Source organism: Heliobacterium mobile, assembly GCF_009720735.1.
In the GTDB taxonomy this organism is placed as follows: domain Bacteria; phylum Bacillota; class Desulfitobacteriia; order Heliobacteriales; family Heliobacteriaceae; genus Heliobacterium; species Heliobacterium mobile.
In genome coordinates this window covers 115344-159494 of record NZ_WNKU01000006.1, presented here as the reverse complement: position 1 = coordinate 159494, position 44151 = coordinate 115344, and the positions used below count along the sequence as shown (strand labels likewise).

Annotated in this window: 38 protein-coding genes, 1 rRNA gene and 1 other annotated feature (1 of these 40 cut by a window edge); of the genes, 23 read left to right on the top strand and 16 right to left on the bottom strand. The window is 47.0% G+C overall.

Translation table 11 applies throughout. From position 1 onward, the window contains the following. A 23S ribosomal RNA gene (locus GJ688_RS07625) occupies positions 1-181 on the top strand; the annotation flags it as partial. A gap of 186 nt (positions 182-367) precedes the next feature. Here the strand turns inward: GJ688_RS07625 and GJ688_RS07620 are convergent. From GJ688_RS07620 to GJ688_RS07605, 4 genes are all read right to left on the bottom strand, one after another. Then, entirely contained in the window at positions 368-3532 is a 3165-nt protein-coding gene (locus tag GJ688_RS07620) for a TIR domain-containing protein (RefSeq protein WP_155475951.1), read from the bottom strand. Between the two features lie 253 nt (positions 3533-3785). Next, complete coding sequence (locus GJ688_RS07615) at positions 3786-5630, bottom strand: NAD-binding protein (RefSeq protein ID WP_155475950.1); 1845 nt, start codon at positions 5628-5630, stop codon at positions 3786-3788. A gap of 203 nt (positions 5631-5833) precedes the next feature. Beyond that, positions 5834-6346, bottom strand: a complete 513-nt coding sequence (locus GJ688_RS07610; protein WP_155475949.1) for a zinc ribbon domain-containing protein — start codon at positions 6344-6346, stop codon at positions 5834-5836. 32 nt (positions 6347-6378) lie between these two features. Next, positions 6379-6633 (bottom strand): hypothetical protein, encoded by a 255-nt coding sequence (locus GJ688_RS07605; protein WP_155475948.1) that lies wholly within the window; start codon positions 6631-6633, stop codon positions 6379-6381. Positions 6634-7170: 537 nt separating this feature from the next. Between GJ688_RS07605 and GJ688_RS21305 the strand changes: the two genes are divergently transcribed. The 4 genes from GJ688_RS21305 (at position 7171) to GJ688_RS07585 (ending at position 11644) form a co-directional block, all read left to right on the top strand. Next, positions 7171-9156, top strand: coding sequence for a tetratricopeptide repeat protein (locus tag GJ688_RS21305; RefSeq protein WP_155475947.1), 1986 nt, complete (start codon positions 7171-7173; stop codon positions 9154-9156). Positions 9157-9171: 15 nt separating this feature from the next. Next, positions 9172-9828 (top strand): tetratricopeptide repeat protein, encoded by a 657-nt coding sequence (locus GJ688_RS07595; protein ID WP_155475946.1) that lies wholly within the window; start codon positions 9172-9174, stop codon positions 9826-9828. A 21-nt stretch (positions 9829-9849) separates the two neighbouring features. Next, on the top strand, positions 9850-10974 hold the full coding sequence (locus tag GJ688_RS07590; RefSeq protein ID WP_155475945.1) for a hypothetical protein: 1125 nt from the start codon (positions 9850-9852) through the stop codon (positions 10972-10974). A gap of 211 nt (positions 10975-11185) precedes the next feature. Next, the gene (locus GJ688_RS07585) at positions 11186-11644 is read left to right on the top strand and encodes a zinc ribbon domain-containing protein (RefSeq protein WP_155475944.1); all 459 of its coding nucleotides are present in this window, start codon (positions 11186-11188) and stop codon (positions 11642-11644) included. 120 nt (positions 11645-11764) lie between these two features. Here GJ688_RS07585 and GJ688_RS07580 read toward each other — a convergent pair whose 3' ends face one another. Next, positions 11765-12712: a M48 family metalloprotease gene (locus tag GJ688_RS07580; protein ID WP_207708772.1), complete on the bottom strand. Its 948-nt coding sequence runs from the start codon at positions 12710-12712 to the stop codon at positions 11765-11767. Positions 12713-12871: 159 nt separating this feature from the next. Here GJ688_RS07580 and GJ688_RS07575 point away from each other — a divergent pair, with 159 nt between their 5' ends. The 7 genes from GJ688_RS07575 to GJ688_RS07545 all read left to right on the top strand — a co-directional run bounded on the left by GJ688_RS07575 (position 12872) and on the right by GJ688_RS07545 (position 21805). Continuing rightward, entirely contained in the window at positions 12872-15103 is a 2232-nt protein-coding gene (locus GJ688_RS07575; protein ID WP_170291778.1) for a TIR domain-containing protein, read from the top strand. 118 nt (positions 15104-15221) lie between these two features. Continuing rightward, a complete protein-coding gene (locus GJ688_RS07570) occupies positions 15222-16997 on the top strand; it encodes a hypothetical protein (protein ID WP_155475941.1) in 1776 nt (591 codons plus the stop codon). 90 nt (positions 16998-17087) lie between these two features. Then, positions 17088-17378 carry a RyR domain-containing protein gene (locus GJ688_RS07565; RefSeq protein WP_155475940.1) on the top strand — a complete coding sequence of 97 codons (291 nt, stop codon included), beginning with the start codon at positions 17088-17090 and terminating at the stop codon, positions 17376-17378. A 144-nt stretch (positions 17379-17522) separates the two neighbouring features. Next, positions 17523-17617 (top strand) — a sequence feature (23S ribosomal RNA rRNA prediction is too short). A gap of 372 nt (positions 17618-17989) precedes the next feature. Further along, complete coding sequence (locus GJ688_RS07560; protein WP_170291777.1) at positions 17990-18583, top strand: TatD family nuclease-associated radical SAM protein; 594 nt, start codon at positions 17990-17992, stop codon at positions 18581-18583. 141 nt (positions 18584-18724) lie between these two features. Beyond that, the gene (locus tag GJ688_RS07555; protein ID WP_155475939.1) at positions 18725-19174 is read left to right on the top strand and encodes a hypothetical protein; all 450 of its coding nucleotides are present in this window, start codon (positions 18725-18727) and stop codon (positions 19172-19174) included. A gap of 135 nt (positions 19175-19309) precedes the next feature. After that, entirely contained in the window at positions 19310-20086 is a 777-nt protein-coding gene (locus GJ688_RS07550; protein WP_235910835.1) for a DUF1287 domain-containing protein, read from the top strand. A gap of 336 nt (positions 20087-20422) precedes the next feature. Then, positions 20423-21805 carry a hypothetical protein gene (locus GJ688_RS07545; RefSeq protein WP_155475938.1) on the top strand — a complete coding sequence of 461 codons (1383 nt, stop codon included), beginning with the start codon at positions 20423-20425 and terminating at the stop codon, positions 21803-21805. A 98-nt stretch (positions 21806-21903) separates the two neighbouring features. On the opposite strand, the gene GJ688_RS07540 is transcribed toward GJ688_RS07545, so the two are convergent. The 5 genes from GJ688_RS07540 to GJ688_RS07520 are packed head-to-tail and all read right to left on the bottom strand — an operon-like array spanning position 21904 to position 28358. Next, positions 21904-22536, bottom strand: coding sequence for a hypothetical protein (locus GJ688_RS07540; protein WP_170291776.1), 633 nt, complete (start codon positions 22534-22536; stop codon positions 21904-21906). After that, entirely contained in the window at positions 22533-25118 is a 2586-nt protein-coding gene (locus GJ688_RS21300) for an ATP-binding protein (protein WP_155475936.1), read from the bottom strand. Before GJ688_RS21300 ends, GJ688_RS07540 begins: the two co-directional genes overlap by 4 nt. Positions 25119-25142: 24 nt before the next feature. After that, positions 25143-26918, bottom strand: coding sequence for an Hsp70 family protein (locus GJ688_RS07530; RefSeq protein ID WP_155475935.1), 1776 nt, complete (start codon positions 26916-26918; stop codon positions 25143-25145). Between the two features lie 18 nt (positions 26919-26936). Further along, the gene (locus GJ688_RS07525) at positions 26937-27191 is read right to left on the bottom strand and encodes a hypothetical protein (RefSeq protein ID WP_155475934.1); all 255 of its coding nucleotides are present in this window, start codon (positions 27189-27191) and stop codon (positions 26937-26939) included. A gap of 15 nt (positions 27192-27206) precedes the next feature. Further along, entirely contained in the window at positions 27207-28358 is a 1152-nt protein-coding gene (locus GJ688_RS07520; RefSeq protein WP_155475933.1) for a radical SAM protein, read from the bottom strand. A 249-nt stretch (positions 28359-28607) separates the two neighbouring features. Between GJ688_RS07520 and GJ688_RS07515 the strand changes: the two genes are divergently transcribed. Together GJ688_RS07515 and GJ688_RS07510 are read left to right on the top strand one after the other, a co-directional pair. Continuing rightward, positions 28608-28787, top strand: a complete 180-nt coding sequence (locus GJ688_RS07515) for a hypothetical protein (RefSeq protein ID WP_155475932.1) — start codon at positions 28608-28610, stop codon at positions 28785-28787. 208 nt (positions 28788-28995) lie between these two features. Further along, positions 28996-29268, top strand: a complete 273-nt coding sequence (locus GJ688_RS07510; RefSeq protein ID WP_155475931.1) for a hypothetical protein — start codon at positions 28996-28998, stop codon at positions 29266-29268. 159 nt (positions 29269-29427) lie between these two features. Here the strand turns inward: GJ688_RS07510 and GJ688_RS07505 are convergent, their stop codons facing one another. Further along, the gene (locus GJ688_RS07505; RefSeq protein WP_170291775.1) at positions 29428-30798 is read right to left on the bottom strand and encodes a condensation domain-containing protein; all 1371 of its coding nucleotides are present in this window, start codon (positions 30796-30798) and stop codon (positions 29428-29430) included. Positions 30799-31197: 399 nt separating this feature from the next. Between GJ688_RS07505 and GJ688_RS07500 the strand changes: the two genes are divergently transcribed. Continuing rightward, a complete protein-coding gene (locus tag GJ688_RS07500) occupies positions 31198-31956 on the top strand; it encodes an LppM family (lipo)protein (RefSeq protein ID WP_155475929.1) in 759 nt (252 codons plus the stop codon). Positions 31957-32446: 490 nt separating this feature from the next. On the opposite strand, the gene GJ688_RS07495 is transcribed toward GJ688_RS07500, so the two are convergent. The 4 genes from GJ688_RS07495 to GJ688_RS07480 form a co-directional block, all read right to left on the bottom strand. Further along, positions 32447-33946: an acetyl-CoA hydrolase/transferase family protein gene (locus tag GJ688_RS07495; RefSeq protein ID WP_155475928.1), complete on the bottom strand. Its 1500-nt coding sequence runs from the start codon at positions 33944-33946 to the stop codon at positions 32447-32449. A gap of 113 nt (positions 33947-34059) precedes the next feature. After that, positions 34060-34737, bottom strand: a complete 678-nt coding sequence (locus GJ688_RS07490; RefSeq protein ID WP_170291774.1) for a LytTR family DNA-binding domain-containing protein — start codon at positions 34735-34737, stop codon at positions 34060-34062. A 48-nt stretch (positions 34738-34785) separates the two neighbouring features. Further along, positions 34786-35532: a methylenetetrahydrofolate reductase gene (locus tag GJ688_RS07485; protein ID WP_155475927.1), complete on the bottom strand. Its 747-nt coding sequence runs from the start codon at positions 35530-35532 to the stop codon at positions 34786-34788. Positions 35533-35770: 238 nt separating this feature from the next. After that, positions 35771-36337 carry a xanthine phosphoribosyltransferase gene (locus tag GJ688_RS07480; protein ID WP_155475926.1) on the bottom strand — a complete coding sequence of 189 codons (567 nt, stop codon included), beginning with the start codon at positions 36335-36337 and terminating at the stop codon, positions 35771-35773. 249 nt (positions 36338-36586) lie between these two features. Between GJ688_RS07480 and GJ688_RS07475 the strand changes: the two genes are divergently transcribed. The 3 genes from GJ688_RS07475 to GJ688_RS07465 all read left to right on the top strand — a co-directional run bounded on the left by GJ688_RS07475 (position 36587) and on the right by GJ688_RS07465 (position 38580). Further along, the gene (locus tag GJ688_RS07475) at positions 36587-37222 is read left to right on the top strand and encodes a hypothetical protein (RefSeq protein ID WP_155475925.1); all 636 of its coding nucleotides are present in this window, start codon (positions 36587-36589) and stop codon (positions 37220-37222) included. An 86-nt stretch (positions 37223-37308) separates the two neighbouring features. Further along, on the top strand, positions 37309-38073 hold the full coding sequence (locus GJ688_RS07470; protein WP_155475924.1) for a tetratricopeptide repeat protein: 765 nt from the start codon (positions 37309-37311) through the stop codon (positions 38071-38073). Between the two features lie 78 nt (positions 38074-38151). Continuing rightward, positions 38152-38580, top strand: a complete 429-nt coding sequence (locus GJ688_RS07465) for a MarR family winged helix-turn-helix transcriptional regulator (protein WP_155475923.1) — start codon at positions 38152-38154, stop codon at positions 38578-38580. A 135-nt stretch (positions 38581-38715) separates the two neighbouring features. Here the strand turns inward: GJ688_RS07465 and GJ688_RS07460 are convergent, their stop codons facing one another. Beyond that, positions 38716-39030, bottom strand: coding sequence for a HesB/IscA family protein (locus GJ688_RS07460; RefSeq protein WP_235910843.1), 315 nt, complete (start codon positions 39028-39030; stop codon positions 38716-38718). Positions 39031-39531: 501 nt separating this feature from the next. Here GJ688_RS07460 and argH point away from each other — a divergent pair. The 5 genes from argH to iorA form a co-directional block, all read left to right on the top strand. After that, complete coding sequence (argH, locus tag GJ688_RS07455) at positions 39532-40908, top strand: argininosuccinate lyase (RefSeq protein WP_170291773.1); 1377 nt, start codon at positions 39532-39534, stop codon at positions 40906-40908. A gap of 117 nt (positions 40909-41025) precedes the next feature. After that, the gene (locus GJ688_RS07450; protein WP_170291772.1) at positions 41026-41193 is read left to right on the top strand and encodes a DUF362 domain-containing protein; all 168 of its coding nucleotides are present in this window, start codon (positions 41026-41028) and stop codon (positions 41191-41193) included. Between the two features lie 62 nt (positions 41194-41255). Then, entirely contained in the window at positions 41256-41420 is a 165-nt protein-coding gene (locus GJ688_RS07445; RefSeq protein ID WP_155475920.1) for a DUF362 domain-containing protein, read from the top strand. Between the two features lie 426 nt (positions 41421-41846). Then, complete coding sequence (locus tag GJ688_RS07440; RefSeq protein ID WP_155475919.1) at positions 41847-43148, top strand: phenylacetate--CoA ligase family protein; 1302 nt, start codon at positions 41847-41849, stop codon at positions 43146-43148. Between the two features lie 53 nt (positions 43149-43201). Beyond that, a protein-coding gene (gene iorA / locus GJ688_RS07435) for an indolepyruvate ferredoxin oxidoreductase subunit alpha (RefSeq protein ID WP_155475918.1) crosses the window boundary here: on the top strand, positions 43202-44151 show its 5' portion. The gene runs 877 nt beyond the window's last position; only the first 950 of its 1827 coding nucleotides appear in the window; it begins with the start codon at positions 43202-43204; the stop codon falls past the right edge of the window.

The window sequence follows — 44151 nt, the reverse complement described above, 5'->3', positions numbered from 1 at the left end:
GTAGCTATGTCGGGAGCGGATAAGCGCTGAAAGCATCTAAGCGCGAAACCGACCCAAAGATGAGACTTCCCACTACGGAAGTAGGTAAGACCCCAGGAAGATGACCTGGTCGATCGGACCGAGATGTACACGCCGTGAGGTGTTCAGTCGACGGGTACGAATCGGTCGAGGACTTGACCTTAACCATGCGCTCAAATACTTTTACTCCTGTTCAGTTTTGAGGGTATGAAAAGAAGTCTATTGCTTTAGAGAGCGATAGACTTCTTTTTATGTCATAACTTCAACTTTACCAGTGCATCGGTATCTTTAGAAGGTCTCGATTTCGGCGGTTTATGGTCCCTAACCGCAGAAATACGTGACATTCAAACTAATTTGGGATTAAGTTTTCTACGTTCAGTTGATCGAGAGCATTTTGAATATTACGATTGACGTTTAAATCGACGAAAATAATGCTCTTTCTGTCTTTAGTATACATCAAAATTTCGGAACTACTAGGGCTATAGCTAATAAAATCAAGATTGTCTATTCTAGATAATTGTTTACCGTTTTCTAAGCTCCATATTTGCGAACCGCTTGTAACTACACTTTTATAATCCGGACTGAAACCCACGATAGCTCCGGGAGACTCGCCTGCTTCGACCACTTGAAGATTAAGCGTAAATAGCTCCTTATCATTAGTTAAATCCCAAATATGTAGGGTGTGTCCGTCTGAGATTGAAGCGATCTTATTTTCACCAAAACGAAAATGGTCGTAAATGTTAGTGTTATATAGATTCGTTTTTTCCTCCAGAGGTTTTCCCGTTTTAGCATCCCAGAATCTCAATTTCGAAAAATCTTTAGTTAAAACGATTGATCCATCCTGAGTGTAGGAGACTAGGCGAACATCATTTCGATGTTCAATTTTTGCAAGTTGCTCTCCCGTTTTTACATCCCAAATGCGTGCAGTATTATCATAGGAACCGGAGATAATATCCTGACCATTTGGGCTGAATTCAGCAGTAATTACGCCATAAAAATGCCCTCGTAATTCGGAAATCTTTTCTCCGCTTTCCATATCCCAAATAGAGATAGAGTTGTCTTTTTCCTCTGTAGCTATTTTACCGTCATCGTGACTAATAGCTAAAATAGAACCCTTAGCATTTTTTAATTGAACTTTAGAAATTTCCTGACCACTATTAACGTCCCAAGAGGATACTGTACCGTTCTTCGATTTCGTTATTATTCTATTGCCGCTCTTGTTAACCAAAATATCCGTGCCTTTTCCAAAGTCCATTTGTATTACTTTTTTACTACTCTCAACATCCCAAAATTCTGCCATACCATCGCTAGTGGTCGTTAGAATTCTTTTTCCGTCAGAGATAAACTGACATGACGTGAACTTTCCATTTTGTACGTTTAATCTTTTTGTGTACTTTAATTTGTCAAAATCCCATAGTGTCGTAGTTCTTTTTGTGGATGTTATAAATTTACTACCATCAGAATTAAACTTTGCTGAGGTTATATCACCGTCTAGTTCCATTAACACGACCTCAGTTTCCGCATCCAAAATTTCAAATTTTCCCGTTTTTCCACATTGTTTAAGTACCATTTTTCCATCTGGACTAATGCAAGCAATATCGCCTTTAGAATAGAAACTTTTCAAACGTGTCCCGGTCTGTCCGTCCCATAAAGTAGGGAAACCATCAGGAAAAGTAGTTAAGATTTTATCTCCATCTTTTTCAAAATCAAATGAACTAAACTTAGCATTACCGTCTAATTTATATAGCAATTTCCCGGTAAAAAAGTCCAAAACATTTGCAGTTTCATGACTCATATTAAGCATAATTATTTTATTGTTATTGAAGATAAAATCTGGAGGGGAATTAAGGCACGCTTTATTATAACTATCACAAACGGAATTGATTAAATTAAATTCATGTAATTCTTTACCGTATTTACTATCCCAGAGTTTTCCGATTCCAGATTTTGATATGGTCAATATTTTTTTACCATCAGTACTAAACTCAGCGGCGATAAGGCCTTCTTTTGAAGTATGTTTAAAAGATAATAACTTGCTTCCTTGCTGTGCATCCCAAAGATTAACTTCTCCATCTTTATTAGCTGTTAGAATTCTTAAGCCGCTGGGGTCGTACTTGGCGATGGGATTAGAGTTGATAGTATAATCTTGATTCAGATTTAGAATCTCTTCACCGTTTTCAATATTGACAACTCTAGTTAAATCTTTATACCAGTCGCCGTCTTCTACCCAATGTACGATTAGTAATTTCGTTCCGTCAGGACTGAATTGAGCTTTATAAACATTACCCCAGGACAATATCTCTTCACCGTTCATAACGTTCGATACGTATGCATTTCTCAAGTTATCAATAGTTAGCACCCATTTGTTGTTAGAACTAAACTCTTTGGTTTCACTAGGATAATCGAAAATTGCCCTTTTTTTGTCATCGGAATAAAGCGCTCCCAACAGTGCGCCATCGGCCTCTTCTGAGTAAGGCTTTTCGGGAGTAAGGACATTTTGAGGTAATCCTTTTAGGGCGAACTTTATGGCCCCCACCCAGTCACCATTCCGAAATCGTTCTTTGGATAAAGTAGCGAGATAAGCGGACTCGTTTAATTGAGATTGGTCTCTCTGTTCTCTCGCGATTTTTGTTTGTTCATTGGCCATTTTAGCATTTCTATCAGCAATAGTAGCCTGTTTTTCAGCTTTCTGGCGTTGTTCTATGGCTTCCTTTTCATTCGCCTCGGCAACTTTTTGCTGTCTGTAAGTCTCTTCTATTTGCGCTTTTAGTTTTTGATTTATATTTTCTAGTTCTATATTTTTCTGGCTTATTTCCTCGTTGCTTCTTTGTAGTTGGAGACTTTGTGCCGCAATAACATTAGACTGGAAGAGGCTAAAGCCACCAAATGCAGCAAAAAAGAGCGATGAAGCTAGTGTTATGCCTACAATATTTTTGATAAATTGTTCCCTATGACGCTGTTTCAAATCATCAAAAGTGACACCTAGCATGGGTGCAAGAAGCCTCAGTTTCTCAACTTTAAGTTTCTTCCACATGTCGTTAAGGTCTTTACCCCTTATGTCTGCTGCCAGCGGTTCCACTTCTTTTTCTGTTTCAGTATAAGTGCCATCAGGTTTCTGCTCGACAACGTTATGAAACCTGAGTACATGAGGGAATGAATCATCAGGCTCGCCTACAATCAAAATAGATAATATCCTGTCATTACCATGAAGACTTCTGAAAGTTTCTATCTCTTGACAGCACCATTTTGACATTGGTGTATTCGGAGAGCAGACGACGATAAGATACCTTGAGTTTTTCAATGCTGTTTGTATGTTTTCACTTAGATTACCTGAGGCTGGCAGTTCCTCCTGGTCACGAAACACTCTATTGATTTTCTTTATCCCGGTTTGTTTTGCAATGCTTCTAGGTATACGGTAGTTTTCGAGCACGCGGTGTAACTTCTTTGCCACGGCGATATCAAGATCCGTGTGACGATAACTTATAAAAGCATCATAAACATATTCTTTTTTCATAGCCTATAAATCTCCCCCCCCGTTGATATTACGTATGAGTAAAAATAACATACCGATCATCCAGTCAGTAGATTTCTTGTTTAAACTCTCTTGATCTCGTAGGGGTTATTCGATGTAAGAAAGTAATATCCTCTATATGGAAGATTTTAGAGTTTGGAAAAATAGATAGATTCGCATTTATCAAGAGTGAAATTGCTATAGAACCTACTGAAGTATCTTGGAAAAAACAGATTTATCATGCCGAAAAATTAAGTTATCGACGAAATAGTTTTCTCGCATTTTCTAGGTTATAAAGTTTAACTTGCTCATCTAGCCGATCCCAATCGACAAGATTGGGATTTTTCTTTTTTCCGTCATCCCGCTTGGGGCCGTAGGTCCATCCGGATAATAGCTTCTCCGCCGTCCAGCGCTGATGTTCCATTCGGGCCAGCCGTTCTACCAGATTATCGTCCACAAAAGGTGGTTGAAGGCCCTTTTCCTTATCACGCAGATTTTGGAAAGCAGCGAGAATCGCCCGTTGTTTGATGGAATAATGATCCGCTGCATAGCGGTTTGAGTTACGGTACTCTTCTGACAGCTCGTCCCAAGACATAGAAATTTCTTCTGATGTCAGCTCTGTCCGTGTATTTAGATAATCTTGATGTAGTTTTTCGGCATGCTCGTCCAAGTCTTCCTGGACAATCACTTTCCAGTTACAGGATTCACTGATCATATGAAAAATCTGCATTTGATCAGGGAGCTGAAGTCCAGAGTCATAGGTGGTCAGCTGTTCTTTTCCTTTCATCAGCGGATATAAAGGCGTAATTTCTGGAATGCATGCCACGATTTGTAGGCCATTGACAGGGGCATCGCCGACGTGATTAATTTGTGCGGCTAGTCGGTACGCTGTAAGATAAGTCAGTGTATCATCATCAAGGCTAATATAAAGGATGGGGACCGGACATATATCGTTTAATTGGAGAATATCATGCATATTTAAGCTTTGTGGATCCTTGCTCAGAAAATGTACTTCTGCCACTTGTTCTACACCGGGATAAGCTCCCCGAAACCGTGACGATTCGATGTCTGCTGCGCTATCGATAATCGTAATCCTTGTTCTCTTTAAATTTCCGTAGTGGGCTTGCCGGAGGATGTGAAGGAGTAGAGTCCGGCCTATCGTCACAAAGCCCACAATCACGATGTGTATAGGAGCACTATCGGGAAGATGGCATAGGCCACCACAAAGTTCATCAGGGGGATATTGGTTAAAAACTTGACGGGAACTTGCTTCATATAAATTGAAAAGTTTCCCCTCGAAAGACCGGTGGTTGTGGTTAAATAACTTGTGCTGCCGGAACAAATCAAACATGATGGAATTACTGACATGAGCATAACATTTTAGATTGCTTTTCCTCTTTCTCAGATCGCGGGAACTTATTATGCCATCTTTGACCTTCGGCATGATTTCGTTAACCGCATAAGAGGTAACGGTTTGAAAGGCTTTGAAGGCAATTTCAATATTGGTATCATCGTTATTTGTCAAAATAAACAGATAAGCGGCCTTAGAGATACCAGCTTTTTGCAAGGTTATTGGATCTGTTGCGCTGCCTTGAATAATAGTGATTCCTTTCTTTCGATAGGACACTAGTTGGTCATTATCGTTATTCAACTCGATGACAGTGATATGACGGTTTTTACGTTCAGTTGACGAAAGTAAATCCTCAATAAGCAATGTGCCTTTTCGTCCAAGCCCGCAGATAACGATGTGATCACGGCAAAAGAGCAACCGAAAAATACCATATTCTTTTCGCGTGATAGTAAGGAATGTTTTTACGACTGCAAATCCGGCCACGCAGACGGTCAACCAACGGGAAATATCAAGAGAAAGTGGTACATGATTTGTGGCCACACCTTCAAAAGTAAATAACAAAAGGGTTTGATAAAGAGCATCGCTTATAGTCGAAACATGCAATGAGGCCTCTGATAGGGCCGCCATTTGAATAAATCCGGTAATCCCCAAAACCATTGCTATGACTGTAAGAAAGCCTAATAACAACCATTGATAGTCATCCCACATTTCCCAAAACGATAATCCTTGTCGTTTGCTAGTTTTTTTCAATGGTCCTTCTCCCTCCGAGTTCTTTAACCTATGCAACTTGAACTTTGACGGTTGCGCGACAGATTATCTGTCTGCGCCAAGCTTTTTGAGCAAGCTGTTTTCATCGTAGCCTGTAACCCAATAGGTCATGGAAGTTTCATATGAAAAATTGGAGCATTTCTGCTCCAATTTTTTGGTTTCTATGTATAACTGATATGGATAGTCTACCGACGGGTACCACATTGAGGGCAGAACTTATCTCCCGATTGAAGTCGATGACCACAATTAGTACAAAAAGTTTGAGATGGGTCAACTTGTGCTTTACTGGCAGAATGATGTGTAGCTTGGCTCAATAGGCTTTTTTCGGCACAATTAATGGCCTCTTCATCCAAATCAGCATTTTTGACAAGGCCCCAGATCTGAGTGAGCAAGACGGGCCAAGCCACGAAAAGCGCGATCACTGTGGGAATGGCCTGCATCCCGAATATACCAATGCCCGCCTTAAGGGATGTTCCTGTACGGGTAGGCTCAATTTCAATATTCAGTGCTGTCTTCATGCCAAGGACGGCTTTAAATATCCCACCCTTACTGATACTGATATGCCATCCCCGAGTTGGAGTCCCTTCACCGTTGACATCATACTCTTGGGCACGAAAATAATCTAAAACGTCGTTCGCCACTGGAGTTAGGTCCGAGAGCGAGACAGGGACGATTTTCGTTGTCTCATAAAGCCCCATTGCCACTTCCTCCTTTACTTCAACCTTGGAAATTAATGCGTACGGTGACGCTCAAGAACGTATAAGACGGAAAGTTCACAAAGGGCATCGGTTACCAGTAATTTTTCTTCCGGCGAAAGTCGACTCTCCAGTTCTTTTAATAATGATACGACTTTATGACTTTGCTCCATGATTTCCTGATCAGAAACAGTGCCGTCTTTCATAATCCTTTGAAAGGAATCCGTGCCGGAAACATACTCATCGAGAAGCAGTATTCCTGTTTCCGGATCAAACCAGGGTTTACTCATTTAAATTACCTCCTTATGAACGATTACAGTTGTACCATAACAGGTAACAGTGCTTCGAAAGCCTTGCGTTAATGCGATAGTGGCATTGGTTCATCTTTATTGTTATCTAACTGTCGAGGGGACGACGATAGGTTTTGCATTCAGACCAGATGCTTTAAAAAGAATCGACTGTCACTAAGAGTATATGCATTGGGCACTTGTGGCATTTCAAGGGGAAATTCCGTTCCCAAATCCCAAAGAAGTAAAAAGAGACAAATGCTACCTATAAGATTTTTCAATAGATTCATTCAAGTTCCTTCTATAGCTAACGATAATTTGTTAAAAAAATTATTTTTACTCGATATCCCACAAGGACTCGAGAATGATTTGTTACAATAAGTTTTGTTGGTGAAATAATGTAATAAAGATATAATTAGGGTATAAGATTAGTTGTCGCCAGGGAATAAAGGGCGAGCGTAGAGCTTAATGTAAGTTGATATTTACGAAATTACATGAGTTTGATAAGAGAAAGCTCCTAATTCAAAGGGGGGGAGAAACGTGACTTTTAATCCTAAAAGTGATTATCATTACAATGCATTTATCAGTTACCGCCACGGCTTTCCAGATAAGATTATCGCAGCCCGCCTGCACCGGCTTTTGGAGACGTACAAAGTTCCTTCGGCACTGGTCAAAAAGGGAGCATGGCCGATAACTCGGATATTTTTGGACCTAGCAGAACTACCCAGTTCCAGCAACCTTAGCGATGACATTGCGTACGCTCTTTCTCAATCGCAATTTCTCATTGTATTGTGCTCCCGAAGCACCCCCGAGTCGGAATGGGTGGCCAGGGAGATAGAAACTTTTATTGAGTTAGGGAGAGCCCAGCGTATCTTGCCGGTGATTATCGAAGGAGAACCAAGGGATTCGTTCCCGCTTCCTCTATTAGCGCTATTGGATCATCTTGAAGGGTCGGCGGCACGGGAAGACGATAGCAATTTAAAAGAGTCGATTAACGGGAAGTGGAAACTACCTGTAACCGACCTGCGTGGAAAAGATACGAGCCAAATTTTGAACAACCTGAAAGAACAGAAGTTGGAACTAATTACACTACTGGCAGGTGTTCAGAAGGAAGAACTTTGGCACTATCACCAACAGCGACTGTATTGGCAGAGAGGCTTAGCCCTAACGGCAGCCTTAACCATAGCTACAATCTATGGTTTTTACAGCAACGATTTACGAAGGCAGGCAGAAGAATCAAGTCGAGTCGCCACAATCAAATTAGCTGAAGCACAAGAAGCGGAGCAGATTGCTGTCGAGCAGTATCAGAAAGCCGGAGAAATGCAGCGCTGGTCTGAAGCACGCTATGAAGAAGCGCGTCGACTGGAACAAGAGGCGGAAAAATATAAAAACGAAACGGAGCAAGCTAAACAGGATGCTGAGTCGCAACGGGCGACCTCAGAAAAGCTATATGCCCTTGCCGAAGAACGGCGCAAGCAGAGCGTAGAGCAGAAAAACCTTGCTATGCAAGTTATCCGTAGCTTAACTTATGATGTTCCTGATAAGCTTCAAAACATAGCAGGTACCAAAACGATTTTGGTGGACGTGCTGGCAGGAAACTTAGGGATGCTGGATAGGATTATGGATGTAGGCAGAGAGCTATCGGACCCGAAAGTGTTGCGTGAAAAGAGTGTAAACTTTTCGCGTATGGGAGACACGTGGATTATATTGGGTGATGTAGTAAGGGCTAAAGCAGAATTTGAGAAGGGTCTTGTGATAAATGAGGAACTGGGAAAAGATCGGACGAATGCGCAGGCGCAGCGGGATTTATCGGTCAGTTACGAAAGACTAGGGGACGTGGCGATAACCCAAGGGGACCTACCGGGAGCCCGGATATGGTTTGAGAAGGCTCTTGCGATTGCTGAAGAACTGGCGAAAGATCGGACGAATGAGCAGGCGCAGCGGAACTTATCGATCAGTTACGATAGACTAGGGGAAGTGTCGGTAGCCCAAGGGGACCTGTCGGGAGCCCGGATATGGTATGAGAAGGCTCTTGCGATAACTGAAGAACTGTCAAAAGACCTTACGAATGCGCAGGCGCAGCGGGATTTATCGTTCAGTTACGATAGACTAGGGGAAGTGTCGGTAGCCCAAGGGGACCTGTCGGGAGCCCGGATATGGTATGAGAAGGCTCTTGCGATACGTGAAGAACTGGCAAAAGACCAAACGAATGCAGAGGCGCAACGGGGCTTATCAATCAGTTACAATAACATAGGAGAAGTGGCGGTAGCCCAAGGTGACTTGTCGGGAGCCCGGATATGGTATGAGAAGGCTCTTACGATTGCTGAAGAACTGGCGAAAGACCGGATGAATGCAGAGGCGCAGCGGTACTTATCGCTCTGTTACGAAAGACTAGGAGAAGTGGCGATAGCCCAAGGGGACCTTTCGGGAGCCCGGATATGGTATGAGAAGGCTCTTACGATTGCTGAAGAACTGGCGAAAGACCGGACAAATACACAGGCACAGCGGGACTTATCGATCAGTTAAGAAAGAATAGGTGTTGTGGCGATAGCCCAAGGGGACCTGTGGGGAGCCCGGATATGGTATGAGAAGGCTCTTGAGATTGCTGAAGAACTGGCAAAAGACCAGACAAATACGCAGGCACAGAGGGACTTATTGATCAGTTACGAAAGACTAGGAGAAGTGGCGGTAGCCAGAGAGGACCTATCGGGAGCCCGAGGGTGGTATGAGAAGGCTCTTGCGATTTCGGTAGAACTGGCAAAAGACCAAATGAATGCAGAGGCGCAACGGGACTTATCAATCAGTTACAATAACCTAGGGAAAGTGTCGGTAGCCCAAGGGGACCTGTCGCTAGCCCGAGGGTGGTATGAGAAGGCTCTTGCGATACGTGAAGAACTGGCAAAGGACCAAACGAATGCAAAGGCGCTAAGGGACCTAGCCATTCTCTACGAAAGTTATGGCGATTTTACTTACGCTGAAGGTGAGTTTTTAGATGCACGCAAATGGTACGAAAAAGAACTAGTTATTGCCGAAGAACTGGCAAAGGACACCACAAATATCGAAGCACAACGATTTCTACATATTGTATGGAAAAAAACGGAAGAAATATCCCGTGAACTAGGGGACTTAGAAAGTGCAAACAAGGCTTTTCTAAAATGGAGAAAACTACAAGAAACCTATAATCTCAACAAGCAATAGGTTTTAAAGGAGGAGTGAATCATGACCTCCGAAGAAAAGGACCTTCGATACGATGCGGTTATCACCTGTTGTCAGCGAAGGCTGGACCTTTCCATAGCAAATCATCTAGTAAACGCATTAAATTCGTACCGGGTACCCAATGCCTTGGTGAAGCAAGGCTTATCGGAAAAAGTGAAAGTATATATGCCTGCATATTTGGGATATGAAAGTAAAGAAATAGCTCCATTGGATATCTCTCAAGCACTGAAGTGTGCGAACTTTCTTATCGTTGTTTGCTCGCCAGCAACCCCCAAGGATCGACGAGTGAAGGAGGAAATTCGATTATTTCGAGAAATGGGTCGTTCAAACCGGATTCTGACGTTGCTTGTGGAAGGAAAACCAGAAGAATCCTTCCCTGATCTTCTTCGGGAGCATCGTCGGCATTGGGTGCGGATCGGTGGTCAGGAATACGAACGATTAGAAATTGCTGAGCCATTAGCTGCTAACATTACGAACGAATCGAATAGCATTTCTGAATCATTGCAAATGTTAAAAGAAGAGAAATTGCGTCTTCTCGCTAAGTTATTAAACTGTACCTTTGATAATCTTCGGCAGAGACACAGAGAAAGATTCGTAAAAAACGTTACAATGCTTGCTCTAGGTTCAATCTTGTGCTTGTTTATTTTTGGAACGGCAAGCATTATGCAGTACCGCTACGCCGAAGGCAAAAGGTTAGAAGCAGAGAATGCGACGTTAGAAGCAGTAGAGAAAAAAGAAAAGGCAGAGAAAGCTAGAGATCAGGCAATAATTCGAGAAAATGAAGCTCAAGCTGCTACAATGGAAGTAGAGAGACAGCGTCAAGTGACTGTGCAGCAGGCTCTAATGGCGGAAGAACAGAGGAGTATGGCCAATATACAAGCAAAACGAGCATGTGAGGGAGCATTGTTGGCAGAAAAGGAGAGAGTGGTGGCTGAGCAACAGAAAGAAATGGCTTTAGAAGCAAGCGACCGGCTAATGCAAGAAATACCCGCTAGATTAGGGCATATACCGGAAGCAAAACCGATTATAGATAAAATAATCAATGAGAATGCCAATACACTTTGGAAAATAAAATCTTCTCAAATTTCTTTTGATGAAAATACATCAGATTTTAATGCAACTCATTGAACTAACTAGAACATTTCGATTCGAAGGGAAAACTCAAGAGGCAATTAATCAACCGTAGAGGCTAGACTTGACGAAAGATATATAATTGTGCGCGTCAATGATAGAGCTGTTGATTATGCGGAAGACGTTGGCTCTGCTATTGATTGTCTTGAGAAGTACGCTGCGTTCTAAATACTATAAAAATATAGCAGCAAATAGGGAGGAATTTAATATGTCCGCTCATTACGAAGAGAAACGCCAATTTCCCGAATCACCACAACAAGCCTTTGAACAATTGATCCAAACGATCGAAACGACACCACTCCAACTGGTGGGCATGAATATGTGGTGGCAGATAGAGAAGAAGAACCCAGCGAACGGTACGATTGAGGCCTATGCAATATACAAAAACGCCTTAAAGATGTTCAATGCACTGAGCGATTCCACTACGTCGTACAGGTTGGATGCCAAGGTGATGCCGCAGGGAAATTGTTCCGAGGTGAATTTGTCGATTCGACTGCTACTTTCCTTTCAAGCTATGGGAGGAGGTTTTTGCCATAAAGCAGTGGAGGATCTATTCTCTGCTTTGCAAAAGGGTATAGGCCAAAAGGCAACCCGTTTCTGTCAAAACTGTGGTGAAGAACGTAGAGAGGGGAAGTTTTGCCCAAACTGTGGGACTCGGTTTGAATAATCTACACCAGCAAATCGTTCTTATACATAGTGTTTTTGGCACCACAAGATGGTCAAGTTCCCGATGAACGACAACTGAAGAAAGCCGGATGCTTTCAGTAACAAAGCAACCGGCTTATTTTTATATCTTATTCCCACAATAGGGACAGAACTTTTCAACACCTTTCAGGGTTGCGCCGCAGTTCGGGCAGGCCATTTTACCGGTACCACTCGCATTACTGTTTCCGATAAGGTTTTCTAGCCGATTAGCACTGAGTAAACGGTCATACTCGCCCGTATCGATCCACTTGAAAAACTCGGCGCCGCGCATGACCGTCCAGGGGTGGCTCATCCACATCGTGCTCATCAGCTTGACGATCTTGTCTAGCGTATCATAGTCATAGCCTTCAAACTCTTTCGCCTGAGCAATGAATTCCTCAACATTGATAGAGTTGAAATATTTTTGCGGTACACCGGCCAGCTTGACCATGGCTTTGGTAGCTATGTTGGCATCCTGGCAAGCTAGCAGGCCGGCCCGGTCGGCGGTAAATTCGGACATACGCTGCCAGTTCAACAAGGCGATCTCGGCACCGGTAGAAATTAGGCTTCCAATGCCAAGAGTGGCATTGCCTATGATGTCGCCCATAATTGGTAAGACCTCAGCGATTTGATGGTATAGGACATGCTGGCTCTTGATGTGGCCGGCCTCGTGGCCGATGATGAACATCAACTCTTCTTTGGACAAAAAATCAATACAGCTTGAATTCAGCACGATGATCGGTTTTTCCACACCGGCTGTAAAGGCGTTGATCTCGTACCCCCACTGGATGTACAGATCGGGTATTTCGGGCAGATCGATAATGGCGCAGACTTGCCGTAACGTATCATAGAGTTCGGGATAGTTACGATCATCTACCTTAATATTGCTGCCGGTATAGCGGATTTTCAAAAGTTTTTCGATACCATAATGGTTGAACTTTTTTACGATCGTTTCCAACCCAGGTGTTCCTCTTAGTGCTTCCAGCGCGTTCCGATCAAAGGGGTGTTCGTACTCAGTCGAACGTAGTCCAACCAACTGTTTTTGTTTCACAGGCGCTCCCTCCAATTTCATAAATTCCAGCTTGATCTTGCAGGAATTATTCGCTGGAAGTAAAAAATATCCTCCTATAGGTATAAATATAAAGTTACATATGTATAAAGAAGAGGTTATTGATTATTCGTTAACGGGCTTATGGGGGAGGGGAAGGGATTGCGAGAAATCATCGATTTTCGCTATGACGCGTTCATAAGTTATCGGCACACCCAGCCAGATAAGAGAATCGCCGAACAGCTGCATACCGCTCTTGAAACGTATAAAGTTCCCCGAATACTAGTAGAAAAGGGGGTGCCGAGACGGCTTGAGCGGGTTTTCCGAGACCGTGATGAACTCCCCACAACGAACAACCTCAGTGACAGCATCCGGGAGGCCTTGCATCAATCCAGGTTTTTGATCGTTATCTGCTCCCCGCGAACGCCCCAATCAGATTGGATCGCCAGGGAGATTCAAATCTTTATGGAATTGGGCCGGGAAAAACAAATTCTTGCCTTGCTTATTGAGGGAGAACCTGCAGAATCCTTTCCTAAGCAACTTTGTAACATCGAACGGACCTTTATCGACGATAATGGTGCTGTCAACCGTACTTCCGTAGAAATTGAACCGCTGGCCGCCGATATTAGGGCTACAAGTTTTCGAAAATCAATGGCCCTGCTGAAGACAGAAAAGCTTCGCCTGATAGCGCCCATTATTGGTTGCACCTTTGACGACTTGAAACAGCGGCACCGAGAGCGGCAAATCCGGCAGTGGGAAATTACTGCGGCTTCCGTTATGGCCCTTTTATTGCTTTTCGGATTGTACAGTTATCGGCAGTGGCAATACACGGACAATCTTCGGATTGAGGCGGAAAAGGCCCGAGAAAATGAGCGGGAAGCCCGTATGATGGCGGAACAAGCACTTTCGGAGAGTGAACGGGCCAAGCTTCAGGAAATGCTTATGCGTAAGCATGCTGAAGATGCAGAAGGGAAGGAAAAGGAGGCTAGGTTGACCGCTGAAGAAGCTCGAGAAAAAGAGCAGGCCTCCCGCATCCTGGCGGACGAGCAAAAAGTAGAAGCACTTTTGCAGAAGTCTATCGCTGACAGTGAGAAGGAAAGGGCAGAATTTCAAAAGAATCTAGCTTTGGACCGGATTAACCAGTTGACTTTTGACATTCCTGATCGGCTACGTCGCTTTCCTCAAGTAAGTCCCATCGTCACCGAAATCTTGGATGCCAATATAAAGACATTAGATCAACTCATTGACCGTAATGAAGACGATATAATCGCCAAATTGGAACGGGTGGCGAATTACGAACGTTTGGGGGAACGATGGCTTCACCTGAACGAGTTGAATAAATCGGTCGAATGCTTTCAAAACAGCATCGATCTCTTGGGGGGGCTGGCAGATGCAGAGGACCCTCCTGTCCGAGCTCAAGTTAGGCAGCTAAACGGCATTCTGTACCGGCAATTGGGTGAAGCCTATATGGCCATTGACCATATTTCAGAGGCCCGTGAAGCGCTAATCAAGAGTGAAGAAAACTTTAAGGCGATCGGTGACTACGAAAACATCGGTCAATTGTATGTTTCGGCGACAACCTTCTTTTTGCTCGATGGAGACCCCTCGCAGGCTCTTCATGCGGCACAATTAGCTTTTGACGCCAATCCAGAGGAAGATGTAGCTATTTTAAATCTCGGTGTGGCGTACCTCTTTACAAACCAATTCGATTTGGCGAAAGACATCTTTATTAAACATAAGGACCGGAAGGTAAAACGGTTATTGACCCTTTCGGCAGACGGCGGTACCAAATACTTCGAAGACGAGTATTTCGGCGGCATTGCCTTGGAGACACTAAACTTTTTTGTCTCTAGGAACATAAACCATCCCGACTTGCCCCGATTGAAACACTTAATTACCTCTATGCCCTATCAAAATCCTTCTGAACCGATTGATTTTGATGCCTTAATAGTTCGCCCTACCGATCGGTTCGACGGGATTCTGCGAAAAGCTTATCTGCTTAGGCGAGAAGGACGTATCTATGAGTCTCTAGGTGCACTGTCCCGATGCGAGCAAATGGTTTCCGATGACTTTAAGCCCTACATCAAAGCATCGGAACTCTTTACGGCTCAAATCGAGACGCTGGGTGTGGACGGAGGAATTTTTGTTTCAGAGCTCGTCGAAGGTGGAATCGCGGAAAAGAGCGGCATCCGGGTAAACGACATCATCATCGGTTATGATGGCAAAGCTGTTACAAATGATGAAGACCTGTTGTCGGCTATTCAAGCGACACCGGAAGAACGATCGGTTAATGTTCAATGTCTGCGTTCGGCCGGTATAGACCGTTTCGATATAGTCAGTGTAACGATTTCAGAGGTAAAAGGACGACTAGGTATCCTCTTTCAGCCGATTTAGTTCTATTTAGGTAAGTATGCTAAAAATAGGCTTGCTTTTGAAGGAATGTTCAAAGAAATAAAGAATGGTGTACATAAATATTGTACTACCCCTATGTTTCACTGAAGGAGGCCAATCAGTGATTAAAGCAACGGGCACTTACGACAGGAACGAACCTTTGATCCCTATTGTTATTGGTGTGACGGGTCATCGGGACCTGCGAAATGGCGACCGTTTGTCACTGGAAGAGCAGGTACGAAAAATCTTTAATGATCTGCGATCGAGCTATCCCCATACACCAGTTGTCCTTCTTTCGCCGCTAGCGGAAGGAGCAGACCGATTAGTCGCTCAAGTTGCCTTAGATTGCGGATGCCGATTAATAGTCCCCCTTTTAGAAGAGGGGGAAGCCAATGTTACCGAAACGGACACGGAGTCGTCACGGGCCGAGTATCTGGAACTGGTCAAAAAAGCGGACAGAGTTGTTTCTATTCCTTTATCTGTTAGGGAAGGCGAGCCGAACAGTGACGCGCTACGCTACGCCCGTATTGGGGCCTACATCGTTCGCCATAGCCATATCTTGATCGCTCTTTGGGATGGTGTAGATAACGGACGCATCGGAGGATCCGCTCATGTCGTCCGGTTCAAGTGCCAAGGCATCGGTGAGCCATATGCCCCTCCACGGAACTTGCTCGATCCTATTGATACAGGGATGGTGTACCACATCGTTACGCCTCGGGATAGCAATCCAACCCCTAAAGGGAAGCCTTTTCAGTTGGTTACTCTTTTTCCCGGCGATGGGAAGAAAGGAGCAGCGTCGGCGAATTCGGAACGACGGATATTTGAACAGATCGAGGCGTATAACGCAGATGCCGTAGAACTAATCCCCAAAAAAAGCGAAGCCATCTGCCAAAGTCGCGAATGGCTCTGGCCTGGCAAAGAGGAGAGTGTCCTAACCGATAGGGCACGATCATTGTTAGATCACTACGCCTTATCCGATATGATGGCTATCCATTTTGCTGATATTCGCCGTAGTGCCATTGGACAGTTGTTCGCTCTTGGTTTAGCCGCCGTTTTATTTTTTGAGTTGTATGCTCATATGTTCCTGGAATCCCGGCTTATGCTGGGACTATACCCACTCACACTTTTTATCGCCTATCTTATCTACCGTCGGGCTAACTCGAAAAACTACCAGAACAAACATCTGGATTATCGTGCCCTCGCGGAGGGATTGCGGATTCAGTTTTTCTGGCATCTGGCAGGTTTAGACAATGAAGTGGCTGACCACTACCTTCGAAAACAGCGAAACGAACTGCTTTGGCTTCGAAATGCCATTCGATTCGCCAACATTGCTGCCGGGTGCGCTGATGGCAACCAGCAGATGACGATGGAGAGGGATGCCCTTTCTACATCGAAAGAGAGAAAATTACTTGAATTACTGAATACCCATTGGATCCAGAACCAATGCAATTTCTTTGAAAAAGCGTCAAAGCGGGATCGTCATAAATTGGAAGGGTTCGATCGGTGGATTGAGATTTTTTTTGTAGGCGGCCTCGCTTTATCGGTCATCGTTGTTGCACTCGACCCCTATATGCATCACTTATATGAAGACTTCAAACATGCCTTTGGAGTCGATCTACATCACTTGCTGATCGTATTCATGGGGTTTACTCCGGCCATCGCGGCTACATTTGAGGGCTACGCGGAAAAATCAGCACTCTCAGATCAGTCCAAGCAGTACGAGGTAATGAGTGAAATCTTTCAGCGGGCCGCCACAGAAATGAGCCGTTGTCTAGTCGCCTCCGATTATTCAGCGGCTCAAGGACTCGTCCTAGAACTAGGGAAAGAAGCCTTGGCTGAAAACGGTGACTGGGTTCACCTGCACCGGGCTCGGCCTCTACAAGTCCGCCGGGCGTAACGTAGACGTTGGATAACGATAATGCTAAAGTTGTGTTATAATAAAAATAGTAGTTGACTGTCGATAAATTCCGTAGTAAGGAGAAAAAAGATGACTTATATTCCAAAGCCGATGGACACGTCGAAAGTACAACTGACGAATGAAATCCTGAAATTAACCGAGTTGCTGTCAAAACATGCCCATGATGTTTGGGCCACACAGCGGTTCAAGGATGGCTGGCAATACGGTGAACAGCGTGACGACCAAAAGAAACTTCATCCCTGTCTAATTGCATACGAAGAATTACCAGAGTCGGAAAAAGACTATGATCGAAATGCGGCGATGCAGACGTTGAAGGCGATTGTAGCGCTTGGATATCGGATTGTAAAAGTTGACGAATGATTTAAAGAGTAGCCGTCAGGTGTAAAACCTGGCGGCTCTTTTTTGGTGCGCTTGGAATGGGCAATAACTCTAGGGTGAAAGTCCAGAACGGAGGTTGGCTGTACCAACCGTTAGCCAAGGGAAAGGGTATTCATCGCGAGGTTCCTCGAAAGAGGTAAGACCCCTGGAAGATGACCTGGTCGATCGGCCCGAGATGTACACGCCGTGAGGCGTTCAGTCGACGGGTACGAATCGGTCGAGGACTTTACCTTAACCATGCGCAAAACTTTTGTCCAGAAAAAATGATTTGATGCAGCGGGACTGGGCGACCTTAGGCGTCGGCGCTTTAGCGCCGGTACAACCCGGGAGACGTCCGTAGCGGAATCAAATCAAATTTTCCTCTCTGTGTAGTTTTGAGGGATATCGTAAAGCACCAATGACGTGCATGTCGTTGGTGCTTTGTTTTTGATTAGGCGATGTTACATGCTTACAGTTACATATTGGACAATAAGGTGATACTCTGTGTGTTACAATAGTGAAAAACTGGTCTCTTTGACTTAGCACGATGGGACAAAACTAGGTATTCCATACGATGAGTACGAAGATCTAATGTGAGAGAGGGATCATAGACGGTGATTACATATACAATCGATAACTCCTTATATCTGAATATAACTAACCGCTGTACTTGTGATTGTAACTTTTGCGTTCGAAACAGCCCGGCTGGTCTAGGTGAATACAACCTATGGCTGGAGCGGGAACCGACTGTGAAAGAAGTTCTCGATGACATCGAGAAAAGAGATCTCTCCCAATGCCGTGAAATCGTATTTTGTGGGTATGGTGAACCGACGATTCGCCTGTATGATCTTATTGAGATATCTAAGAAACTCAAAGAAAGATATAACCTCCCGATCCGAGTCAACACAAACGGTCACGGAATCCTGATTTTTAAATCGGACATAACGCCCTTATTAGAAGGATGGATAGACATCATATCTATCAGTTTAAACGCAAAAAACGCGAAAGAGTACCAAGAGTTATGCAAACCGGTTTATGGAGAAAAAGCCTTCCCAGCGGTTTTGGACTTTGCGGCCAAATGCAAAAAGCACATTCCTCGTGTTGTGTTATCCGTCGTCGATGTCATATCTGTGAAAGACATCGAAGCTTGTCGGGAGTTGGCACAGCAAATCGGCGTCGAATTTCGAGTTAGGCATTTTGGGGGTTAAACGTGTCCAGGTCGGAAGCGATTGCACTATATCTCCTTCTGCGGTATCTTTAATACCAGATTATCGAAAGCTAATTCTTATCTTGACATAGGGAAAGTGCTAGAGCTAGTCGCCCAACCAGAAGTTAAAGGAGTCTTATGTATGCGTAAATTAATCACCACCATCACACTCACAGGGATACTGCTGGCCGGTTGTGGCACCGTTGATAAGCAAACGGCGATCAATCAAGCCAAAGATGTAGTGAATCAAGCCCAATCGGTGGCTGGGACTATGGCCGACACGGCTGCAAACGTCAGTCGGGACGAACTTGTTCGGTTAGTTACAGAAAAGTGGCAAGCCCAGTATGACCAGTGGAAAGCCGAGGGGGCTACGGTAATTCGTCCTGATGGAAGTATCGATTGGCAAGGAGTAAGCAACCTGAGTTTAGCTGAAAAGTCTCTCATCAGTGTGGGGCCTTACGAGTTTTTAGCTGTTTTACGGGCAGGGGGTGCTATAGAAATCGTTCGGGAAAACAAAAATACCAAAGAACGATCCCTAGTGACCCGAGTGAAGCTCGTTGTCGAACATGGTGAGGTGTCAATCGGGCAATAGAAACCACTTTCTCCCCTGTTTCTCCGTCTCAGTTAGGACAATAGATGCATTCTGTACATCGAATCGGAAAAGATGATGTACTCTCGTGAGAGGGTGCGAAAACGAGTACTTTTTGGGATTGGACGGGTTTAGCTGATGCAAAAAGGTAGGCCCCACGTTGCGGTCCTGGCGATTGGCATTTTCACCGTTTTTGCCCTTGCGATAGGGTGGCTAAAGACGGCAAATCCCCAATTGGCCGGGCGAATGCTTGGGGGAATCATCGAACTTGGCTCAGGTTTATTGTCCCAGTCCGGTCTTCCCTTTGAACCCAAAGTGGACGTATCATTAGTGCTTTCAGGACAGGATCGAGATGGGGATGGGCTTGATGATTCTCTCGACATCGCGGCAGGCGCACGGAGTGAGGTAGACCGAAAACCTATATACCAAAGCAACTACTACGTCGGTGGTTATCCACCGGATACCGAGGGCGTCTGCACCGATGTGGTCTGGCGGGCTTTTCGAGACGCCGGCTATGATCTAAAAGCTTTGGTCGATGAAGACATCCGAAAAAATCCCCGGGCTTATCCTCGTGTGGCTATGCGTCCCGATCCGAACATTGATTTTCGCCGTGTTCCTAACCTGGTTGTTTTCTTTAAGCGATACGGGCAGATGTTGACGACCGATGTAGTTTCTGGTGATGCTGCCAAGCTTGTTGAGTGGCAACCGGGAGACATCGTTGTCTTCGGGCTCGGGACTTCTTTAGAGCATATAGGCGTTGTTTCCGATCGACGCCGAAGCGACGGGATTCCGCTGGTTATCCATAACAGTGGTCCGACACCTCGAGAAGAAAATGCCCTCGTCCTTTGGCCAGCAAAGATTGACTATCATTTTCGATATACCAAGAATAGTCCTCTGTTACCCCAAACGGGGTGAATGGGGGACTATTTCTTTTGGTTCGAACGTTGCTTCACTGTTGACCAATTCCAGGTATAGGGACTTTGCTTTAAACGAAAGATAACGAATGAATTATTCAACTATATACTGAAACAGGGAGGAGAAGAAAGAAATAGTGTGGAAAAGATAGGAATAGTTAGAGCGTTCGCAGACTAGACATAACAAGTGCGAATGCAATCCTTGAAAATCCATATGTTTTAGCTAGGGGGGATTTGAACACTGTCATTTTTCAAAAAGGCAAATAAGGCAAATAGATGACGGAAGGATGTAGATCGAGGAAAGCAATGTTAGGCAGATGTGAAAGGAGAGGAAAACATGAACAAGACAACCCTCTGGTGTTTAAACAAAGCCGCCGATATTATTGGAGCCAATGTAGAAGATTTTAATCGTACATTTGGCAACAGATTAACGCTTGGGGAAAGAACTTCTTTCAACAAGCAACCAGTCGACGATAACAAATATAATCTAATGCCTGGCCCGGAATACTTTGTCCCGGATATTGCCAAGTGTGTCGGCGCAAGATTTGAAGAAGGGGCTGCATACCCTGAGTTAAAAGCGATTCAATCGTTCTACGCTAAACAAGGACAACCGGACTACAAGTATTACTGGGACGGAAGAAGCCAAAAGGAAACCGGATGCTATATGGCGACGGACAAGTTCATAGGGTATTATGATATTCTTGAAAAAACAGCTCCGAACATACTGGTCGGTTACAGCCAAGGAGGATTGGTGGCGAAATATCTGGCCTATCTCGATCAATATGTTTTCAATAAGGAGAAGAAGAAACGGGTCATCGATGCTGTTATCACTATTTCCAGTCCGCTCTTTGGCTCTCCTCTTGCCAACCCGAATAATCGAGAAAATATTGCCGAAGCGTTGTTTGAGCTTTTGTCCTGCATAAGCATTAAACTATTCGGGGAAGCGGAGGAACTATCTAATCATGAAAAAAGACCACAAGGCGATTTGTTTGAATGGGTGTATGCCACGCTAAAACATATTCGAAACACCCTTCAAAATCTATGCCCTGATTATGCAAAAGAACTGATTGCAATGCTTGATAACTGGTTAGATTGGCTGGGAGGATTGTTAGGCGATCCGAAGACAGCTTTTTTTGATCTTAACATTCTACGGTTAAACGAAGGCCTGTCTGTTCTTTCATGTGTCAATCAACCGGTGGATATAAAACAAAGAGCGATTCTATCGACAAATAACAGCCTGCGAGATATACTTCATCCGCAAGCGGCGATGGTGATTCATGACGTATTTAAGTATCAGTTAAATCGAGCTTTGAATTCACTTCCTCCTGCGGAACCGGATTTCTCTAACCTTTCTTATTTAGCAAAAAGTCGAGCAAACATGTCCATTGATATCGATTACGACAAAGCCGAGAAAATCATTAATCAGCGGATCATGGATGAGAAGATAAGCCAGCCTATTTCTAACCCGTTGATTGCCGATAGGATTAATCAGTACCAGAACGGAATTGGCGAACTCAATGTCAAAGCGTACGCTCATGATTTTATCATTCCATCATCTTATCAATTAATGGTTGCAAAGGGTCAGATCCTAACTAATAATAATAGACCGAACTTTGAGGCAAATCACATGACGGGATCTTCTTGCGAATATCAAGCAGGAAGAGAAAACTATCAACTGGTAAAGGAAATCCTGTCTGATTTTTTGGATAAGAACAGTTGAAAATGACGATTCGTACAGTTTTACCCTAGCGAAACGTTTATGAAGAGAAATCCCCCGCCGCCTCATTGGAGTCGTACGGGGTTTTTTTTACTTCCGTATCAAAAGGATTGATTTTTTCTTGACAGTTCCCCTTTTTCAATAATCCTGTCCCCAAATAACCAGGCGTAACGGAGTACATACACGGGCTGGTTGGGTTCAGCCGTTCCCAAAAAGCTGTACTTATCGAGCAAGTCGATCGAAAAGGGAGCAGGATTTTCGATCGAATCTCTTCGGACGCCCCATTCTTGTATGAGGGCTAACCATGTTTCGCCGAGCCTTTGCAGCATAAACAGAGGGGACTGATTCCACTTGTTCGGTTCGCTGCCGAGTCCTTCTGATTGAACCAGTTGATTCCAGTATCGAGATAGGGGACCAGATTTTTCTTTATCGATCCGATAGGACCATTCGACGATCGCATTGCGAAGGAGTTCCTCTTCTCCTTGTACCCCCCGATATAACTGTTCGTAACAGTCGCGAAAATCGCTCAGACGTGCTTGGAATTCTTCTTGGGCGGACATGAGCGGATTTGTATCTTCGGCTTCGCTAGCTTGGCAAACCGGGGTATCAAGTTCTTCCGATGGAGCGTCTTCCGATTCTTCCATCACCGTTTCGTCAACGAAGGTTTTTTTAGTTGTCACCTTATCCCACCATGATGAAAGAAGGGAGGGCTTTTTCTCGCGTCCACTTTTCATCGTCTTGTCCCCCCGCCATCTACTTCCACCCAGGCCGCTGCATCATCGAAAGCACCGCAGACGATGGCTTCGCCGATCGGCAGAAGGCCAATGATATCCTTTTGTTCTTCTTTGAGGCTCATCGATGCGGTTACCGCTTCACAGTCGTCGCGGGAAACTAAGCGATGGACGATTTTTAAATTGGTATTTTTCATGACGTTCGGAATGAGATCGGACGGGACTTGGTCGACGACCATCACGCCTTGCCCATAACTGCGCATTTCCGTCAACATTTCGCTGAAAAGAGAGGCTAAGGCCGACTGGGGATTTCCGGTATTATTGAAATCCATCTGGGGATTTCTCAGAATCCTGTGGGCTTCTTCAATGACCGCTAGATGACATAATTCACCTTCATTCGCTTTACTGCGATAGGCCGAATCATGCTGATATTTCGCATTTCTGTATTCAAACAGGTTCGTTAACAATAAAGACATGACCAAAGCCCGATCTTTTTCATTGGCGAGTCGACTCAAATTGATGACCACATTTCGGCCAAAGAGTTCGGTCGGGGGCGTCGATGCTGTGCAGCCGAAGAGGTCTTTTTTAAAGCCCCGCTGTAGTGCGTTAATCCGCGTCGTGATGGCTGCTTTCAACTGGTCTGTAAAATCGCTCGTATATCCTCGCGTGGCAAGCAAGCAAAGGGCAATCTCTCGAACTTCCTCAAGGGTGGGATATTCCTGTAAGCTGGGGCATACGCCGTGGTCGGGGCACCTTTCATCGGCTAAGGCGATCCGCATCGTTTCAAAAAGGGCTTCTTCAAAAATGTAAGGGAGAATTCCATCCATGGGTAGACTGGTGGAGAAGATCGTCGATAGTCGTTCGCAGCGACCATAATGATCGGCAGTCGCCCCTTTTTCCACGGCAGGGGCAAAAGGGTTGAGCCGCAGTTTTTTATAATGGTTGGAATCGACGAAGTTTCCGGGCATATAAATGAAAAATTGCTTTTCCGGAGGCAACGATTCATTCATTTCATGTGCCCACTTGACATATTCCTCTTTCGCCGGTTCGAGAATGAACACGGGTGCCTCTGTCGATGTGACGACTTCGCGGAGGATCTGCTGGCAGGTAGTCGATTTCCCGCTGCCGGTGATGCCGGTGACAAAGGCATGCCGTGTGAGTGAATGGATGTTGAAGGTATATTGGCTCGATAGGCGGATGCCTGTGTCCATAATCCGGCCGAGCTTCATGGTTGGTGCGTTTTTATCTTTGAGCATGGGCGGATTGGTGGCAAAACGTACGGCATTGCGGACGAAGCGAAGGCCCGGAACGTCTTTGCGTGGAAGGCTGGAGGCGATGGACAGTTCTTCTGTATTCATCGGGGTGGAAGCCATGCCGAGGATGCGGCCGAGCGGATTTTCCCAGGAGGAGCTTTTGGGTCGATTTAACGTGCTCGACAGGGGAATATGGCTGAATGCTTTGGCATAGGTGGCCGCTCCTGTGCCGGGGGGGAGGATGTGTAACCGAATCGGTTCAATATAGGATTCATCGCCGGAGTATATGGAACGGAGCAGCCCAAGGATGGTTTGGGTAGTGGCGTAGTCGTTGCCATGAACATGGACGCTCACATTCCAGAAACCGAGATTACGGCCTTGCTGCAACCGCTGAATGTGTTTATCGACTAGTTCTTCTGTATATTTGGCCATCTTATCGACCAGTTCGGTGCCCACCGATTGGGAGTTGATATCGACGTTGTAGCGGGCATAGCCTACGCTGGCATTGACATCGACGGGAATGAGATTACCGGAGCCGATCGATGCGCCGACATTGACGCTTTCCCCTTTGGCTTGGCCTTGGCTGGTCGTGGACGTTCGCTTGACCCATTGATGGACGGAGGAACTAAAATCGCGATAGTTGGCGATGATCTCGGCAATTTCCGCGTCGTTTACCGGGTCGGCGATTATGGCGACGGCGTAGTCCGTTTCGAAATCTTGTTCCCGCAGGCCGAAGGCAACTTTATCTAAGGTTTGAACAAAATCAGAATCATAGACATTTTTTCGTTTGGATGGAATCCCAGTAACGCAGCCTAAAACAGGGAAACGGCCGAGCGGCCTTACGATCGTACGATAGACTTCTGCTTCGCTCATTTTCTTGATCTCACAACCTGCCAACTGGCTGGTAACGGCTTGGCAGAGCTGCTGTATCGCGTCTTCGGTGGAAAGCTTGCCTGTTAAGTTGCAGCTTCCTAGACAAAGGTAGGTTTTTCCCTGCAGACGAATCAGCAAAAAGACAAAGCGGCTCCCCCAGCAGTGGCAGGCACTGAGTACACTTTGCCATTGTGCTTGAATGGACGGATGGGGTGCGTCAGAAGGGGATGTAGGGATGCGAATGATTTGCATCCAAGAAAATTGCCGGTTCTGCTCAAAGGCAGCTTCGTCGGGAAACTGTTCTGTCGACGAGAGTTCTTGCAAATAGGCCCGTTCAAGCACATAGTTGACGATGTTTTTCCATTGTGATTCTTCCGGAAGGATATGTAGTTCATAGTTTTTTTCAATCGGCCGGCTCAGCTTTTTGAACTCTTGACTGCTTTGCTTTGAAATTTTCACTATCGTTCACCGCCCATCTGCACATTAGGGTTTCAACTCGATTTTCCCATTGCCATGTTCGCCATAGCCTGACAGTTCATAATTCCAGTCGATGGACAGGTCTTCTTTGATCAGAATCGTATTGTCCATCCTGTAGTCGGCGCTGATATCCGTCAACCATCGTGTACCTAGTAACATGACGTCGACAACGAGGTTGGCCACGACCGATTGGTCTACGACGGCGAGGTAAGATTTTTTCACGGCTTCATCGAGGGTTTCGCCAACGGCTACCTCCACATTAAAGTGCAGGTTATCGTATTTGGGATGATTTTCGACGGTGAAATTGAGGGTTGCTGTCTTTTTCACGGGAAGGATGATATCGCTTGCCCGGTGATCGATGAGGCACTTCCAGCCAGAGCAGTTGGACACTTTGAATTGTTCATAATACTTTTCTTGGACCCGAATCCAAACGGAATGGGTGAGGCGGTGGCGAAAAGGTTTCGACTCCAATAAGGTGCAAAGGCCACGGGCGACGGTTTCCTCTGGGATCTTCCACTGCATGATCCGGTTTGGCTCTCTTTTGATCTTCGGCAGTTCGATCGTCGTCGATGTGCCCGGGAGGGTTTTGCCACAAAGCAAATCGCGAACAAACCAACTCTTGCTATGACCGCCGGTCAATACGACGAGATCGATGGCTTCGGCATTGGGGATCTGCTTGAGTTCCATGGCTTTTTGGACGGCACCGTTGACGATATGGCAAAAGCGGTTCATTCCATCGCCGCAGTATTTGGCATAGGTCGTGCGGTCAAGGCGCAAGGGAGGGAGTTTTTTGGCTAGCATTCCATGAAACGAGCTGGGGAAGGTGGTGCAGGTTTTGTTGTCGGACAGGACCGAGTTGACGCTCTCTTCTTTCCAACTTCGAATGTTCAAAGGGTAGAGCAGATCTTGCAAAAGCTTGTCTACAGGTTCCTCCGACCATTCCGCGTAGGAGCTCAACACTTCTTTGGCGTCGCTGACGAGGAAGTTTTTCAACAAATCCATTAAGGCGTTGTCGATATCGCCACCGCCGAAGGTCCATTTTTTGGCTTCAGCATCATTCGATGGCGATGGGTAGTTTAACAGGACTTCGTTTCGCTTATCCTCGGCGTCTCCCGGTACGAATCGAATTAAGGACACGTCCGTCGTGCCTGCCCCCATATCGACCACGAGCACAAAGACCGGTCTTCCATGGATGAGGATGCCTTTCGCTTCAAGCTGAGAGACTTGTTCATTCGAATGCAACAGGAGATACCGAAAGGCTGCATAAGGCTCTTCGGTACATTTATGATCGATATTGACATTTTTGAATCCAGCCGCTGACACTGCCTCTTCCGTAAGGCGCCGGGCAAACTGAGGCCAACGGGTGGGGTAACTCACATAGGTTTGCTCTTCAATATCGGACGGTTTTACCTCTTTGGGAAGAGCATCGATCGGTTGCTGTTTATAACGATCGTAAAGATACTTCAAAAAAGTTACGGATGCATCGAAGGCGGCTTTCCGCTTTTTCTCGTCTTCACTGGGGATGTCCATCTTGAAGCGGTTATATAAGGTCCCCTTGTCCCCCATACTTTTGTAGTAACTGATCCGAGAGGCCACTTTTTCGCCGAAGAGAGGTTCACCATTTCCGGAGACATAGATTAAGGACGGGATGGTAGAGGAGGTGCCTTCATTCAAGGTATGGATTTGTCCCCATTCTTTGGTTTCTGTATTGTACAATCGCCAGCATAGTACGGTGTTGTTTGTACCGAAATCGATGCCGATATAACGGATGTATTTGGCCACGTCGATTCCCCGCTTTCTTCAGTGACTGTATGAGGATAAGCATGCTGAGGCACAACTGTTGCGGCAGACGAGGTAACAGCTTCCGCCACAGGAGCAACCAAAAGAGATCGAATGGGTTTCATGGATTTGGGGGGTATGTTCTCCGGCGATCTCCTTGATGTTGGCCAACTCTTCTTTTGACAGGGATAAGGGCTCAAGGGCATCGGGCTTCACATCGGCTCCTTCATGGCCCAACTCTAAAGATTCTTTAAGGATATCGGACTTTTCTATCATCAACGATCCCCTCTTTTACATTGTTTTTTTGTTCAGTAACTGATAGATGGTTTGAATCACGTAAGCGATCTCTTTATCCTCCGCGGACAAGCTTTGTTTTCTTGCCAACATTTTTGCTTGTAACTTACAATTGGCGAGGATTTGCAACATATATAATTTGCATAAGGTCACTTCTCGCAGTGCCGGATTGGATGTGGAACGATAATTCATGCCATAACAGGTGGGGCAAATGTTTTCTAAGACACAGTTCTTGCATTTTGGATCGATGAAGGGTTCTTTGGCATGGAAGTTGAGTGACCGCAAGGCATAGATTTTCGATTTCGACAAGACTAACGGTGAAAAGAGATGGCAGGGGTATTCTTTGCCGTCCACATCGACGACGTCAAAAGCGACCCCGGCACCGCAGTACTTGTTCTCAAAACTCGATCGGGAAGTCAAGAGTGTTTTCAAGTCCACATCCAACAAGGAAACAGGAGGTACTTCGGGATGGTCTAGGTAGTAATCGATGAGTTTGGCCAACTGCCGGCTATATTCAGCGATACTTGCCTCACTCCAGGGATTTGTGCCGTTCGCTGGGTTGGCGTGAATATTAAAACCTTTTTCTTGCAGAAAAATAATTCCATCGGCAAGCCGATGGACGGTTTTTTCGGAAATGGTCATTTTAATCGGTTGTTGGGGCCAGTTTTTTTGGAAAAAGTCGAGATCGATTTGTGTGGATGAATCAGAGCGGTTTACGTTTTGGGTCTCTTCGTCTCCATCGTAGCTGAGTCCGAGGACAAACCGTTCTCGGTGGGTACGAAACCAGTCTTTCATTTCCTCATTGAGCAGGGTTCCATTGGTTGTGGCAAAGAGGATATAGGGTTTCGGCCATGGCTGGTTCCACATCCAGTGGGCGATCTCTTTTATCTTATCAAAAGCACATAAGGGTTCAGCGCCTAAAAAGTCAATCTCCACTTCTTGAAAGGAATTCCCCGATCTGTCTACAAAGCTGTCTGCAATCGCTTGTTTGGCTACGTCTAAAGGCATTTGTTTATCAGACTTGTTCGACACATAACAATAGAGACAGTCGAGGTTGCACTGGTAGGTGATCACTAAACCTCTGGTGCGACGGAGATGATTTGGATGTCCGCATTCTTTGTCCTGGAAATATAAATGCTCTTTTTTCAAAGGGGGTGTCCTCCTTTGCAAAGTCTTTTCCTATATTTCGAATGTTCGATCTAACTCAAAAATTTCCTGTTTTTTCGACATACTTTTACGATATATTTCTCTATATGCATACTATTGGATGTCAAAAGCTAACCAGCCAGCATGTGCAAGGTTAGTAGTGCTGTTATACAAGGGAATAGCAAGTTGGGACTTGATGTTTTGTCATATAAATGATTATACTTTGCACATTGAAAGAAAGGGGTGAGGATTTTGTCCAGCCTGAATGAAGCCGTAAATAAGTTGGCAAAATCGCTAGCTGCATTGCATGCGGACCTTGAGCGGAGCGAAAAGCGGGAGACGAAAAAAATATTCTATGGCAACTGTGATGAAGAATGTGCCGCAATGGAATTTGGTTGGGCAGAGACTCACTTTTCCCGAAAGCGAAAGTAAAATTGCTCAACTGATTGACATTGATTATAAAATCAGTGTATGATCATTTTATAAAGAGAAGTAGTACAAGGTATTGTGATTAGAGGGATAGCATGGCAGAGCGGCCATTTTGTTAGTCGATGACTACGAGATGGTCGCTTTTCGCTTTAAAAAGCGTCATTGTCATTACACGTAGTACATAGGTAGCTAAAGAGGAGGAGTGGTTCTTGTGATTATTAGCAGCCAAAAACCGGTGATTCTGACTTGTCGGGCTTGTCGTGGTCGTTTCGAGTTACTCGTAAATGGGAAGAGTTATAACGATACGATGCCGAATACGGAGCCTATCGATCTCATCTACATTGGCAGCACCCACTATGTCACTGATGAAACCCATGCCTTAGCCGAGATGATCTGTGTCTGCCCTAGATGCAAGGCGAAAAATAAGTATGAAGTTTGGATGCCCAAGAATATACGATTTTCGTGCATGTCTGGTGAGGTCTAGTATGTTCCTGTAAACCCACATAGTCGTTTAGACCGTCCTGTTATAAAAATGGTTCAACGAAACCCCTATTACCCAGAGCGGGCAGTGGGGGTTTTACTATTTTAAATCTAAGTAACATAAAACCATGGCCCGCATGTGGCCATGGTTTCTTTGCAAGTATCAATAAGCCGATAAGTTGTAAGCGATAACGCTTTTGCGTACGGGAACTTGTGCAGGTTGGGCACCAATGGCAAGGTAGATTTCCCGAATCATAGAGTCAAAAAATTGAGCGACCCTATTTCTAGAAATGGCGGGCTCATAAAAAGCCATCGCCAGCGTTAAGCGGTCTTGGTAGGTACTGGCTGCGATCAAAGATCCGGGAGTGCACAATGCCGGCCCAATCATGTACCCGTCGGTCACTTCCAACGCACCAAAGTGAATTTTCCCATCGCTGATCTTGCCGATATTCGAAAAAATCGGCGGGTACGACTTCGTCTCTACGGAGCGATTCCAACCGGACATGAGCCAATCGTAATATTCCCTAAAACCGAGTCTGCCATAGATTTCGCTCAGCAGGACGCTTCGAATTCCCGGTGCAAATCGTTTCAGTTCCTGCATCATCGTCGACACTTTCATCAAGGTATCTGAAAAGGACTCTCCGGAGACTCGCTCTATCATCGGGGTGATGATACCGGAGAGATTACAAATCGCGTCGGCTTGCTTTATAGGAAGAAACTGGCGGAGGTCAACGGTCACTTGCAGTGGTATCAGCCTCCCCGCCGGAGGATCTGTCGTGGCAAACAAGGTTCGGTATAGTGCCGTCAGAAGAATATCGTTGAGGGTAACACCTTTTTGATGAGCATAGCGGCGTAGTTTGTGAAAATGTATAGGGTCGAAAGGGGTAGTGACAAACTCGGGAGTGACGTTGTCATCAGAACGAAATGGAAACGATAGGATGGTCGACCGTGAACGGTTAGGTTGACGCTCCCAAGCTTCTTTTACGTCGGAAATATTCAGATGGGGAAAGAGCTGACTCTGATCGCGATTCCCCACTTTTTTATGTTCGAGCTTGTAAGCAGGATCTATGCATAGGCGGTTGTACATGGAAGCGATAAGAGAGACGCAAGCTTTAAGACCTCCTGCATCACTACAAGCGTGGTCGATCTTAAAACAGAGGAGGTCCGAAGGACCGGAACGCAGGATGCGGATCTGTATTTGTGGATCCCGATAGGAATCTACTGGTGCATTTACAAAGCGATGCAGTTCGGCTTCTGTCTGGTCGGTCTCGACGAGTGAGCAGAGTTCTATGGAGTCTATATCGTCGTATTGTTCCCAAAAAGAAAAGGGATCTTGTTCAACAAAACGGCATCTCAAGACAGGTTCGGCTTCAATCGCCAAAGTCAAACTTTTTCGCAGCAGGGTGACATCGACAAGGCCGTTGACCTTTAAGATACAGTGGATTTGGTGGTTACATCCGATATAACGGCTGATATAGTTAAACAAATCGGACGCGCTGGCAGGCATTCGAAGGGATGCTTGGACATCGGCCATGAGTAGGGCCTCCCTTGCATGTGATCGGGTTAGTTTGCAGTATGGTATCAATAGGATAAGTATATCGATTGTGCATTTAAGTACAAAGAAGGGTAACAAGGATAGGCAAGAATGTACCATTATTGCATAGATTATTTACAGGAGAACCCGTAGCCACGATTGCGCGTTCGGGAGAGGGCCTTTAGAAAGATGGATTTCCTATAGAAAAATAGATTTAGAGATCTACCTTTTCTTTGTGTGATTCGTCAAAGAAACTCAGCTTATATAAGAATGCCGACAAGCGTCCCGAATAAAGGGTGAGGCATTCATTATTTGTGGAAATTTTTATATATTTGCATCGCATTTTTTCATGGTGTTCCAGAATAACATTATGACAGGGGATAAAAGGAGGTGATATATGTGCGAGGAACGATGAAGAGAGTCTTTCAAGTGTTCCTGCTGCTCGGCCTTTGTGCCATTTTCCTGGTTGGATGCGTCCAATCAGATGTTAATGTAAAGATCAATTCCGACGGTAGCGGTGATATCCGCTATACCGTATTGGTAAATCAGGCATTATTGGGCACAGGGGAAAATGGTAACCCCATGGATGAGCTCAAGCAGAACGCGGAGAAAGCCGGGTACACTGTCGAAGCTGTTGAGAAAGACGGTCTCGTCGGATTAAATGCGGCCAAGCATGTGGCAAATGTGGCCGCAGAAGCTTCTGACGACATCTTACTCGGCAAATTCGGTGAAGGATTCGTCAAACAAAAATCTTTCTTGAAGGATACATACAGCCTGAATTCTGTCATCGATTTGTCTGATATGAGCGTCACCGCCAACGAACGGCTGGCCCCGTCTTTCGAATCGGCGCTGAAGCAAGCGAAGCTAACTCTGACTGTGGAACTCCCGAACGCTGCCGTAAAGCATAATGCTACAGCTGTGGACAAGGGAGGCAAGGTGTTGATCTGGGAACTCAAGCCTGGTCAACCCAACGAGATCAACTTCTCCACTGACCAGTATAATCCGATTGACATGTCCTTGGTCTCTGCGGCCGCGCTGGTGATAGCCGTTGGCTTGATCCGTCTGATTGTCTCCACAACAGGTTCGACCGCTTCTAAGGAAGCAGCCGTATCTGAAGAAGAAGCCAAGCAAGAGGAAAACGGCCCGACTCAGGAGTAGTCATATTATATTTTTTTGCATGAAAGGCGATGAGGTCCACAGGATCTCTTCGCCTTTCGGTTATTTCTGACAAGGTTGAATGTGAATCTATCCCTTCACCCGCAGTATAGATTTTGTCTTAATCCTACGATTGGCAGTAGATTGCCTTTAAGGTGATGAAAAATGTCTTTTCTCGAGAAATATCGAGTAAAGGAGCCGAAACCTCCTAATTGGGACGAGGAAGCCAAAAAGGCCCAAATGATACTGGGATCGGTCCTTCGAAAGGCGGAAAAGCAGCAGCGGGCCTGGGAAAATGACGGATTGATATCGGCGAGTGTTCTCTTTGGAGGTATCATTCTTGTTTTGTTGATAATCAAAGCACTTTTCTAAAAGAAAAGGCCCCCACGTTGACCAAAGTCAATAGTGGGGGCCTTTTTTTCGTTACGGGCAGGGTCTATTCAAAAGGCTATGGAGATCTACAGATGCTGCCAGAGGGTTTACTCGGGACCGGTTAACCAGCCAACATGGTTCCTTCGTTGACATACTTGCCATGCCAGGAAAGGGCTTTTTCGATGACGTGCGGTGTGTGGCCGCCCCGTTGGAGGGCTTCTTCGAAGTACTCAAGAAGCTGCGGACGGTAGGAGGGATGGGCGCAGTTTTCGATGATCCGCTTAGCCCGTTCCCGGGGACTGAGGCCGCGCAGATCAGCGAGGCCTTGTTCAGTCACGATGATATCCACGTCGTGTTCTGTGTGATCCACGTGGGAGACCATGGGGACGATGCTCGAGATCTTTCCGTTTTTGGCGTAAGACTTGGTGCAGAAGAAGGTGAGGCGAGCGTTCCGGGCGAAGTCGCCGGAACCGCCGATTCCGTTCATCATCTGTGTGCCCATGACATGGGTCGAGTTGACGTTGCCGTAGATGTCCACTTCCAGGGCCGTATTGATCGCGATGAGGCCTAGTCGGCGGATGAGACCAGGGTTATTGGACAGTTCCTGCGGGCGCAGGACGAGCTTGTCCTTGTACTTATTGAGGTTGGACATGACCTCTTCATTTTTTTTCGGAGATAAGGTAAAGGAACAGCCGGAAGCGACTTTGATCTTGTCAGCATCGAGCAGCTCGAAGACGGAATCTTGCAGCACTTCCGAATATACTTCTAAGTCTTTGAAGTCAGACGAAAGGAAGCCGTGGAAAACGGCATTGGCTACGGAACCGACACCCGATTGCAGAGGAGCCAAGTTAGGACCGAGGCGTCCGGCGGCCACTTCGTCTTTTAGGAAGTTGAGCAGGTGTTGGGCCATGATCTCCGTCTCTTCATCAGGCGGAACGATAGCAGAGTTCACGTCTGGTTGATCGGTCACAACGATGCCGCGGATTTTAGCGGGATCGACGGCGATGGCTGTCGTGCCGACGCGCTGGCCCACTTGGGTAAGGGGGATCGGTTGACGGCTGCCTTGGTGGCCGGGATCGTAGATGTCGTGAACCCCTTCCAGCGCCAATGGTTGGGCGACGTTCAGTTCGACGATGATCTCTTTCGCTTGAGAAAGGAAGATGTGGGAATTGCCCACAGAGGTACTCGGGACGATGTGCCCTTCTTCGGTGATGGAAATTGCTTCCACGATGGCGATATCCACCGGCGGGATGGCGCCCGAACGGAGCAGTTCAGCTGTGTGGGACAAGTGTTGGTCCATATAATTGACATTGCCTTCATTGATGCGTCCGCGCATCCGCTTTTCTGACTGGTAGGGGAGGCGCATGTTCACGATGTTGGCTTCGGCCAAGAGGCCGTCGATCTCAGAGTTGATGGATGCACCTGTATAGACGTTGACTTTGAAGGGCTTTCCCTCGCGTTTTACTCGCTCTACCAGTACCTTGGGAATTACCTTCACATCCCCGGCCGACGTGAAACCAGAGAGACCAAGGGTCATGCTGTCATGAATCCAGGAACAGGCTTCCTCGGCAGTAACGACGCGTTCCTGTAAAGCTACATTGCGCAAACGTTGGGAAAGCATTCAAAAATCCTCCTGATGTTAAAATTAACACTCAGGAGGATATCACACAAAGTTTGCGCTTTTCAGCCATTTTCTAATAAGCGAGAGAAAACAATGTTAAACGAGAAAAAATATCAAAAACCCATTAAACGACGAAAGTGACTTGCGTAACGCTGGCTGACAGGGATTTGGATTTTTCGTTTTGATTTCATCACCAGAAGGAAGGTGGAATGAAAATCCGGCAGGATTTCAGCTACCTTATCAATATTGATAATATAGGCTCGGTGACAACGGACGAACTGGTTCCGAGGAAGCATCCACTCCAGTTCGAAAAGGGTGTGCTTGTTTGTGTACTGATCATCATCGGTAAAGATGCGTGTTTTTCCATGCTCTGAGTCGATGTACATAATCTGTTCCAAAGGGATGGGAATCCACCGTTCGTCCCCTTTCCCAATGAGGAACTTATGCCGGGGAAGCCGGGAGATTTCGTTCGCCAAAAAGGGTGGAATGATCGCCGTCAGACAGCGGTCCTCCATGCCCATTTCGGTCAAAGGAGTGCTGATAGCAAAGTAGGGAACGCCGTAGAGATCTTCCTCCATATACATGGAAATGGGGCCGCCGGCGTGGAGCGCTTGCATGGACACGCTGCCTTCTTTCACCGGATCGCCGGGCTTGATTTTCAGATCCAAGGTCGAGCTAGGCTGGTAATAGACAAATTGGGACTTGTCCGCAATGGCGATAGAAACCTCCCAGGGGAGGATGCGACTGAGTACTTTAATCAAACCCGGTATGCTTTCATCCGGTAGTTCCACCGATGCAGTCCCCTTTCCTTCGAATAGGCGGGCGAGCGCATCTCGCCATTACGACGCAAATACCTGCGACAAGTAGTCCTTCAGGTCTGTTCGGATGGGCATGAAGTAGATGTGTCCCTTCGTTTCACGGGCAAAAGCCAGAGCTTTTCGAGCGAAGTCACTGTTCCAAGCTAGAGTTGGTTGAAAATCGGCTGGGAAGACGACGTGATTTTTCGTCTCCCAATACGAGACTGATTTTTCGGAAGTGACCGGCGAGACCCCCCAGAATACTTCCAGTCCACCAAACAGCTCTGCGAAGATTTCCATGTAACGGAGATCGAAAAAGGGTTGTGTAAAAAAGCCGTCTGCGCCGGCATCGATCTTGCGGCGGATATAGTCGTATTCCTTGCGCAGGCTGTCCCGGTAGGGGTCGATGGCAGCATATACTTTAATATGAGGGAGTTCTTTCTTGAATTTTCGGATCATGTCGATGCTGGTCGTCGGGTATACCTTTCGGGTCATGCTCTGGGGAGGATCGCCCGTCAAGACCAGCACTTCTGTTATCTCGTTCTTCAGCAGCGTTTCCATCATGGGCAGGGGGTCCTGGACGCTTATGTCGATGGCCCGGAGATGGGGAATGGCCGTCGGGTAGTAGCGTTTGACTACGGTGCAGGCATCCCAACTTCGGAGGTCGAAACGTAACAGATCGGGAACGTTAATCCCGTTCACTTCGGGAAACTCTTTTTTTATCAATTCCAGTTCGGAAATCAGATCCTCTTCCGAACGAGGAACCAATTCAACGGCAATCCGAGTCATCGCTTCAACCTCCCAATTTCTTAGCTATTATCTCAGTGTAGGCAATAATCTCGGTTTCAGCAAGTATGAAAAATGTAAAAAAACGTCCCCTCTTTGGGGGGCGTTTTTTCATGAATGATTCACTAATTGTTCCACGCAGAAAACAAGGGAACAGCCATAGAGCCCTTAGCGAGCGGAAGCTGATAGACCTCGCTTTTCGCACTACGGTTAGTTCAAAAAACGGGTAGATAAAAGTAGACTAGGCGAAACGGATATTTCCCGGTTCCATCGCCTCAATGGCAGCCAACGCCTCAATGCGCATCCCTTCGGCACGCAATCGTTCCGCACCTCGTTGGAAGCGCTTTTCAATGACGATACCGGCACCAGCGAGGCGGGCGCCGCTCTGTTTGACGATGTCTACGAGTCCTTTCAGCGCTTCGCCGTGGGCGAGAAAGTCATCGATGATCAGCACCGTATCGTCGGATCGGAGATAGCGTTTGGTGACGGTGATATCAACAGACTCCTGGCGAGTGAAGGAGTATATTTGAGAGCGGTAGACATCATTTTGGGTGCTCGCTTTTTTCTTTTTGGCAAAGACGACCGGAACGCCTAAGGTAAGACCGACGGCAGAGGCTACTACGATACCTGACGCTTCTACGGTGAGCACCCTTGTGATGCCGGCATCGGTAAACCGCCGGGCCAGTTCTTCCCCCATGCGCATGATAAAAGCCGGATCAAGCTGGTGGTTTAAAAAAGAGTCTACTTTTAAAATGTTGCTTCCAATAACTTCGCCGTCGACTAAGATACGATCTTTTAATTCCTGCATGACTTTCGACTCCCGTCCTTGTTCAACAATATTCAACAACAATCGACAAATTGATATGAATCAAAGTATATCATATGAACATCAAAGAATCTCTATGTTAGTCCTACAATGACCGACCATATTCGGTTAGGTACACAGAATGACAATCGTCTTGCAACTATGATGATCCTCTAGCCAAATCGTAAAAAGGAAACGCGCTGTTCCTGTGGAATACGACAGAGAGGGACTTACCTACAGGGGGTATACAAAATGAGTAGAAGAAATATACGCTTTTGCGGGGTCATCCGCAGCGGTACAGCGATTGAGATTTTTGGCAATATGATCCCAAGCTTGCTCATGCTCAAACGGGATCCTCGCGCATGGTGGCGGCGTTTGAAGGAAAAAGGGCGTCAAAAGCCTCTGCCGACCATGGAAGAGCTGATACAACGCCCTGATGATGTGGGGCGCATCGGTTCAACCTATCTATTTATTCACCGGTGGAAGGGTGATGAGTTCGATTTAGATGCTTTTCAACGGAGTCAGGACTTTTTAGCTGACCTGGAGCGCCTGTTACAGGCTCAAGGACGATCCTTCCGGATTTTTACGCCCCTTTCTCCCAAAACAAATCTGCCTGAGTTGGCTGAAAAAGCGCAGCTAGGTAATTTGTCTCCCTTCGGGTTACTCATTCACTGGCGCTTCGGGCCTCGGCTCTTGATCACCGGAGCGGAGATCGAAGGAGAACTGCCAGTTCCGCGAAAAGAACAAACAGAGCGGATCGGATGTACGGACTGTGAACTCTGCTTGAAGATTTGTCCCCAAGAGCCCCTGCGTACGGGAGAAGTGGATCTAATGAAATGCGAGGGATGCAGCCGCTGTATCAAGTGCTGTCCCATAGGAACAGGATAGTTTTTCAACATAAAATATAACTTTCTGTAGGAAATTCCAGGTTTTTGACGAATAAATAATCGATAAGGCAAAGGGGAGGGGAACGAGTGCGAAGGCCAGATTCTTTACCGGTTGCTTTGTTGCTTGTTTTGTTGTCCTTTGCCCTTGCTGGTTGCGGGGTGACAGTGTCCTCTCAGACGAGTGTCCAGTTACAGGACCCATCGGCTCAAGCTCCGATTTCCCTTGCAATCACGTCGTCTTCTTCCTCGGCAGATGGAGCAGACCACCTTTCTAATTCCGCGAACACTCAAGCCCAGCCCTCGCACAAGCAATCCGGGGAAGTTGTCTCTGCTGAAGTTCGTCAACAGGCTGTAGATCTATTTGAAAAGGGCTATTACATCTTTGATGTGGAGCAAGGGCCTAACCGGCTGAAAGAGTCCGTCGCTTTCTACGATCAGGCGCTGGAACTTGATCCTGATTGTTACCAGGCTTATACGGGCAAAGGGATTGCCGTGGCTTTTCAAGGAGACCTGAATGCAGCACTACGTTGGCTAGATCGAGCGATTGCGCTGAAACCGGACTACGCTTTTGCCTATTATAACAAAGGCCTTGCCTTAAAGTACCATGGTCGTTTCGACGACGCGTTACTTTGGTTTGACAAGGCACTGGCATATGATTCCGAACATGCCTGGACCTATTTTGGCAAGGCGGCCATTTTAGATTCGCAAGGGAAGACCCAAGAGTGCTTAGAGAACCTAGCCAAGTCGATAGAACTGATGCCCTATTGCAAGGTGACAGCCAAAGAAAAGGCCGACGATGATTTTAGTCATGTAAAGAACTTACCCGAGTTCAAGCGTCTCGTCGAGCAGTAGGTAAATCCAGCCCCGGTGAGAGAAAAAGAGACATCCCATTATGGGGCTTTCTAATTCATGAAAGCAGGGTGAAAACCAATGATCACGGAAAGAGAACTGTTCCGAACACTGCAAGCATTCCACGAGTGCGCTATGGCGACAGTGTCCCGTGTGGGGCAGCGAACCAACTTAACCCATACGCAGTTACAGATTATGAATCATATCCACTTTCGCGGATTAGCTCTGCAAAAAGAAATGCGTAAACTATTTCACTTGACCCAAGGTGCCCTTTCGACGGCCCTGAAAGACTTAGAAAAACAAGAGCTGATCAGTCGAACCCAAAGCCCGGTAGATCAGCGGGAATGGGTGATCTCCCTTTCCGCCAAGGGAGAAGCCTTGATTCATGAGATCGGCCAACCCTTGTTTGCGCAATTGAGAGATTTGGTGACGAATAACCCCGAAGAAGTGGAGCGTCTGATGGAGTCGATAGAATGGTTCACAAATAAGTTTATCAGTAATGATGTATAAATGTAAAAAAACTGGGGAATGAAAATCAGAAGAGAAGGCAAAGAAAAATGCCCTTGCCGTAAATGGCAAGGGCATTCTGCTCCCCTTGGATCGGAAACGGTTGCGTTGGGCTTGTTTCTAAAGAGTTCCGTCAGATTAGAATCCTGAAGGACAAACCCCGTCGCAGCCTGAAGCGCCGCAGGAGGAGTTGCAAGTCGAGGTCACCAAAAAACCGGGCTCATCATCGCTGTCGTCATAGATGATGCGAACTCCCGAAAGGTATTCCTTGCTCACACTGTCGGCGACGAAAGATATGCCACCGGACTCAAAGACAACATCGTCCCGCTTAACTTCCCATTCGAGCCCTAGTTCATACGAGGAATGTTCGCGACTGAGGGCATAGATGCGTATGTACCGGGCATTGTTTTCTGTAAGCAGCCCTTTTAACATTTCTTGGGCTTTCTCCGTCATTGCGATCACGAACCGGACCACCTCCCATCTTGATTGTACGCCGTAGCCGCTGAAAATCAATATAAAAAAGGCGGCCCTGTTAATAAAGCGGCACGCCTTCCTTGAGACGAAAGAATTTTCCGTTTTCCAACAGCACACACGTTTCCGCGGAGACCCTTGTCATCGTCCCTGCCCGTGATTCCGTTGCAGCCAGGGCGCTGCCTTCTGTCAGAGGTTTATCCATGTGTGAAGGCCGCTAAACCCGCCGCAACGATGATGATAAACATGAGCGACATCAAGTCCCAGTCTTGTGGCGTCCATTTTGCTTTACTGGCACAGGGTCTCATCGGCTTCACCTCGCTTCGGTTCTGAAGTATACTTATTAGACAGAAATGACGGTGGAAAAGTTCCCTGCCGATTCATTCTTTCCTTCCGAACACCTCCTGGTGTAGGATGCCGCATCCCCTGCGATTTCATAACTGTAAAACCAAATGCGAACCAAGTTGAAGGAGGCAGCGCCAAGTGTCTAAGAAACTATGGGGTGGCCGTTTCGAAAAAGGGACGGACAAAGTCGTTGAGGATTTTCACTCCTCCATTCGTTTTGACCAGCGATTGTACAAGCAGGATATCCGGGGCTCCATCGCTCATGCCCGTATGCTCGGCCGTCAAGGGATCATCGCCGCGAGTGAAGCGGAACAGATCATCGAGGGACTGGAAAAGATCATGGCCGATATCGAAGCAGGCCGTGTCGAGTTTGATGTGGCCGCCGAAGACATTCACATGAACATCGAAAAGATCCTGACCGAACGTATCGGTGACGTCGGTAAAAAGCTGCATACCGGTCGCAGCCGCAATGACCAAGTCGCCCTCGATGTGCGGCTCTATCTGCGAGACGAGATCACCGAAACGGGCCGGCTCCTCCGAGAGCTGATTACGGTGCTTCTGGAGCGGGCCGAAGAACATGTGGATACGATCATGCCCGGTTACACCCATTTACAAAAAGCGCAGCCCATCACCTTGGCCCATCATCTCCTAGCTTATGTACAGATGTTTGGCCGCGATTGCAGCCGCTTAGTTGACTGTGCGAAGCGCTTCAACATAAGTCCCTTAGGCTCGGGCGCTCTGGCTGGGACTACGTTCCCTCTGGACCGCATGGCTGTAGCTCAGGAGCTCGGTTTTGACGGTATCACCGAAAACAGCCTAGACGGCGTTTCTGACCGGGATTTTGCCATCGAATTCTGCGGTGCCGCTTCGCTCATCATGATGCACCTGTCCCGCTTCTGCGAGGAGATCATCCTCTGGAGCAGTCAAGAGTTCTCCTTCATCGAACTCGATGACGCTTATTCCACCGGCAGTTCCATGATGCCCCAGAAGAAAAACCCCGATGTGGCCGAACTGATCCGGGGTAAGACGGGCCGCGTCTATGGGGATCTGATGGCCTTATTGACCGTCATGAAGTCTCTGCCTCTCGCATATAACAAGGACATGCAGGAAGATAAAGAGAACCTCTTCGATGCAGTCGATACGGTCAAAGGCTGTCTCGCTGTCTTTACACCGATGATTCGCACGATGCGTGTTCGCGGCGAGCGGATGAAAGCGGGTGCCAAGGGCGGTTTCACAAATGCCACGGACGTGGCCGATTATCTGGCCAAAAAAGGCGTCTCTTTCCGGGAAGCCCATGAGATCGTCGGGAAGATGGTTCTCATGTGCGTGCAAAAGAGCGTCGCACTGGAAGACCTAAGCTTCGAAGACTTCCGCGCTTGCTCGGAAGCCTTTGAAGAGGATGTGTTCGACGCCATTCGAGTGGAACGGTGTGTGGCCGACCGGAAAGTGCCCGGCGGTCCCGCTCCCGATGCAGTGAAAGCAGCGATTCAGGCGGCACGGGAACGATTGAGTTAGACATTCGACTTTAAATGATGAATTATGTTTGAAAATAGTTATTGAAGCCTTCTGGCTTCCGTGATATGGTGTAAGTGTCGGGTTATTTCCCAATCAACGTCGGAGGTGAAATCAAACGTGGCTTACAAGATTTCCGATGCCTGTGTAAACTGTGGCAGTTGTGTAGACGCATGCCCCGTAGGTGCTATTGAGAAAGGCTCCGATATTTACTGCATCAATGACACTTGTATTGACTGTGGTTCCTGTGTCGACACTTGCCCGGCCGGCGCAATCAGCGAAGGTTAAGACATAATTTGCTGGTCTGGTGTGTTAATTAGATTATCCCCAGGAGAAACGGAGGTGAAACCATGTATAAAATCGACGCTTCCCAATGCACCGGTTGCGGCGCTTGCGTTAGCGGTTGCTACACCAACGCTATCGTCGAAGCTAACGGCAAATACACCATCACCGATGATTGCGTAGACTGCGGCGTTTGCCAAGACTCCTGCCCTGTTGACGCCATCAAAGCCTAATCGAACATAACCAACCGACGCCCTTTGACCCATTCGGTCGAAGGGTGTCTTTTTTGCTTTGAGAAACCGATTGACAGGGAATGCAGGAGGTTCGAAGACTCCTTTTCGGAAATGATGAATGAATATTTTCATAACGAAAAGGATTTTGGCACTAGAAATCGAATAAGTACCCTTTGAGCTTCCCTGATGGAAGAACGGTAGTTTGTACAGGCAGCGACCGAATATAGGCTTGCTCATGTTTGATTCGAGTCACGCAGCGTTGTCATGTACATTTGCAGCAGCAGTATGGGAGGATGGAAGCACGATGAGGTGCGAACGTTTGGGCAACCGAGCAGTCTACCCGGGTCCGCAATGGGCGGATTCCAGGAAGACTTGTACCTTGGCTGTCCTTTTTCATTTGGGTTCTGCCAGTGAGGAGATGAGCTCATGATTTGGAATCAAGAGATGGAGTGCATGGACCGCAATTCATTGCGAGAACTGCAGTTGGAGCGGTTAAAAGAGACGATTCGTCGAGTCTATGAGCGGGTGCCCTTCTATCGCCAGCGTTTTGACGAAAGGGGCTTGCGCCCGGAAGATCTGAAGTCACTGGAAGACATTCGAAAGTTTCCCTTCACCACGAAACAGGAGTTGCGGCAAAATTACCCCTTCGGCATGTTCGCGGTGCCGAAAAAAGAATTGGTCCGACTTCACGCCTCTTCCGGGACGACAGGCAAACCTGTCGTCGGAGCTTATACCCGAGGAGACCTGGAGCGTTGGTCAGAACAAGTGGCCCGGGTAGCTGCTATGGCGGGGGTAACCGATGAAGACACCGCCCAGATCGCCTTCACCTATGGATTGTTCACAGGGGGATTCGGCCTCCACTATGGTCTGGAAAAGCTGGGGTGCACCTTAGTACCCGCGTCAGGCGGAAATACACAGCGCCAGATCATGCTGATGCAGGATTTTGAGACGACGGTGCTCGTCTGTACGCCTAGCTACAGCCTGCACATGGCCGAGGAAGCGCGGGCGATGGGAATCGACCCAACAAAATTACCTCTGCAGGTAGGTCTCTTCGGATCAGAACCATGGTCGGAAGGGTTGCGCCGGGAGATCGAAAACGCTTGGGGAATCAAAGCTTTTGATAACTACGGCTTGACTGAATTAGGCGGCCCTGGTGTGGCCGGGGAATGTGAATACACCCATGGGCTCCATATCTTGGAGGATCACTTCCTCGTCGAGGTGATCCATCCAGAGACGGGCGAGCCTGTGGAAGATGGCGAAGAAGGGGAATTGGTCTTCACGACGCTGACGAAAGAAGGTTTCCCGATCATTCGTTATCGAACGAAAGATATCAGTTGCCTCGATCAGACGCCATGTCCCTGCGGGCGGACTACGGTGCGCATGCGCCGGGTGACGGGTCGCTCCGATGACATGCTCATCATTCGAGGCGTCAATGTCTTCCCGTCTCAGATCGAGAGCGTCCTTATGGAATTCGATGGTGTGGCTCCCCACTATCTCCTGGTCGTTGAGCGTCAAGGCTTCCTGGATAACTTGGAAGTGCGGGTCGAACTGGCCGAAGGCTCCTTTACCGATGTCTACCGGGAGTTGGAATCGCTGACGGCAGCGATCCGAGATCGCCTGAAAACGGTCCTTTCCGTCAACGCCAAAGTTCGCCTCGTGGAGCCGCGCTCTCTCGAACGGACGCCCGGAAAGGCGAAGCGGATTCTGGATCTGCGACCGAAGGACTAGAAGTTTCAGGTCGTTACAGTACTATTGATTACATAGAAAAGTGGTGATTGGCTTTGAAGACGCTTCTGACTGGTAACGAAGCGATTGCGCGGGGCGCCTATGAGTACGGTGTGACCGTCGCCGCCGCCTACCCCGGCACGCCGAGCACAGAGATTCTCGAAAACATCGCCAAGTATCCCGAGATTTACAGCCAGTGGTCCCCGAACGAAAAAGTGGCGATGGAAGTCGGTATCGGCGCCTCCATCGCCGGCGCCCGCAGCTTAGTCGCGATGAAGCATGTAGGGGTCAACGTGGCTGCCGACCCCTTGTTTACGGCTGCCTACACAGGTGTTCGCGGCGGTCTCATCCTCGTTTCTGCTGACGACCCTGGTATGCATTCCTCACAGAACGAGCAAGACAACCGCTTCTACGCGCCCTTTGCCAAGATCCCTATGCTGGAACCTTCCGATTCGCAGGAAGCCAAGGACATGGTCAAAACCGCTTTAGAGATTTCTGAGAACTTCGATACGCCTGTCCTGTTGCGCATCACCACCCGTATCGCTCACTCGCAGAGCCTCGTCGAGTTGGCCGAGCCTCAAGAGCAGTCCGTCAAGCCCTATAAAAAGGACGCCAAAAAGTATGTCATGATTCCTGCCCACGGCCGTACCCGCCGTGTTTTTATCGAAGAACGGGATAAACAATTGGCCGCCTATAGTGAATCGTCAGAACTGAACCGCATTGAAATGGCCGATCCTTCCTTCGGTGTCATCACGTCAGGTATCGCCTATCAATACGTGCGGGAAGCCTTCCCCCAAGCATCGATCCTGCGCATCGGCATGACTCATCCCATTCCGGCGCAGAAGATTGCCGATTTCGCCGCGTCGGTTGACGTGCTTTTCGTGGTCGAAGAATTGGAGCCTTATCTAGAAAACCAGATCAAGGCGCTAGGCATTTCCGTCATCGGTAAGGACATCCTTCCGCCTTACGGAGAACTTTCGTTGAGCTTGGTCAAGTCAAAAATACT

Excerpts from the sequence above, each read along its gene's own strand:
- GJ688_RS07620 (WP_155475951.1), bottom strand. The coding sequence starts at position 3,532 with ATGAAAAAAGAATATGTTTATGATGCTTTTATAAGTTATCGTCACACG.
- GJ688_RS07610 (WP_155475949.1), bottom strand. The coding sequence starts at position 6,346 with ATGGGGCTTTATGAGACAACGAAAATCGTCCCTGTCTCGCTCTCGGAC.
- GJ688_RS07605 (WP_155475948.1), bottom strand. The coding sequence starts at position 6,633 with ATGAGTAAACCCTGGTTTGATCCGGAAACAGGAATACTGCTTCTCGAT.
- GJ688_RS07590 (WP_155475945.1), top strand. The coding sequence starts at position 9,850 with ATGACCTCCGAAGAAAAGGACCTTCGATACGATGCGGTTATCACCTGT.
- GJ688_RS07585 (WP_155475944.1), top strand. The coding sequence starts at position 11,186 with ATGTCCGCTCATTACGAAGAGAAACGCCAATTTCCCGAATCACCACAA.
- GJ688_RS07565 (WP_155475940.1), top strand. The coding sequence starts at position 17,088 with ATGACTTATATTCCAAAGCCGATGGACACGTCGAAAGTACAACTGACG.
- GJ688_RS07555 (WP_155475939.1), top strand. The coding sequence starts at position 18,725 with ATGCGTAAATTAATCACCACCATCACACTCACAGGGATACTGCTGGCC.
- GJ688_RS07550 (WP_235910835.1), top strand. The coding sequence starts at position 19,310 with ATGCAAAAAGGTAGGCCCCACGTTGCGGTCCTGGCGATTGGCATTTTC.
- GJ688_RS07545 (WP_155475938.1), top strand. The coding sequence starts at position 20,423 with ATGAACAAGACAACCCTCTGGTGTTTAAACAAAGCCGCCGATATTATT.
- GJ688_RS07540 (WP_170291776.1), bottom strand. The coding sequence starts at position 22,536 with ATGAAAAGTGGACGCGAGAAAAAGCCCTCCCTTCTTTCATCATGGTGG.
- GJ688_RS07525 (WP_155475934.1), bottom strand. The coding sequence starts at position 27,191 with ATGATAGAAAAGTCCGATATCCTTAAAGAATCTTTAGAGTTGGGCCAT.
- GJ688_RS07505 (WP_170291775.1), bottom strand. The coding sequence starts at position 30,798 with ATGGCCGATGTCCAAGCATCCCTTCGAATGCCTGCCAGCGCGTCCGAT.
- GJ688_RS07495 (WP_155475928.1), bottom strand. The coding sequence starts at position 33,946 with ATGCTTTCCCAACGTTTGCGCAATGTAGCTTTACAGGAACGCGTCGTT.
- GJ688_RS07485 (WP_155475927.1), bottom strand. The coding sequence starts at position 35,532 with ATGACTCGGATTGCCGTTGAATTGGTTCCTCGTTCGGAAGAGGATCTG.
- GJ688_RS07480 (WP_155475926.1), bottom strand. The coding sequence starts at position 36,337 with ATGCAGGAATTAAAAGATCGTATCTTAGTCGACGGCGAAGTTATTGGA.
- GJ688_RS07475 (WP_155475925.1), top strand. The coding sequence starts at position 36,587 with ATGAGTAGAAGAAATATACGCTTTTGCGGGGTCATCCGCAGCGGTACA.
- GJ688_RS07465 (WP_155475923.1), top strand. The coding sequence starts at position 38,152 with ATGATCACGGAAAGAGAACTGTTCCGAACACTGCAAGCATTCCACGAG.
- GJ688_RS07460 (WP_235910843.1), bottom strand. The coding sequence starts at position 39,030 with ATGACGGAGAAAGCCCAAGAAATGTTAAAAGGGCTGCTTACAGAAAAC.
- GJ688_RS07445 (WP_155475920.1), top strand. The coding sequence starts at position 41,256 with ATGTATAAAATCGACGCTTCCCAATGCACCGGTTGCGGCGCTTGCGTT.
- GJ688_RS07440 (WP_155475919.1), top strand. The coding sequence starts at position 41,847 with ATGATTTGGAATCAAGAGATGGAGTGCATGGACCGCAATTCATTGCGA.